43 protein-coding genes, 3 tRNA genes and 1 pseudogene (2 of these 47 only partly in view) are annotated in these 57671 nt (G+C 72.3%); 27 read left to right on the top strand and 20 right to left on the bottom strand.

Translation table 11 applies throughout. From position 1 onward, the window contains the following. Positions 1 to 646, bottom strand: partial view of an MGH1-like glycoside hydrolase domain-containing protein gene (locus tag ACIPSE_RS00745; protein WP_401655891.1) — the beginning only. It extends 719 nt beyond the left edge of the window; only the first 646 of its 1365 coding nucleotides appear in the window; its start codon is at positions 644 to 646; the stop codon falls past the left edge of the window. A gap of 120 nt (positions 647 to 766) precedes the next feature. On the opposite strand from ACIPSE_RS00745, the gene ACIPSE_RS00740 reads away from it, so the two are divergent. The 5 genes from ACIPSE_RS00740 (at position 767) to ACIPSE_RS00720 (ending at position 9587) form a co-directional block, all read left to right on the top strand. Beyond that, the gene (locus ACIPSE_RS00740; RefSeq protein WP_401655889.1) at positions 767 to 1963 is read left to right on the top strand and encodes an ROK family protein; all 1197 of its coding nucleotides are present in this window, start codon (positions 767 to 769) and stop codon (positions 1961 to 1963) included. A gap of 419 nt (positions 1964 to 2382) precedes the next feature. Further along, positions 2383 to 5103, top strand: a complete 2721-nt coding sequence (ppdK, locus tag ACIPSE_RS00735) for a pyruvate, phosphate dikinase (protein ID WP_401655887.1) — start codon at positions 2383 to 2385, stop codon at positions 5101 to 5103. Between the two features lie 299 nt (positions 5104 to 5402). Continuing rightward, on the top strand, positions 5403 to 5573 hold the full coding sequence (locus ACIPSE_RS00730; RefSeq protein ID WP_401655885.1) for a hypothetical protein: 171 nt from the start codon (positions 5403 to 5405) through the stop codon (positions 5571 to 5573). 206 nt (positions 5574 to 5779) lie between these two features. After that, positions 5780 to 7501, top strand: a complete 1722-nt coding sequence (locus tag ACIPSE_RS00725) for an ABC transporter ATP-binding protein (protein WP_401655882.1) — start codon at positions 5780 to 5782, stop codon at positions 7499 to 7501. A gap of 181 nt (positions 7502 to 7682) precedes the next feature. Continuing rightward, complete coding sequence (locus ACIPSE_RS00720; RefSeq protein ID WP_401655880.1) at positions 7683 to 9587, top strand: hypothetical protein; 1905 nt, start codon at positions 7683 to 7685, stop codon at positions 9585 to 9587. Here the strand turns inward: ACIPSE_RS00720 and ACIPSE_RS00715 are convergent. The 6 genes from ACIPSE_RS00715 to ACIPSE_RS00690 all read right to left on the bottom strand — a co-directional run bounded on the left by ACIPSE_RS00715 (position 9568) and on the right by ACIPSE_RS00690 (position 16288). After that, the gene (locus ACIPSE_RS00715; protein WP_401655878.1) at positions 9568 to 9969 is read right to left on the bottom strand and encodes an LAETG motif-containing sortase-dependent surface protein; all 402 of its coding nucleotides are present in this window, start codon (positions 9967 to 9969) and stop codon (positions 9568 to 9570) included. The two genes, ACIPSE_RS00720 and ACIPSE_RS00715, sit on opposite strands and share 20 nt — an antisense overlap. 189 nt (positions 9970 to 10158) lie before the next feature. Further along, complete coding sequence (locus tag ACIPSE_RS00710) at positions 10159 to 10611, bottom strand: excalibur calcium-binding domain-containing protein (protein WP_401655876.1); 453 nt, start codon at positions 10609 to 10611, stop codon at positions 10159 to 10161. Positions 10612 to 10706: 95 nt separating this feature from the next. After that, entirely contained in the window at positions 10707 to 11867 is a 1161-nt protein-coding gene (locus ACIPSE_RS00705; protein ID WP_401655874.1) for an alkaline phosphatase PhoX, read from the bottom strand. Positions 11868 to 12105: 238 nt separating this feature from the next. Further along, positions 12106 to 12456 carry a nitrite reductase small subunit NirD gene (gene nirD / locus ACIPSE_RS00700; RefSeq protein ID WP_401655872.1) on the bottom strand — a complete coding sequence of 117 codons (351 nt, stop codon included), beginning with the start codon at positions 12454 to 12456 and terminating at the stop codon, positions 12106 to 12108. Then, on the bottom strand, positions 12453 to 15071 hold the full coding sequence (gene nirB / locus ACIPSE_RS00695) for a nitrite reductase large subunit NirB (protein ID WP_401655870.1): 2619 nt from the start codon (positions 15069 to 15071) through the stop codon (positions 12453 to 12455). Before nirB ends, nirD begins: the two co-directional genes overlap by 4 nt. After that, positions 15071 to 16288, bottom strand: a complete 1218-nt coding sequence (locus tag ACIPSE_RS00690; RefSeq protein ID WP_401655868.1) for an NAD(P)/FAD-dependent oxidoreductase — start codon at positions 16286 to 16288, stop codon at positions 15071 to 15073. The genes nirB and ACIPSE_RS00690 overlap by 1 nt, the downstream gene beginning before the upstream one ends. Before the next feature lie 179 nt (positions 16289 to 16467). On the opposite strand from ACIPSE_RS00690, the gene ACIPSE_RS00685 reads away from it, so the two are divergent. Beyond that, positions 16468 to 17250 carry a sulfite exporter TauE/SafE family protein gene (locus ACIPSE_RS00685; RefSeq protein ID WP_401655866.1) on the top strand — a complete coding sequence of 261 codons (783 nt, stop codon included), beginning with the start codon at positions 16468 to 16470 and terminating at the stop codon, positions 17248 to 17250. 15 nt (positions 17251 to 17265) lie between these two features. After that, positions 17266 to 17802, top strand: coding sequence for a chloramphenicol phosphotransferase CPT (gene cpt, locus ACIPSE_RS00680; protein WP_401655864.1), 537 nt, complete (start codon positions 17266 to 17268; stop codon positions 17800 to 17802). Positions 17803 to 17880: 78 nt separating this feature from the next. Here the strand turns inward: cpt and ACIPSE_RS00675 are convergent, their stop codons facing one another. Together ACIPSE_RS00675 and ACIPSE_RS00670 are read right to left on the bottom strand one after the other, a co-directional pair. Further along, positions 17881 to 18501: a class F sortase gene (locus tag ACIPSE_RS00675; RefSeq protein WP_401655861.1), complete on the bottom strand. Its 621-nt coding sequence runs from the start codon at positions 18499 to 18501 to the stop codon at positions 17881 to 17883. A 110-nt stretch (positions 18502 to 18611) separates the two neighbouring features. Beyond that, a complete protein-coding gene (locus ACIPSE_RS00670) occupies positions 18612 to 19130 on the bottom strand; it encodes a hypothetical protein (RefSeq protein WP_401655859.1) in 519 nt (172 codons plus the stop codon). Between the two features lie 280 nt (positions 19131 to 19410). Between ACIPSE_RS00670 and ACIPSE_RS00665 the strand changes: the two genes are divergently transcribed. Then, positions 19411 to 20001, top strand: a complete 591-nt coding sequence (locus tag ACIPSE_RS00665; RefSeq protein WP_401655857.1) for an NADPH-dependent FMN reductase — start codon at positions 19411 to 19413, stop codon at positions 19999 to 20001. On the opposite strand, the pseudogene ACIPSE_RS00660 reads toward ACIPSE_RS00665, so the two are convergent. Beyond that, positions 19998 to 20702: pseudogene (locus ACIPSE_RS00660) on the bottom strand (aminoglycoside phosphotransferase family protein); the annotation flags it as partial. The gene ACIPSE_RS00665 and the pseudogene ACIPSE_RS00660 overlap by 4 nt on opposite strands. A gap of 111 nt (positions 20703 to 20813) precedes the next feature. Further along, positions 20814 to 22454 (bottom strand): M4 family metallopeptidase, encoded by a 1641-nt coding sequence (locus ACIPSE_RS00655; protein WP_401655855.1) that lies wholly within the window; start codon positions 22452 to 22454, stop codon positions 20814 to 20816. Between the two features lie 139 nt (positions 22455 to 22593). Between ACIPSE_RS00655 and ACIPSE_RS00650 the strand changes: the two genes are divergently transcribed. Further along, entirely contained in the window at positions 22594 to 23025 is a 432-nt protein-coding gene (locus ACIPSE_RS00650; protein WP_401655853.1) for a gamma-glutamylcyclotransferase family protein, read from the top strand. Positions 23026 to 23096: 71 nt separating this feature from the next. Continuing rightward, positions 23097 to 24026 (top strand): intradiol ring-cleavage dioxygenase, encoded by a 930-nt coding sequence (locus tag ACIPSE_RS00645; RefSeq protein ID WP_401655851.1) that lies wholly within the window; start codon positions 23097 to 23099, stop codon positions 24024 to 24026. A gap of 57 nt (positions 24027 to 24083) precedes the next feature. Here ACIPSE_RS00645 and ACIPSE_RS00640 read toward each other — a convergent pair whose 3' ends face one another. The 3 genes from ACIPSE_RS00640 to ACIPSE_RS00630 all read right to left on the bottom strand — a co-directional run bounded on the left by ACIPSE_RS00640 (position 24084) and on the right by ACIPSE_RS00630 (position 29042). Beyond that, positions 24084 to 26129, bottom strand: coding sequence for a glycoside hydrolase family 36 protein (locus tag ACIPSE_RS00640; protein ID WP_401655849.1), 2046 nt, complete (start codon positions 26127 to 26129; stop codon positions 24084 to 24086). 24 nt (positions 26130 to 26153) lie between these two features. Next, complete coding sequence (locus tag ACIPSE_RS00635) at positions 26154 to 28238, bottom strand: molybdopterin oxidoreductase family protein (RefSeq protein ID WP_401655847.1); 2085 nt, start codon at positions 28236 to 28238, stop codon at positions 26154 to 26156. Between the two features lie 114 nt (positions 28239 to 28352). Continuing rightward, positions 28353 to 29042 (bottom strand): vancomycin high temperature exclusion protein, encoded by a 690-nt coding sequence (locus ACIPSE_RS00630; protein WP_401655845.1) that lies wholly within the window; start codon positions 29040 to 29042, stop codon positions 28353 to 28355. Positions 29043 to 29286: 244 nt separating this feature from the next. Between ACIPSE_RS00630 and ACIPSE_RS00625 the strand changes: the two genes are divergently transcribed. The 5 genes from ACIPSE_RS00625 to ACIPSE_RS00605 all read left to right on the top strand — a co-directional run bounded on the left by ACIPSE_RS00625 (position 29287) and on the right by ACIPSE_RS00605 (position 36312). Then, complete coding sequence (locus tag ACIPSE_RS00625; protein WP_401655843.1) at positions 29287 to 30180, top strand: sirohydrochlorin chelatase; 894 nt, start codon at positions 29287 to 29289, stop codon at positions 30178 to 30180. Between the two features lie 137 nt (positions 30181 to 30317). Continuing rightward, positions 30318 to 31571, top strand: coding sequence for a deoxyguanosinetriphosphate triphosphohydrolase (locus ACIPSE_RS00620; protein ID WP_401655841.1), 1254 nt, complete (start codon positions 30318 to 30320; stop codon positions 31569 to 31571). A 135-nt stretch (positions 31572 to 31706) separates the two neighbouring features. Next, on the top strand, positions 31707 to 32972 hold the full coding sequence (locus ACIPSE_RS00615; protein ID WP_401655839.1) for an NAD(P)/FAD-dependent oxidoreductase: 1266 nt from the start codon (positions 31707 to 31709) through the stop codon (positions 32970 to 32972). A 44-nt stretch (positions 32973 to 33016) separates the two neighbouring features. Then, complete coding sequence (dnaG, locus tag ACIPSE_RS00610) at positions 33017 to 34918, top strand: DNA primase (protein ID WP_401655837.1); 1902 nt, start codon at positions 33017 to 33019, stop codon at positions 34916 to 34918. A gap of 104 nt (positions 34919 to 35022) precedes the next feature. Further along, on the top strand, positions 35023 to 36312 hold the full coding sequence (locus ACIPSE_RS00605) for an RNA polymerase sigma factor (protein ID WP_401655835.1): 1290 nt from the start codon (positions 35023 to 35025) through the stop codon (positions 36310 to 36312). Positions 36313 to 36363: 51 nt separating this feature from the next. On the opposite strand, the gene ACIPSE_RS00600 is transcribed toward ACIPSE_RS00605, so the two are convergent. From ACIPSE_RS00600 to ACIPSE_RS00585, 4 genes are all read right to left on the bottom strand, one after another. Further along, positions 36364 to 38292: an ABC transporter ATP-binding protein gene (locus ACIPSE_RS00600; RefSeq protein WP_401655833.1), complete on the bottom strand. Its 1929-nt coding sequence runs from the start codon at positions 38290 to 38292 to the stop codon at positions 36364 to 36366. After that, a complete protein-coding gene (locus ACIPSE_RS00595) occupies positions 38292 to 40025 on the bottom strand; it encodes an ABC transporter ATP-binding protein (protein ID WP_401655831.1) in 1734 nt (577 codons plus the stop codon). Before ACIPSE_RS00595 ends, ACIPSE_RS00600 begins: the two co-directional genes overlap by 1 nt. A gap of 171 nt (positions 40026 to 40196) precedes the next feature. Further along, the gene (locus ACIPSE_RS00590) at positions 40197 to 41642 is read right to left on the bottom strand and encodes an FGGY-family carbohydrate kinase (protein WP_401655829.1); all 1446 of its coding nucleotides are present in this window, start codon (positions 41640 to 41642) and stop codon (positions 40197 to 40199) included. A 164-nt stretch (positions 41643 to 41806) separates the two neighbouring features. Further along, the gene (locus ACIPSE_RS00585; protein ID WP_401655827.1) at positions 41807 to 42112 is read right to left on the bottom strand and encodes a YtxH domain-containing protein; all 306 of its coding nucleotides are present in this window, start codon (positions 42110 to 42112) and stop codon (positions 41807 to 41809) included. Between the two features lie 148 nt (positions 42113 to 42260). Here ACIPSE_RS00585 and ACIPSE_RS00580 point away from each other — a divergent pair. The 4 genes from ACIPSE_RS00580 (at position 42261) to ACIPSE_RS00565 (ending at position 45219) form a co-directional block, all read left to right on the top strand. After that, positions 42261 to 42333: transfer RNA gene (locus tag ACIPSE_RS00580), tRNA-Asn, on the top strand. Positions 42334 to 42339: 6 nt separating this feature from the next. Continuing rightward, positions 42340 to 42412: transfer RNA gene (locus ACIPSE_RS00575), tRNA-Asn, on the top strand. Between the two features lie 178 nt (positions 42413 to 42590). Continuing rightward, positions 42591 to 42664, top strand: a tRNA-Ile gene (locus tag ACIPSE_RS00570). A 110-nt stretch (positions 42665 to 42774) separates the two neighbouring features. Further along, entirely contained in the window at positions 42775 to 45219 is a 2445-nt protein-coding gene (locus ACIPSE_RS00565) for an ATP-dependent Clp protease ATP-binding subunit (RefSeq protein ID WP_401655825.1), read from the top strand. 12 nt (positions 45220 to 45231) lie between these two features. Here the strand turns inward: ACIPSE_RS00565 and ACIPSE_RS00560 are convergent, their stop codons facing one another. Then, a complete protein-coding gene (locus tag ACIPSE_RS00560) occupies positions 45232 to 47577 on the bottom strand; it encodes an FdhF/YdeP family oxidoreductase (protein ID WP_401655823.1) in 2346 nt (781 codons plus the stop codon). 203 nt (positions 47578 to 47780) lie between these two features. Between ACIPSE_RS00560 and ACIPSE_RS00555 the strand changes: the two genes are divergently transcribed. Together ACIPSE_RS00555 and ACIPSE_RS00550 are read left to right on the top strand one after the other, a co-directional pair. After that, complete coding sequence (locus ACIPSE_RS00555) at positions 47781 to 48710, top strand: Dyp-type peroxidase (RefSeq protein WP_401655821.1); 930 nt, start codon at positions 47781 to 47783, stop codon at positions 48708 to 48710. Then, entirely contained in the window at positions 48707 to 49354 is a 648-nt protein-coding gene (locus ACIPSE_RS00550; RefSeq protein ID WP_401655819.1) for a DUF1345 domain-containing protein, read from the top strand. The genes ACIPSE_RS00555 and ACIPSE_RS00550 overlap by 4 nt, the downstream gene beginning before the upstream one ends. Here ACIPSE_RS00550 and ACIPSE_RS00545 read toward each other — a convergent pair. Then, positions 49344 to 49811 (bottom strand): GreA/GreB family elongation factor, encoded by a 468-nt coding sequence (locus tag ACIPSE_RS00545; protein ID WP_401655817.1) that lies wholly within the window; start codon positions 49809 to 49811, stop codon positions 49344 to 49346. The genes ACIPSE_RS00550 and ACIPSE_RS00545 overlap by 11 nt on opposite strands. Before the next feature lie 237 nt (positions 49812 to 50048). Between ACIPSE_RS00545 and ACIPSE_RS00540 the strand changes: the two genes are divergently transcribed. The 6 genes from ACIPSE_RS00540 to ACIPSE_RS00515 form a co-directional block, all read left to right on the top strand. After that, on the top strand, positions 50049 to 51230 hold the full coding sequence (locus ACIPSE_RS00540) for a sensor histidine kinase (RefSeq protein WP_401655815.1): 1182 nt from the start codon (positions 50049 to 50051) through the stop codon (positions 51228 to 51230). Further along, on the top strand, positions 51231 to 51908 hold the full coding sequence (locus tag ACIPSE_RS00535; RefSeq protein WP_401655813.1) for a response regulator: 678 nt from the start codon (positions 51231 to 51233) through the stop codon (positions 51906 to 51908). Between the two features lie 132 nt (positions 51909 to 52040). Beyond that, positions 52041 to 54269, top strand: coding sequence for an MMPL family transporter (locus ACIPSE_RS00530; protein WP_401655810.1), 2229 nt, complete (start codon positions 52041 to 52043; stop codon positions 54267 to 54269). A 228-nt stretch (positions 54270 to 54497) separates the two neighbouring features. Then, positions 54498 to 55214, top strand: coding sequence for a response regulator transcription factor (locus ACIPSE_RS00525; protein ID WP_401655808.1), 717 nt, complete (start codon positions 54498 to 54500; stop codon positions 55212 to 55214). After that, positions 55211 to 56647 carry a sensor histidine kinase gene (locus tag ACIPSE_RS00520; protein WP_401655806.1) on the top strand — a complete coding sequence of 479 codons (1437 nt, stop codon included), beginning with the start codon at positions 55211 to 55213 and terminating at the stop codon, positions 56645 to 56647. The genes ACIPSE_RS00525 and ACIPSE_RS00520 overlap by 4 nt, the downstream gene beginning before the upstream one ends. Before the next feature lie 135 nt (positions 56648 to 56782). Further along, positions 56783 to 57671: the 5' portion of a DUF3500 domain-containing protein gene (locus ACIPSE_RS00515; protein WP_401655804.1), read on the top strand. 416 nt of this gene lie beyond the right edge of the window; the window shows 889 of its 1305 coding nt (coding positions 1-889); the start codon lies at positions 56783 to 56785; the stop codon falls past the right edge of the window.

The following is a 57671-nucleotide window of genomic DNA, read 5'->3' as shown; positions in this document are numbered from 1 at the left end:
CGGCCCGGCGGAAGGAGCGGGCCGGGGCCGGGGCGACGCGGGCGAGCGGGGCGTCCCAGGAGGGGCTGTTGTCCATGCCCTGTTCCCACGGATGGACCACCGAGGCCAGTCCGCCTCCGCCCAGGTCCCGGCGGTGCAGGAGATAGCGGTGCCAGGCCGCGAGCCGGGGGTAGACGCGGGTGAGAAAGCCGCGCGCCCGGGACAGCCCCGGGTCGGCGCGGTGCACCAGCCAGGCGGCCAGCGCGTGTACCGGTGGCTGCACGATGCCGGACGTCTGTACGGTGCGCGGGGCGCCCGCAGCGCGCCCCGCGGTCGAGGAGCGCCAGAAGTCGGGGCTCGGGAAGTACGCGTCGAGCGGCACGGAGGGGTTGAAGACGATGTGCGGGACGCGCCCGTCCTCCCACTGTGCGTCGAGCAGCGTCTCCAGCTCGGTCTGCGCCCGCAACGGCGACAGGTGCCGCAGCCCGATCGCGATGAACGCGGAGTCCCAGGACCACTGGTGCGGATACAGACTGCGGGAGGGCACGGTGGAGGTGCCGGTCCAGTTCGCCGTGAGCACCCGGGCGGCCCTGGCGTGCGCGGAGTCCGGCGGAGGCGCCGGTTCGTATACGACGGTGCGGGCGTCGAGCTGGGCGGTGCGTTCCACTCGGGACTCCCCGAAGACGTTCGGCCGGACCGGTTCGGTCTTGGCCACCGTAGAGTTACGTCTATTTAACACGCAAAACTCAATATGTAATGCAAGCTTGAGAAACACAAGGGGGTGCGCATGAGTGGTCGAGCTCAGGCGAGCGCCGGAGAACTGCTCGAACTGGTACGAACCGGTCGGGCCACGACCCGTGGTGCCCTGCAACAGGCCACCGGGCTCTCCCGGGCCACCGTCGGCCAGCGCCTGGACCGGCTCTTCCGCGCGGGCTGGCTGCGCGAGGGCGCCGGCGGCCCCGTCGACTCCCCGCTCGGCGGACGCCCCTCCATCACCCTGGAGTTCGACGACGCCCACGCGATCGTCCTCGCCGCCGACCTCGACACCCGGCACGCCCGCGCGGCCGTCCTCACCCTGACCGGAGAGATCCTCGCCGAGCACGGCGGCTCCCTCGTCGTCGACGACGGACCCGAGGCCGTCCTCGGCGAACTGGGCCGCTGGTTCGCCGAACTGCTGGAGAAGGCCGGCCGGCGGGCGGGCGAGGTCTGCGGCATCGGGCTCGCGGTGCCGGGTCCCGTCGACAGCGACACCGGCCGGGTCGTCCAGCCGCCGATGATGCCCGGCTGGGACGGCCACGACATAAGAGCCACCCTCGCCGGAGCCTTCACCGCGCACACCGGCGTCACCGGCGTCCCGGTCCTCGTCGACAACGACGCCAACCTCATGGCGTACGGCGAGCAGCGCACCTCCTACCCCGGCTGCTCGGCCTTCGTGCTCGTCAAGGTCTCCACCGGCATCGGCGCCGGGGTCGTCGTCCACGGCTCCGTCTACCGGGGCATCGATGGCGGCGCCGGCGACATCGGGCACATCCGGACCGGCGCCGAGGCCCTGTGCCGGTGCGGTTCGTACGGCTGCCTCGCCGCCGTCGCGAGCGGCGGCGCCGTGGCGCGGCGGCTCGCGGAGAACGGGGTGCGGGCCGCGTCCGGGTCGGACGTACGGGATCTGCTGACCGCCGGGCACCCGGAGGCGGCTGCCTTCGCCCGCGAGGCCGGGCGTCAGGTGGGGGACGTGCTGGCGACGGTGGTGACCCTGCTGAACCCCGGGGTGCTGATGATCGCCGGAGATCTGGCCGGAACCGCCTTCCTCACCGGAGTGCGCGAACTGCTCTACCAGCGGGCCCTGCCGCGCTCCACCGCTCATCTGGACGTGGTCACCTCCCGGCTGGGAGAGCGGGCCGGGCTGGTGGGGGCGGGTGCGCTGGTCGTGGAGCATCTGTACGCGCCCGAGCGGGCCGAGGCGCGGCTGCTGGCGCTGGGCGTGTGACGAGGGGATTCCCCTGCGGTTTCCGGGCCCGCTTCCGCGTCCGCATGGTGACATCCGGCGCTCTGTGGCAGCGTGATTCTCGCCACCTCTGATCGGGGTGACGCTCAGATGAGCGGATCTTGAGCGACTGCACTTCTCCAAGGGGTGGCACTGGGTGCCACCCCTTGATCGTTCATCGATCGAAAACAGACGTGATGAATGGCGCTCAGATGAGCGATTTCGGCATGTCGTGAGGGTGTCCGCGTTCAAGAGGTGAACACATGATCGGCCGATTGCTTGCCAAGCTTTGACTTTCGATCCGCTGGCGGACGGGTGGTTACAGGCTTATGACGCGGGAGTGGACCTCCCCAGACGCCTTTGATCTGGGTATGTTCCTCGCCGTCAGGGCAGCCACCTCGTCCTTGAGGGAGTCGAGAACCGTGTCGGAAAACAAAGAACCCCACGTGGTGAAGTTCGTCTACGACTTCACCGAGGGAAACAAGGACCTCAAGGACCTCCTCGGCGGCAAGGGCGCGAACCTCGCCGAGATGACCAATCTGGGACTCCCCGTTCCCCCGGGATTCACCATCACGACCGAGGCCTGCAAGGTCTACCTGGACAGCGGCGCCGAACCCGTGGCACTGCGTGACGAGGTCAGCGCGCACCTCGACGCGCTGGAACAGCGGATGGGCAAGCGGCTCGGCCAGGCCGACGACCCGCTGCTCGTCTCGGTCCGCTCCGGCGCCAAGTTCTCCATGCCCGGCATGATGGACACGGTTCTCAACATCGGCCTCTCCGACAAGTCCGTGAAGGGCCTCGCCACGCAGGCGGGCGACGAGCGGTTCGCCTGGGACTCCTACCGCCGCCTCATCCAGATGTTCGGCAAGACGGTCCTCGGTGTCGACGGCGAGCTCTTCGAGGAGGCGCTGGAGGCCGCGAAGGAGGCCAAGAAGGTCACCGTCGACACGGACCTGGAGGCGGCCGACCTCAAGAAGCTCGTCACCCGGTTCAAGCGGATCGTGAAGGCCGAGGCCGGCCGGGACTTCCCGCAGGACCCGCGCGAGCAGATGGACCTCGCCATCAAGGCGGTCTTCGACTCCTGGAACACCGACCGCGCCAAGCTCTACCGCCGCCAGGAGCGCATCCCCGGCGACCTCGGCACGGCCGTCAACGTCTGCTCCATGGTCTTCGGCAACCTGGGCCCCGACTCGGGCACGGGTGTCGCCTTCACCCGCGACCCCGCCTCCGGCCACCAGGGCGTCTACGGCGACTACCTCCAGAACGCCCAGGGCGAGGACGTCGTCGCCGGCATCCGCAACACCGTGCCGCTCGCGGAGCTGGAGTCGATCGACAAGAAGTCGTACGACCAGCTCATGCAGATCATGGAGACGCTGGAGAACCACTACAAGGACCTCTGCGACATCGAGTTCACCATCGAGCGCGGCCAGCTGTGGATGCTCCAGACCCGGGTCGGCAAGCGCACCGCGGGCGCGGCCTTCCGGATCGCCACCCAGCTCGTCGACCAGGGCCTCATCGACGAGGCCGAGGCCCTCCAGCGCGTCACCGGCGCCCAGCTCGCCCAGCTGATGTTCCCCAAGTTCGACGAGGACGCCAAGGTCCAGCAGGTCGGCCGGGGCATCGCCGCCTCGCCCGGCGCCGCTGTCGGCAAGGCCGTCTTCGACTCCTACACCGCCGTGAAGTGGTCGCGTTCGGGCGAGAAGGTCATCCTCGTCCGCCGCGAGACCAACCCCGACGACCTCGACGGCATGATCGCGGCCGAGGGCATCCTCACCTCGCGCGGCGGCAAGACCTCGCACGCGGCCGTCGTCGCCCGCGGCATGGGCAAGACCTGTGTCTGCGGCGCGGAGGAGCTGGAGGTCGACACCAAGCGCCGCCGGATGACCGTCCCCGGCGGACAGGTCGTGGAGGAGGGCGACGTCATCTCCATCGACGGGTCGAGCGGCAAGGTGTACCTGGGAGAGGTCCCGGTCGTGCCGTCCCCCGTCGTCGAGTACTTCGAGGGCCGGATGCACGCCGGTGCCCAGGACGCCGACGAACTCGTCGAGGCCGTCCACCGGATCATGGCCTTCGCCGACCGCAAGCGCCGGCTGCGCGTGCGTGCCAACGCCGACAACGCCGAGGACGCGCTGCGCGCCCGTCGCTTCGGCGCCCAGGGCATCGGCCTGTGCCGCACCGAGCACATGTTCCTCGGCGACCGGCGCGAGCTGGTCGAGCGGCTGATCCTGGCCGACACCGAGGCCGAGCGCGAGGAGTCGCTGACCCAGCTGCTCCCGCTCCAGAAGAAGGACTTCGTCGAGCTGTTCTCCGCGATGGACGGCCTCCCGGTGACGATCCGTCTCCTGGACCCGCCGCTGCACGAGTTCCTGCCCGACATCACCGAGCTGTCGGTGCGCGTCGCGCTCGCCGAGTCCCGTCAGGAGCCGCACGAGAACGAGCTGCGCCTGCTCCAGGCGGTGCACCGGCTGCACGAGCAGAACCCGATGCTGGGCCTGCGCGGCGTACGCCTCGGCCTCGTCATCCCCGGCCTGTTCACCATGCAGGTACGGGCCATCGCCGAGGCCGCCGCCGAGCGCAAGAACGCCAAGGCCGACCCGCGCGCCGAGATCATGATCCCGCTCGTCGGCACCGTCCAGGAGCTGGAGATCGTCCGCGAGGAGGCCGACGCCGTCATCGCCGAGGTCGAGGCGGCCACCGGTACCAGGCTCAAGCTCGCGATCGGCACGATGATCGAGCTGCCGCGCGCCGCCCTCACCGCGGGCCAGATCGCGGAGGCCGCCGAGTTCTTCTCCTTCGGCACCAACGACCTCACCCAGACGGTGTGGGGCTTCAGCCGCGACGACGTCGAGGCGAGCTTCTTCACGGCCTACCTGGAGAAGGGCATCTTCGGGGTGTCGCCGTTCGAGACCATCGACAAGGACGGCGTCGGCTCCCTGGTGAAGCTGGCCGCCGAGGCCGGCCGCGCCACCCGCCCCGACCTCAAGCTCGGCGTCTGCGGCGAGCACGGCGGCGACCCCGAGTCCGTCCACTTCTTCCACGAGGTCGGCCTGGACTACGTCTCCTGCTCCCCGTTCCGCATCCCGGTCGCCCGCCTCGAAGCGGGCCGCGCGGCCTCGGAGTCGGCGGGCAGCGACCACCGCTGACCCACCACCACCCAGGACGCCGGAGTCGCCGTCCGTCCCCGACCCTCAAGACCGATGGGCGGCGACTCCGGATCACCAGGAAGGGGCGGCACCCGTGCGGGGGTGCCGCCCCTTCGGCATGCCCGCCGCCGGGCGGACCTGCGGAAATAAGTGAATTCCAAGGTTTCCACAGGAATTCACAGGAAATGGGATTCTGAGTTTTCTCTTCTAGGTGTTCCGGGGCGTGTTAAGTTCTTTCTCATCGGGCAGCGGAATCGCCCGGTGACCGGAAACTCAAGGAAACTCAGAAGGAGTCCGTCATGAGCTTCAGGATTATCGCGCCGATCGCCGGCCGGGGCGCCGCGAACAACAACCTCGACCCGAACGCGGGCCCCAACGCGAACCCCGGTCAGGTTCCGCCCCCCGCCCAGCAGCAGCGTCGCCGCCGTCCGCGCCCCGGTGAGCGCGCGCCGCTCCAGCCGGGCGCCTGACGGCGGACGCGGGGGAAATCATGTACGCGTCCGATCAGGAATCGCGGGTTGATTTCCCCCGCGATATGCATCACGCATCCCATGCGTTTGAATTTCCGCCGGAATTCGAATTATCCGAGTACGGTCAGCCGGTAATCCGGGACCGGGGTGCGGGGCGAGGGCCGCGCACCGTTTCCGCCCGCGCCGCGTTCCGGCGGTTCTGGCCGATGACCAAGGGCCTGCGGGGCCGGCTGGCCGCCGTATGGCTGTGCACCGTGCTCGGGGCGCTCGCCGAGACCGCCGCCATCCTGCTGTTCGGCGATCTGACGGACGACGCGCTCGCCCGGGGCTCACTGGACGCGTTCTGGACCCCGGCCGCGCAGTGGCTGGGCATCGCCCTCGTGGGCGCGGCCATCGGCTACGCGGGCGGCTCGCTCGCGGTGTGGATCTCCGAGCGGTTCGTGATGCGGCTGCGCGAGCACGTCTTCGACCACGTGCAGAAGCTGCCGCCGCACTTCTTCCAGCGCCACCGCCAGGGCGACCTGCTGTCCCGCCTCACCGGCGATGTGGAGGCGATCGAGCAGATGGCCGTCTCCGGGCTGATCGGCACCGCCTCCGCCCTGTTCAGCACCGTCTTCTACGCCGCCGCCGCGTTCTGGCTGCGCTGGGACCTCGCCGCCGCCGCCTTCGTCCTCGCACCGCTGTTCTGGCTGGCCGCCCGGCGCTTCTCCGCCGGTGTCAAGGCCGTCGCCCGTGAGGGCCGGGTCGCCGACGGCGCGGTCACCTCCGTCGTCGAGGAGTCCCTCGGCAACCTCGTCCTCACCCAGGCGTACGGCCGGCGCGACGCCGAGCGGCGCAGGCTGAACGAGGAGGCGACGGCCTGGTTCCGGGCCGCGGTCCGCTCGGCCCGGCTCAACCAGGCGTACGGCCAGCTCGTCCAGGTCATCGAGACGGTCTGCGTGCTCGCCGTGATCGGCATCGGCGTCTGGGAGATCTCCGAGGGGCGGATGAGCCTCGGGCAGCTCCTCGCCTTCGCCGCCCTGCTCAGCTACCTGTATCCGCCGATCCGCGGCCTCGCCCAGCTCGGACTCCTCGTCACGGCGGCCACCGCGGGCGCCGAGCGGCTCATCGAGATACTCGACACCCGGCCCGCCGTCACCGACCCGGCCCGCCGGACCGACACCGGCCGCCCGGACGGCACCGTCGAGATGCGGGACGTGTCCTTCGGCTACCCCGGCGGCGACGGCCCGGCCCTGGAGCACGTCAGCTTCACCGCGCACCCCGGCGAACTCGTGATCGTCACCGGGCCGAGCGGCGCGGGCAAGTCCACCGCGACCAAGCTGCTGCTGCGCTTCTACGACCCCGACGCCGGGGAGATCCTGCTCGACGGCGTCCCCCTGCACGCCTTCCCCCTCGACCGGCTGCGCGAGTACGTGACCCTGCTGCCGCAGGAGACCCTCGTCCTGCACGACACGGTCCGCGCCAACATCGCCTGCGGACGGCCCGGCGCCAGCGACCGCGCCATCGAGGAGGCGGCCCGGGCGGCCGACGCGCACACGTTCGTGACGGGCCTGCCCGACGGGTACGACACGAGGATCGACCCACACTCCGCACGTCTGTCGGGCGGCCAGCTCCAGCGCCTCGCCATCGCCCGCGCCCTCCTGCGGGACGCGCCGGTGCTCGTGCTGGACGAACCGACCACCGGCCTCGACGCGATGGCCACCCGGCGCATCGTCGACCCGCTGCGGCGCCTGATGGCCGGCCGGACGACCATCATGATCACCCACGATCTCGGTCTCGCGCCCCACGCCGACCGCATCCTCGTCGTCGACGCCGGACGGATCGTCGAGACCGGCCGGCACGACGAACTGCTCGCCCGGGGCGGGGTGTACGCGCGGCTGCACGGTGCGCAGAGCGGGCCGTCGGCGCGGGAGCGCGAAGCCGCCTGACCCCCGGCGCGACCGCCCCGCCGCGCACGGACCATCGGCGCGGGCGATGGCATGGCTGCCATCCCCAACGGCCATGGCTCCGGACCCGATTCACAGGAGCCACTCCCTTCAGCGGCCCCGCGCGGGCTGCTTCACTCCCTGTCGCACCCCACCTGCCCCCCGTGCCGTGAGGGAGTCCCCCATGCCCGTCAACCCCGCCATGCCCACGCTGCGTTCACGCGTCCGCGCTCTGCTCGCCCTCGGTTCCCTGGCCGTCGCACCGGGCCTGCCGGTCCCGGTGGCCGCGCGGGCGGCCACCGGCGGCCGGCGGGTCGTCGCCGCCGGCGAGACCTGGGAGGTCACCGGGATCACCCGGCTCGACGAACTCGTCGTGGAGGAGGGCGCCTCGCTCACCGCGCCCGACGGGTTCATCCTGTCCCTCACCGTGGACGGGGTGGAGACGGGCTCCGCGCTGGTGAGCACCTACGGCGTCACGACGGTCGTCGTCCCCGGCACCTACACCGGCGACGTCGTCCTCACCCCGGCCGCCGAACACCTGGAGTCCTTCGCGGCGTACACCTTCCACCTCCGGCAGGCCGTGTACGCCGCCTCCACCGGTGTGGTCACCGCCGGCTCGGTGCTGTCCGCGGTGACCGGGGGCACCCTCACCGACACCCGCGCGCGGGGCGTCCGCATCACCTCCAGGGCCCAGGCGTTCAACGGCTTCCACGTCACCGACGGCGCCGCCTACACCCTGGAGGACGTCACGATCGACTTCGACGGCAACGGCCGCTGCGACTTCGCGGGTTACGGGGCCGCCGTCACCGGTGACGGGGACGGGACGCGGCTGGTGGTGGACGGGGCCGACATCGCCACCACGGGGGTCGTGCGCAGCGCCCTCGTCGCGCGCGACGGCGCGCACGTCGTCGTCAAGAACTCCACGCTCGCCGCCCGCGACGGCGTCCTGCCCGACGACTTCGTCCCCGCGGGCGGCGCCGACATGCTGACCGTGCCGTGGCGGCTCGGCCTCACCGGGAACGTGCGCGCCACCAACGTCATCGGCGCGAACACCAGGGCCACCTACCTCAACTCGACCGTGTCCAGCGAGCGATGGGGCGTCCTGTCCACGGACTCGGTCACCGGCTCCCGCCTCACCACCGTCAACTCGACGGTCGTCGTCACCGGGGACTCCGGGTACGGCACCTACGCCGACGGCAAGTCCATGCGGGACGTGTTCCTCGGCACGGACTTCGACGTGGCGACCTGGGTCGCGATCTCGACGGGCAGCCCGGTGGTGTTCGGGGACAGCACGGCGCAGGCGGTGGCGGAACTGAACACCGAACTCGAACTGGGGCTGAGCGAGGACGAGCTGGCCCGACTGGAACCGAGGTCCTGCACGCTGCGGTCCCGGGGCTTCGGCGTGATGTGGCACAGCGGGGACGGGGGCTCGGTGACCATCGGGGGCGGCACCTCCTTCACCACCGCCGAGACGATGTTCCTCGCCAAGGCCGTGCAGGCGGCCATCGTGGTCGACGGCTCGCAGGGCGCCGAACTGAGCGCGGGCAACGGCGTGCTGGTGCAGCTCATGGAGACCGACAACCCCGGTTCGATCAACGGGGTGTACACCGAGCCGACCGGCGACCCGGACCGGGACACCGATTTCGACACCACCGCCCCGCACACCGCCGACCTGACGGCGGCCTTCACCGACATCACGCTGCGGGGCGACTTCTGCAACGCGATGCGCGCCGGGAAGAACCTGGTGGTGACGTTCGCGGGCGGCTGCGACGTGGCGGGCGTCATCTCCGCGACCACCTCCCGGCATGCCGTCCCCACCATCACCTCGGCGGAGTGGGCGCAGCTCAGCCATGTCACCAACACACCGAGCCCCGCCGTCAACAACGGCGTGATCGTCACGGTCGGTGCCGGGTCCACCTGGACGGTGACGGGCACGTCGTACCTCACCCGGCTGGTGGTGGAGGAAGGGGCGGTCGTCCAGGGCCCCGACGGCGCGGCCCCGACCCTCACCGTCGACGGCGTCGTCACCGACCTCACCCCGGGCGCCGCCTATAGCGGCGCGCTCGCGCTCACTCTCCCTGTCGGGTGACGCGCTTGCGGGTCAGGACGACGACCCCGCTGCCCGCGAGGAGCGCGGCCACGCTGCCCGCCGCGAGGTACGGGGTGCTGTCGCTGCCGCCGGTCTCGGCGAGGTCCCGGCCCGCGCCCGTGCCCGCCCGGTCGTCCGCCGCCTCGTCCTTGGCGGCGACGAACCCCGCGGGCGGAGTGTCGCAGCCGATGCCGTCGCCGTCGCGGTCGAGGTGGGAGCCGTAGTGCTCGTCGCCCTCCTTGATGTTCGCGTACCCCGCGGCATAGGCCTCCTTGCAGTTGTCGAACGGATGGCCGCCGTCGTGCGCGGAGGCGGTACCGGGCAGCGCGGCGAGGGCCAGGGTCGTGGCGGCGACTGCGCAGGGCTTGCGGAGGAAGTGCACAGCGGGGGTCCTTCCAGGTCTGTTCGTGGCCGTGCCGGCCCGGCCGTCCAATGGCCAAGGGCCGGACAAGAGGTGACGAACGTACTGAGGGGCCGCTGCGACGGAGGCCGTGTGAAGGACCCGTGACGGGAGCGTGATGTGACCGAACGGTACCCGCACCGAACCGGTCACCTCCGCTCACCCGTCGCCTCAACTGTCGCAACCGACGCCGTCGTTGTCACGGTCCAGATGCGAGGCGTAGCCCGGCTCGCCGCGATGGACGGGTGCGGCCCCGGCGGCCCGCGCCTCGCTGCAATTGGCGTAGTAGACACTGTCGCCGGAGTCGGAGGAGCCGGAGCCCGAGCCGGAGTCGTCGTCCGCGGCTGCCTCGGCCTGTTCCGTGACGGTCTCGGTGACCTCCACCGTCTCCGTCGCGGTCACCGTCACCGCGGGCTCCGGGTCCGGCGTCTCCGTCACCGTGACGGTCGGGCGGGGGGACGCGCCGAGTGGCTTGGCGTCGTTCCTCGTGTCCTGGTCGCCGCCGCCCCCGACGCCGACACCGATGAACAGCGCGAGCGCCAGGGCGGGCAGGACGTACCGCTTCCGGGCCCACCTGGGCGCGGGTCCGGAAGCGGCCGGCGTGGTGTACGGGTTGTTGCTCATGATGTCGTCCCCCTGGAGCGGTACGTGAGGGGATGACCGTATTGCCGTGCCCCGAGGTGCGGCGGTGAAGTGCTCGATCCGTGACGTTTGTGTGACTACGACCGGAACGGGCCCGTCACCTCGTACGTGATGCCGCCCGACGAACTGCCCGTCGTGCCGCGCTGGCTGGAGAAGTACAGGCGGGTGCCGTCCGGGGAGAAGGCGGGGCCGGTGATCTCGGACGAGGACTGGCCGTCGATGCGCAGGAACGGGGCGACGACGTCGTCCGGGGTGATGACGCAGATGTCCATGCTGCCGCCGTCCTCCGCGACGAAGAGGTCGCCGGAGGCCGAGCCGGTGATGTTGTCGACGCCGGTCAGGGGAGCCGTGCCGGACGTGACGAGGGAGTCGTCGTAGGCCAACTCGTACGTGCTGGAGGCCAGGTCGAGCCGCCAGACACGGTTGTCGCCCTTGGTCGTGAACCAGACCGTGTCGTCGGCGTAGTGGCAACCCTCCCCGCCGTTGAAGGACTTGGAGCCGGAGACCTGCGTACGGGTGGTCGTGGGGGAGCCGTCCGGGTCGGGGACGGTCGTCCAGGTGAAGGAGCCGGAGGTCGCCGTGCCCGCCACCAGGACCTGGAGCGTGCCCGAGGACAGGTCGCCCCAAGTCGTCGGAACGAAGCGGTAGAAGCGGCCGTTCGTCTCGTCCTCCGTCAGGTAGACCACCTGGCGGACCGGGTCCGCGGCGGCGGCCTCGTGCTTGAAGCGCCCCATCGCGGGCCGCTGCACGGCCGCGTTCACGCCCCACGGGTCGGTCTCGTAGACATGGCCGAGGGACACCTCCTCGCAGGACAGCCAGGTGTTCCACGGCGTCCTGCCGCCCGCGCAGTTCTGCCGGGTGCCCGACAGCACGCGGTACGCCGAGGTGACCGTCCCGCTCGACGAGAACCGCACCGCGCTCGCGCCCCCGCTCGGGTTGATCTCCGAGTTGGAGACGTAGATCCAGCCGCCGCCGTCCGCGTAGCAGGCCCCGCCGTCGGGGGCGTTGTGCCAGGTGTACGACGTTCCGCTCACCGTCTGTCCGGAACGGGCGATCACCCGGCTGGTGAACCCGCCGGGCAGCCGGACTCCGTTGGCGTCGGCCGAGCCGAGCGCCCCGTAGGGGCCCGTCCCCGGCTGGGCGGGCGCGGCGTGGGCGGCGCCGCGCCACAGGGTTCCGCCGAAGACGGCGGAGGCGCCGCCGAGGGCGCCCGCACGCAGGAGGGTACGACGTTCCACTCTCGCTCCAAGGGTGTGTCGTGACCGGGCCCGCCACCGATCGGCGACGGGGTCGCGCGGTGACGGACCCTAGGCGCGCGGGATGGACATGTCATGGCTGCGTCATTGACGGGTCGTGAACCAGCCGCACGCGCACGCCAGTTGATCTCCGAACCGGCTGCCGGCACCCCCCCCGACGCCGACGGGCCCGGAACGCGCCGTTGCGTCCCGGGCCCGCGGTCATGGGCTGTACGACGGGCTACGCGGCCCGCACCTCGTACGTCGTCACCCGCACCGTCTCGTCGTCCAGGCACTGCCCGGTCCCCAGGTCGAAGCGCTGCTTGAGCAGTGGCGAGGCGACGAAGGGGCGGCCCTCGTGGGTGCCGGTGAGGCCCCGGGAGAGGACGGCGGCGCCGCCGAAGGGGTCGCGGTTGTCGATGGCGTACAGCGCGCCGGAGCGGTCGCGGAAGATCGCCGCCTGGCCGCCGTCCGGGAGCAGCGCCGCCACGCCGCGGCCCGGCAGCAGCACGTTCAGGTCGCAGACCGTGAACCAGGCGTCCGCGAGCTGGAGCTGGATCTTCAGGTCGGTGGTCTCGGGGGCGAGGGTCATCGCTGGGCGGTTCCTTCCAGGATGTCCGCGCCGGGGCGCAGACCGATGGACAGCAGCGGCAGGTCGGGCTTGATCTGGTCGCGCTCGGGGACGAAGCCGACGACCGGGTCGGGGGTGTCGGGCGCGTTCACGAACGACACGAACCGGGCGAGCTTCTCGGGGTCGTTGATGGTGTCGGCCCACTCGTCGCGGTAGTGGGAGACATGGCCGGTCATCAGCTCCTCCAGCTCCTGGCAGATGCCGAGGGAGTCCTCCACCACCACGTCCCGCACATGGTCCAGGCCGCCGGGGATGCGCTCCAGCCATGTCGAGGTGCGTTCCAGGCGGTCGGCGGTGCGGATGTAGAACATCAGGAACCGGTCGATGAGCCGGATCAGTTCGGCGTCGTTCAGGTCCTGGGCCAGCAGGTCCGCGTGGCGCGGGGTGGCACCGCCGTTGCCGCCGACGTAGAGGTTCCAGCCGTTCGACGTGGCGATGATCCCGAAGTCCTTGGACTGGGCCTCCGCGCACTCGCGGGCGCACCCGGAGACGGCGGACTTGAGCTTGTGCGGGGAGCGCAGACCGCGGTAGCGCAGCTCCAGGTCGATGGCCATGCGGACCGAGTCCTGCACGCCGTAGCGGCACCAGGTCTGCCCGACGCAGGACTTCACCGTCCGCAGCGACTTCCCGTACGCGTGGCCCGACTCGAAGCCGGCGTCCACCAACCGTGTCCAGATCAGCGGGAGTTGCTCGACGCGCGCGCCGAACATGTCGATCCGCTGGCCGCCCGTGATCTTCGTGTAGAGGCCGAAGTCGCGGGCGATCTCACCGATCACGATCAGCCCCTCCGGGGTGATCTCACCGCCGGGGATGCGCGGGACGACCGAGTACGAGCCGTTCTTCTGGAGGTTGGCGAGGAAATGGTCGTTGGTGTCCTGGAGGGCCGCCTGCTCGCCGTCCAGGACGTAGACGTCGGCGCCGATCGTCGGGGCCAGCGAGGCGATGATGGAGCCCACCGCCGGCTTGCAGATCTCGCAGCCGTCGCCGCCGCGGGCGCCGTCGCGGCCGTACCGGTCCAGCAGGTCCTGGTAGGTGTTGATCCGCAGGGCCAGGACGATCTCGTACAGCTCCTCGCGGGTCTGCGCGAAGCAGCCGCACAGGCCCTTGTCGACCTCGACGCCGGACGCCTCCAGCTCGGCGGTGACGAGCTGGCCGAGCACCTTGACGCAACTGCCGCACGTCGTACCGGCCTTGGTGCACTTCTTCACCTCGGGCACGGTCGTGCACCGGTGGTCGGTGACCGCGGCGCGGATCGTGCCCTTGCGGACGTTGTTGCAGGAGCAGATGATCGCGTCGTCCGGCAGCGCCGACGGGCCCAGCTGGACCGACTCCCCGGCACCCGCGGGCAGCACCAGCGACTCCGGCGAGACCGGCGGCACCGAACCGGTGAACGCCTTCAGCGTGCCGTACGCCTCCGCGTCACCGACCAGGATGCCGCCGAGGAGCGTGCCGTCGGAGCCGATGACGAGCTTCTTGTACAGGCCCGCGCGGGAGTCGGAGTAGACGACGTCCAGGCAGTCGGCGGTGGTGCCGTGCGCGTCGCCGAAGGACGCCACGTCCACACCGAGCAGCTTCAGCTTCGTCGACAGGTCCGCGCCCGTGAAGGACGCCTCGTCGGCGGCGATCGTCGCCGCCACCGTCTCCGCCTGCTCGTACCCGGGCGCCACCAGGCCGTACACCCGGCCGTCGGCGGCCAGCGCGCACTCACCGATCGCGAAGACGTGCGGGTCGGCGACCGTGCGGCACTGCTCGTCGACGGTGATGCCGCCGCGCTCGCCGACGGTCAGGCCGCAGTCCCGGGCCAGCTGGTCGCGGGGGCGGACACCGGCGCTGAACACGACCATGTCGGCGGCGAGTTCGGAACCGTCGGACAGCTTCATCCCGGTGACGGCGCCGTCCGCGCCGACCACGATCTCCTGGGTGCCGACCCCCGTGTGCACGCTCAGGCCCATCGACTCGATGGTGCGCAGCAGGGCCGCGCCGCCCCCGTCGTCGACCTGCACCGGCATCAGCCGGGGCGCGAACTCCACGATGTGCGCGTCCAGTCCGAGCCCCTTCAGGGCGCCGGCCGCCTCAAGTCCCAGCAGGCCGCCGCCGACCACCGCGCCGGTGGTCGCCCTCGCCTTCGCGTACTCCTCGATCGCGAGGAGGTCGTCGATCGTGCGGTACACGAAGCAGCCCGCCGCGTCCTTGTTCGGTACCGGCGGCACGAACGGGAAGGAGCCGGTGGCGAGGACGAGCACGTCGTAGCCGAGGACCTGCCCGGAGGCGGCCGTGACCGTGCGCGCCGCGCGGTCCACGGAGACGGCCGGGTCGCCGACGCGGAGCTCGATGCCGTGCTCCGCGATGAACGCCGGGTCCGTCATCGACAGGTCCTCGGGGGTCTTGCCCGAGAAGTACGAGGTCAGCGCGACCCGGTCGTAGGCGGGGCGCGGCTCCTCGCAGAGCACGACCACACGGTGGGTGGCGGTCAGTCCCCGGTCGGCGAGCGCTTCGAGGAAACGCTGGCCGACCATGCCGTGGCCGACGAGCACGATCGTGGGGGTGGCCTCCGTGGCCTCCGGGGTGGCGGTCATCAGGAGCCTCCATCGTTGGTGAGCAGGTGGAGCAGCGGACCGTCGTCGGGGAGCGGCTCCGCTCCCTCCCAGGCGCGGGCGAGCGCGCCGACGGTGCCGAGTTCGCCGACGAGGACCCCGCCGACCAGGCGGTCGTCACGGACGACGACCTTGCGGTAGGTGCCTCGGGTGGCGTCCGTGAGCCGGACGACGTCGTCCCCGGGACGCGGCTCGGTCTCGCCGAACGCGGCGAGATCGAAGGGGGAGTGGTGCTGCCCGGTCAGGGTGAGGCGGGTCAGCGAACGGGTGCCGGTGTAGCGGGCGTTCGTCCGTCCGGCGAGCAGCTCGGCCAGCACGTCGGCCTGTTCGAGGGCCGGGGTGGCCAGCCCGTACACGGTCCCGGCGTGCTGGGCGCAGTCGCCGATGGCGTGGACGTACGGGTCGGAGGTGCGCAGTTCGTCGTCCACGACGATGCCCTTGCGGATCTCCAGACCGGCCTGCCAGGCGAGACCGGCCCGCGGGTGGACCCCGCAGGCCAGGACGACGATCTCGGCGTCCAGGGCGTAGCCGTCGGCCATCTCGACCGAGCGGACCGCGCCGTTCACGCACCGCACGTCCCGCACCCGCAGATCGGTGTGGACCTCGACGCCGAGCGCCTCCAGATGCCGGCGCACCAGCGTCGAGGCGTCCGGGTCGAGCTGGCGCTCCATGAGCCGCTCGGACTGCTGGGCGAGGACGACGGCCGCGCCGCGCTGGGCGAGCGCGCGGGCCGCGGACACCCCGAGGAGCCCGCCGCCGATCACGACCGCCTTCGCACCCGGTCGCACCGCCTTCGACAGGCCCAGGCAGTCGTCCATGGTCCGGAAGGCGTGGACACCCGCGGGCAGCACACGGTCGGCGGTGAACAGGCTGCGCAGCGGCGGCAGCACCGGGTTCGAGCCGGTGGCCAGGACCAGCCGGTCGTACGCGATCCGCGTCCCGTCCTCGCACGTGACGGCACGCGCCTCCCGGTCGATGCCGGCGACCCGGGCCCGGACCAGCGCGGCGGGCGCGGGCAGCTCTATCACCTCGGGGCTGTACCGGCCCGCCAGCACCTCGGCCAGGAGCACCCGGTTGTAGGGGCGGTGCTCCTCCTCGCCGATCAGCGTCACGGGCGTGCCCAGTTCGCCGAGCCGCCGGGCGAGACGGACGCCCGCGAGGCCGGCGCCGATCACCACCACACGCGTATTCGAGGTCATGCAAAGGAGCGTGCGGTGCCGGTGTTTCCCGACCGCATCACCTCTGTTTCCCGTGAGGAACGCTGCCCTCTTCGGGGAGGGGGGCCGGGTGTGAGGGTTCCCGGGCGGGGCACGGGGGAACCTCAGAATCCGCTCAGTTCGATGGACTCTGCATGTATCCCGTCCGTAAGGTCGCGATCATGCCTGACATATCGCTGACCACCGTAGTCGTCCTCTGTCTCGCCGCACTCGCGGCCGGCTGGATCGACGCCGTGGTGGGCGGCGGCGGACTCCTGCTCCTGCCCGCGCTGCTGCTCGGCCTGCCCCCGGGGACGGCCGCGGCGACCGCGCTCGGCACCAACAAGGCCGTCGCGATCGTCGGGACGACCGGCGCGGCGGTGACGTACGCGCGCAAGGCGCCCGTCGACGTACGGCTCGCCGTCCGGATCGGTCTCGCCGCCCTCGCGGGCTCCTCGGCGGGCGCGTTCTTCGCGGCCGGGATGAGCACGGAGGTCCTCAAGCCGGTGATCATGCTGGTGCTGCTCGGCGTGGCGGCCTTCGTCATCCTGCGCCCCGCGTTCGGCACCGCCCCCGCGACCGGCCCGGCCACCCGCCGCCAGATCTTCGCCGCGATCGCCCTCGCGGGCCTCGGCATCGGCTTCTACGACGGTCTGATCGGCCCCGGCACGGGCACGTTCCTCGTCCTCGCCCTCACCGCGGTCCTCCACCTCGACCTGGTGACGGCCTCCGCCACCGCCAAGATCGTCAACTGCTGCACCAACGCGGGCGCCCTCGCGATGTTCGCCTGGCAGGGCGCGGTCCTGTGGCAGCTCGCCGCGCTGATGGCCGCGTTCAACCTCGCGGGCGGCACGCTCGGAGCGCACACGGCCCTGAAGAAGGGCAGCGGCTTCGTCCGGATCGTCCTGCTGACGGTGGTCTTCGCCCTGGTCACGAAAATGGCGTACGAGCAGTGGCTCGCCTGACGCTAGCGTGACCGGATGGCTGCTCAGGTGATCGTCCTCAACGGTGGTTCCAGCTCCGGCAAGTCCGGGATCGTGCGCTGCCTCCAGGCCGTGCTGCCCGACCCGTGGCTCGCCTTCGGCGTGGACTCGCTCATCGAGGCGATGCCGGGCGCGGGCGTCGGCATCGGCCTCTCCGCCGACGGGGAGGTGGAGATCGGCCCCGCCTTCATGACCCTGGAGGCCGCCTGGGCCCAGGGCATCGCCGCCATGGCCCGCGCGGGCGCCCACGTCATCGTCGACGACGTCTTCCTCGGCGCCGCCACCACCCAGGCCCGCTGGCGCCGCGTCCTCACCGGCCTCGACGTGCTCTGGGTGGGTGTGCGCTGCGACGCCGGGGTCGCCGCCGGCCGTGAGCTCGCCCGGGGAGACCGGGTCCGGGGCATGGCCGAACGCCAGGCCACCCTGGTCCACCAGGGCGTCACCTACGACGTGGAGGTGGACACGACCCGGGCGGAGTCCCTGGAGTGCGCCCGGTCGATCGCGGCGAGGGTCACGGCAGCGGCGAGGGGGTGACGGGCCGCCGACACTAGACGTCCGGTGAGTCCGGTGAGTCCGGTGCTCGCGGGGCTCGCGGGACTCGCGGGACTCGCGTCAGCGGATCGTGGCCGTCAGGTGGGCGAAGACGACCACGTTGCCCTGGTAGCCCGTCGAGCGGGAGTAGCCGCCGCCGCAGGTGATGACGCGGAGCTCGGGGCGGCGGGACGGGCCGTAGACCTTCTCGTCGGGGAAGTGCGCGGCGTCGTAGACCTCGACGGAGTCGACGGAGAACACGGCGGTGCTGCCGTCCAGGCGGTCCGTCTCGATGCGGGCGCCCTTCTTCAGGGCGCCCAGGTCGTAGAAGACGGCCGGTCCGTCGGCGTTGTCGACATGGCCGGCCACGATCGCGGTGCCGGTCTCACCCGGGGTGGTGCCGGCGGCGTACCAGCCGGCGAGGTTCTTGTCCGCGGCGGGCGGCACGTCGAGGCTGCCCGAACGGTTCAGCCCGAGGCCCATGAGCGGCGCGTCCACGCGGATCGACGGGATGCGGACCCGGTCGGGCGGTGAGGGCGGCAGCGCGGGCGCGGACCGCGGGTCGGGGTGTCCCGCGCCCGCCTGCGCCGCGGACGGCTGGGGCGGTGCGTGGCGCGCCGCACCGTCGCCGAGCAGCCACGCGCCCGTGCCCAGGGCGACGACCGTGACGCCCGCTATGACGGTGTTGCTGAGCCTGCGCACCTCGGCCTCCTAGAGCCACGGGGACCCCCGCCCCTCCGGGCCGCGAGGGGCGTCGGACCCGGAGGGGGAGGGACATGCGGTACCGGCGGACGGACAGCGGAGGGTGTCCGTCAGATCCCGTCGCCTCTCGCCCGGCGATGCAGGAGCCAGGTACCGCCCGCGGCGGCGACGGCGAGAGCCGCCACGCCGGCCGCGGTCTGCACGGGGTCGGGGCCAAGCGCGCCGCCGACCCCCGTCTTCACACTTCCTCGGGGATGCACCTGCTGCCGCTGCGAGGTCAGCGTCACCGTCAGGTCGCCCGTGACCCGCTTCCCGCCCTCCGAGCAGGTCGCGACGATCTCGTACGTCCCCGGCTGCGCGCTCTCGGGCACCTTGAACTGCCCGATCGCGTCCTGTTCGTGCGTGCTCGGCGCCAGCGTGAACATCCCGGCGCCGACCGCGCTCGCGTCGCCCTGGGCCGTACCGCCGCCGCACGCCGGCGTGTTCACCGTGACCTGCCCGCCGGGCACCACCGACGACGGGTACACCTCCAGCGACCCCGCCTCCGCCGCGAACACCGGCGCTGCGAGCAGCCCCACGGCCGCGACGGCGAGCGCGGTGCCGGTGAGCGGACGGGCGGTACGGCGCATCGGTGCTCCCTGGAGCTGATCGGTGTCCCCTGCCCTACCGAGGTAAGTCGCAGCGGGCCCGGCGCGCTTCCTGAGGATGCGTCAGAAAGGGGATGAACGGGTGTCCCGGGGCGACTGGAAGACCCCCTCCCGCGGTGCGTTTCAGCAGGTCACCGCCGTGCCGCGCGGGAGTCGCGGAAGAGAACCCGAAGGGCCGGGGGCGGGGGTGCGACCGGGTGACGGGCCGGGGCCGACGGCACGGCTTGACCTCAACTTTGGTCGAGGTACGACGCTGTCCGGCATGGAGACCACAGACACGGCGGATTCCGCCCTGGCCGTCACCCTCGTCATCGGCAGCAACCGGCACGGCCGCTTCGGCCCGGTCGTCGCCGACTGGCTGCTCGGCCTGATGCGCGCCCGGGACGACCTGCGCCCCGAGGTCGTGGACGTGGCGGACGTCCCGCTGCCCACGACCTTCGACCGCACCCCCGAGGCGACGGCCGCGCTGGCCGACGTCACCCCGAAACTCGCCCGCGCCGACGCCTTCGTCGTCCTCACCCCCGAGTACAACCACTCGTTCCCGGCCGGTCTGAAGAACCTCGTGGACTGGCACTACGGGGAGTGGCGCGCCAAGCCCGTCGCCCTCGTGTCGTACGGCGGTCTCGCGGGCGGCCTGCGCGCGGCCGAGCATCTGCGCCAGGTCTTCGCCGAGCTGCACGCGGTCACGGTCAGGGACACCGTCTCCTTCCACAACGCCCACGGCCGATTCACCGACGGCACCCTCGACGACCCGACCGGCCCGGAGGCGGCGGCCAAGACGATGCTGGACCAACTGGTCTGGTGGGGGCGGGGCTTGAGAGAGGCCCGGGAGCGCCGCCCGTACGCGGCCTAGATACGGACCCGCCCCGCCGCCCGTTCGGCCGGCACCTCGCGCACCGCCCGCGGCCCGACCCCCGCCAGGGCCGGATCGCGTCCGCCCCGGTAGTAGCGGTGGGCGCTCAGGCCGAAGCACAGGGCCCAGCCCCGGCCGCGCGCCCAGGTGGCGTCGTCCACCGCGGCGGCGGCCCGGAAGGTGTCCCGGGACCCGGCGTCGAACACCGCCCAGGCGGCGAGGGTGTCCGCCGCCGGGTCGCCCACGCCGAGCCCGCCGAAGTCGATGACGGCGGTGAGGCGGCCGGAGCGGGTGAGGAGGTTGCCGGGCAGGAGGTCGCCGTGCGGCCAGACGGGGGCGCCGTTCCACCGCGGGAGCCGGAGGGCCTCCTCCCACACGGCGGTCGCCGCGTCCGGGTCCACGGTGCCGTCCGCGCCGAGGTCCCGGATCGCGTTCCGCATCCCGGTGTCGTTCCCGGCGAGTGGCCCGCCGCGCCAGGAGGCCGGTCCGCCGGACGCGTCGGTCTCGCGCAGGGCCGCGACGAAGTGCTCCAACTCCTTTGCCACGTGCGTGCGATGGCGGATCGGGCTGCGGTAAGGGTCCTCGCCCGTCAGCCACCGGTACGCCCCCCACGGCAGCCCGTACGCGTGTCCGGGACCGCCCCGCGCCACCGGTTCCGGCACCGCCGGCGGCCGGGGTGCCGGCAGCCGGCGGTGCTCCCTGCGGAAGCGGCTTCCAGGGAGGGGTGGGGCGGCGGTAGGCGCCGGGACGCGTGCGGGGCGGTCGCGGGGCCGGGCCCGCCGCCGCCCCGCCGATGGGTCACTCCCGCCGGCTCAGGCCACGTTCACCGCGCTCCACGCCGCCGCGACCGCGCCGTACTCCGCGCTCCCGGCCCCGTAGAGGTCCCTCGCCGCGTTGAGGGTCGCCGTCCGCGCCGCCGCGTAGTTCGTCGAGGACGTCATGTAGACCGTCAGTGCCCGGTACCAGATGGCGCCGAGTTTGTCCCGGCCGATCCCCGACACCGAAGAGCCGTTGCAGGTGGGGGAGTTGTAGCTGACGCCGTTCACCGTCCGGGCGCCGCTGCCCTCGGCGAGCAGGAACGCGAAGTGGTTCGCGACACCGGAGGAGTAGTGGACGTCGAGGTTGCCGACCGAGGAGCTCCAGCAGTCCGCCGAGCTGCCGTCCTTGGAGGGCTTGTCCATGTACCGCAGGGCGTCCCGGCCGAAGCCCGACCGCACGATCTTCTCGCCGATCAGATAGTCACCGGCGTCGGAGGAGTTGCCCGCGTAGAACTCCACCAGGGTCCCGAAGATGTCGGAGGTCGCCTCGTTGAGGCCGCCGGACTCGCCCGAGTACGTCAGCGCCGCCGTCTTGGACGTCACGCCGTGGGACATCTCGTGGCCGGCCACGTCCAGCGACACCAGCGGGCCGAGCTGGGTGCCGTCGCCGTCGCCGTACGTCATGCAGAAGCAACTGTCGTCCCAGAAGGCGTTGTTGTAGCTGTTGCCGTAGTGGACGCGGTTGTAGGAGCCCTTGCCGTCCCCGCCGATGCCGTTGCGGCTGTGGACGTTCTTGTAGTAGTCCCACGTCACGTCGGTGCCGTACTGGGCGTCGACGGCGACCGTGGCACGGTCCGAAGTCGCCCCCGTGCCCCAGTGGTTGTCGGCGTCGGTGAAGACCGTCGACGGGGCGCGGCTGATGCAGATCCCGAGGATGCACAGGTCCGTCTTGTTGGCCGCGTCACCGGTGTAGGTGTTGCCGCGCGTGGGGTCCTTGAGCTGGTACGTCGACCCGTTGAGGGTCGTCTCCAGGCCCACGGTGCCGCCGTAGAGGGACTTTCCGTCGCCGGTCGCCGTCTCGAGGGAGTCCCAGGCGTCGATCTGCGTGCCGGTCGCCGCGTCCGTCAGCACGGTCCGGGCGACCGGGTTGCCGAGCGAGTCCTGGGCGACGACGTCCGTGCGCCAGGCCAGCCTGGGGGCGCCGTGCAGCGCGTCGACCACCAACTCCGGCTGGGCGGTGAGCTTCTTGAGGGTCTCGCCGAGATGGGCGGCGCGCAGCGCGTTCGCCGCGAGGCCGGCCGCCTTCGGCGCGGTGAGCGAGGGGGTCACGCTCGCCAGGGACAGGCTCTTCCGGGTCGCGCGGTCGGCGCTCTCGTACGTCCCGTCCGGTGCGAGGTGGACCACGAAGTCCCCGCCGAGCACGGGCAGTCCGCGGTACGTGCGGTCGTAACGGACGTGCTGGGTGCCGTCCTCGTCGACGACGACGTCCCGGGCCTCCGTCTTCTGCGCGGCGGTCAGACCCAGCGCCGCGGCCCGGTCGGCCAGCACCGAGGCCGCGTTGTCGAGCACGGTGGCCCGGGACGGCCGGTCGGCGGCGCCGGCGGTGGGGGTGAGGGCCGCGGCGAGCAGCATCGCCGTGGTGGCGGCCACCGCGGCGGAGGCGAGGACGGGGCGGACAGGGCGTATTCGGCTCATCTGTCTCCTCAGGAAGGCGCCTTGGGGCGCGTGGGGGGAGGCGCTCTCGACAGGTACGACGGATGCGATTGAAAAGCCTGCACTCGTGTCATGTCCATACCGCGTATGTGCCGGTGTGTGTGGAGTGAGAATCGTTTCTGTGATCTCCGTACGCCCCCAGCTCCCGTTCTTCGTCTACGGCACCCTCCGCCCCGGCGAGCCCAACCACGACCGCTACCTCCGCGGCCGGACCCGCACCGAGGAACCCGGCCGCCTCACCGGGGCCGTCCTGTACGACGGCCCCGGATACCCCTACGCCGTGGAGGAACCCGGCGCCGGCACCGTCCACGGCGACCTGGTCACCGCCCTGCCCGACGCCTACGCCGAACTGCTGCTCGCGCTCGACGCGTTGGAGGAGTACCGGCCGGGCGACCCGCGCAACCTCTACGAACGCGTCGAGTTCCCCGTCGTCCGCGCCGCCGACGGACGCGCCGTCCCCGCCTGGGTGTACGTCGCCGCGCCCGCCGTCGCCGTCCGCCTGCGCGCGCGGGGCAGCCGCATCGCGACCGGGGACTGGCTCGCCGCCCCCTGACCTGAGCCGTGTGGGCTAACCCCCCGTGCGGCACCCCCGGGCGGCGCACCGCCCCTGCCTACCCTCCCGCCATGAACGACAGCGACATCACCAGACGGCGCGCCCTCGCGTACGGCGGGGTGGCGGCCGGGGCCGCCGTGGGGCTCGGGCTCACCTCCTGCTCCTCGGGCGGCGACACCGAGGTCGAGGCGGCGGCCTCCGGTCCGGCCTCGCCCACCGGTCCGGCGTCCGCGTCCTCCGACATCTGCACCCTCAACGGCAGCGTCACCGAGGGCCCGTACTACCTCGACGGCGCCCTGTTCCGGAAGAACATCACCGACGGGAAGAAGGGCGTCCCGCTCACGGTGAGGCTGACCGTCCTCGACCAGACCGACGGCTGCGCGCCCGTCGCGGACGCCGCCGTCGAGATCTGGCACTGCGACGCCTGGGGCTACTACTCCGGCTACACCACCGCCAACCCCGGCGGCTCCGCGCCCGCCGAGAGCGAGGACACCAGCGGCGCCGACGACAAGACGTACCTGCGCGGATACCAGACCACCGGCAAGGACGGCGTCGTCGAGTTCACGACGATCTACCCCGGCTGGTACACCCCGCGCGCCACCCACATCCACGTCAAGGTGCACACCGGCGGCAAGAAGGCCGACGGCACCTACGAGGGCGGCAAGGTCAACTGGACCGGCCAGCTCTTCTTCGACGACAAGTACGGCACCGAGGTCTACAAGACGTCCCCGTACAGCGAGCACACCGGTGACATCACCAAGCTCGCCGACGACATGGTCTACGGCGGGGGCGGTGCCAAGGACGGACTGACGACCGTCACCGGGTCCGTGTCCGACGGCTTCACCAGCACGCTGACCGTGGGCATCGACCCGGACAAGGAGAACACCGGCGCGGGCAGCGGCAGTCAGCCGCCCGGCGGCACCGGCAGCCCGCCCCCGTCCCCGCCGAGCGGACAGCCGAGCGGCTCCCCGTCGGCGATGCCGTCGGCCTCCGCCACCTGAGGCTCACCGCCTGAGGCGCACCGCCTGAGCCGTATCGGCCACCCGAGGCGCGTCCGGCTATCTGAGGCGTATCAGCGCCATCGAGGGCGCCGACGGCAGCCCCACCCGCAGGCCCGTCCCGGTCCACGCGGCCGTCGCCTCCCCGTGCAGCACCTCCGCCCGTACACCCTCGGCCCCCGCCAAGTGGTGTACGGGCAGCACCACTTCGGTGTCCTCCCCGCCCCGCCGCCACACCGACACGTACGACGGTCCCGTCACCGGCGCCCGCATCCCCAGCGCCAGCCACCGGTCCGTCCAGCCGGGCAGCCCGAGCGGCCAGAACGGCACCGAGGTCCGCAGATCGGCCCGGATCGCCTTGTGCACCGCCACAGCGTCCCGCACGAGCCCCAGTTGACGATCCGTCATGCCGTCCAGGTGCCCGGAGAGATGGACGCGCCCGAGCAGCGCGGTGCCGAGCGTGAAGCCGATCTCCCCGTCCCCGTAGCCCGGTTGGGGGTACGCCCACATCGCCCCCTGCTCCGGCGGCACCACCGTCGGCGCGGCGGCGGCGATCGGCGGACAGCGCAGCGGGTCCTGCTGGTCGGAGGTGGACTGGAGCTGGGTCACCGACAGCGACGCCCCGTCCATCCGCATCCCGCCGGACGCGCAGTTCTCGATCACCAGCGCCGGGTACCGCTCCAGCACCCCCTCCACCCACCGGCGCCACGCCCGCGTGTGCTCCAGCAGGCCCGGCGCCGAGGTCGTGATGTTGTAGTCCAGCTTGAGATAGCCCACCCCCCACTCCCCGGCGATCCGGTCGGCAGCCTCGTCCAGGTGCGCCCGCGCCGCCGGATGCGTCAGATCGAGCTGGTGGCGGCCCTGTTCGGTGACCCGGCTGCCGTCGTCGTGCCGCAGGAACGCCGCGTCCGGCAGCTCCCGGGCGAGCGGGCTGCGCACCCCGACCACCTCGGGCTCCAGCCACAGCCCCGGCACCATCCCGCGCTCACGGACGCGGTCCAGGACCTCCCCGATGCCCCCGGGGAAGCGGCGGGCCGACGCCTGCCAGGAGCCCACCGAGTCCCACCAGCCGCCGTCCTCGGTGTCGTCGTACCAGCCGGCGTCCACGCAGAAGTACTCCGCGCCCGCCCGGGCCGCCGCGTCGACCAGCGGCAGCAGCTTCTCCGTCGTCGGGTCGCCCATCAGGGTGTTCATGTAGTCGTTGAAGACGACGGGCAGCCGGGCGTGGTCCGGATGCGGGCGCCGCACCAGCCGCCGGTACGAGGTCAGCGCGGCCAGCGCCCCCTCGAACCCGTCCCCGAGGGCCACCGCGGCGTACTCGGTGCGGAACTCCGCGCCGGGCGCCAGGACCTGCCGCCAGCCGTGGTCGTCGTACGTCGGCCCGCCCAGCCCGAGGAACGTCCGCCCGGCCGGCGCCTCGCCCGCGTCCCACACCCACCCCGCGCCGGACTCGACCTGCCACAGCCAGCAGCGGCCGTCCCCACGGTCGGTGAGCGCGCCCATCGCCAGGTGCCCGTCGGTCGGCCAGCTGCCCCGCCCGGCCAGCCGCAGGCCCGCCCGGGTGTCGTGCTCGTGCACGTCACGGCCGATGTCGGGCACGGCGTCCCGCAGCGGCTCGACGTACCAACGGCACTCCGCCGCCCAGTCGTTGCGCGCCCGGTGCACGTCCAGCACCTCGGGGGAGGGCAGCCCGCCGAGCAGCAGACCGCCCACCGAGCGGACCGTGCGGGGCACGTCCCCGTCGTTGCGCAGCCGCACCCGGGACCGCAGCACCGGCACCCCGTCCGGCGAGGAGTACTCGGCCAGGACGGTCAACCCGCTCTCCTCGTCGTGGAGTTCGACCGTCAGATGATGCCAGCCGTCGCCGTACGCGGCGTGGTGCGAGCGGTGGCGCAACCGCGCACCCAGCGCCGTGCCCCGGAACCGCGGACCCGACCAGCCGGTCCCGTCGCCGAGCAGTGTCACGTCCGCCAACGGCAGGTCGCCCGGCGGGAGTTCGGGGTCACCGGGGCGGGAGACCCTCACCAGCCGGGGGGTGTCACCGCCCAGGTCGAGGTCGACGGTGAGCGCGGAGTGGCCCCAGCGGAGGCCGGATTCATGGGTCATCGGCGTCAGCGTACGAGCCGCGGGTCAGGACTTCACCGTCTCCAGCCGCACCGCGCACGTCTTGAACTCCGGCATCCGCGACGTCGGGTCGAGGGCCGGGTTGGTGAGCGTGTTGGCGCGGCCCTCGCCGGGCCAGTGGAAGGGCATGAACACGGTGTCGGGCCGGATGCCGTGGGTGATGCGGGCCGGGGCCACCGCGCGTCCCCGGCGGGACACCACGGCCACCGGGTCGCCCTCGGCCGCGCCGAGCCGGGCGGCGAGCCGGGGGTGCAGTTCCACGAACGGGCCGGGCGCTGCGGCGTTCAGCTCGTCCACGCGGCGCGTCTGGGCGCCGGACTGGTACTGGGCGACGACCCGCCCCGTCGTCAGCAGCACCGGGTACTCCTCGTCCGGTTCCTCCGCCGAGTCCCGGTGCGAGACCGGCACGAAACGGGCCCGGCCGTCCTCCGTCGCGAAGGAGTCGAGGAACAGCCGGGGCGAGCCGGGGTGCGGCTCCTCCCCGCCGGTCGCCGGGCACGGCCAGAACACCCCGTTCTCCTCGGCGAGCCGGCGGTAGGTGATGCCGGAGTAGTCGGCGGTCCCGCCCGCGCTCGCCCGCCGCAGCTCCTCGAAGACCTCCTCGGGATCGGTCGGGAACCCCTTCTCCACGCCCAGCCGGTCGGCGAGTTCGCGCAGCACCTCCAGGTCGCTGCGGACCCCCTCGGGCGGGCTGACCGCCCGGCGGCGCAGCAGCACCCTGCCCTCCAGGCTGGTGGTCGTCCCCGTCTCCTCGGCCCACTGCGTGACCGGCAGGACGACGTCCGCGAGGGCGGCGGTCTCCGACAGCACCACGTCGCACACCGCGAGGAAGCCGAGGGACCGGATGCGCTCCTCGACGTGCGCGGCACGCGGCGCGGACACCACCGGGTTCGAGCCCATCAGCAGCAGCGCCCTGATGTCCGTGCCCAGCGCGTCGAGGAGTTCGTAGGCGCTGCGTCCCGGCCCCGGCAGCGCGTCCGGGTCCACGCCCCACACCTCGGCGACGTGCCGGCGCGCCGCCGGGTCGTCCAGCTTGCGGTAGCCGGGCAACTGGTCGGCCTTCTGGCCGTGTTCGCGCCCGCCCTGCCCGTTGCCCTGCCCGGTCAGACAGCCGTACCCGGACAGCGGCCGGCCCGCCCGGCCCGTCGCCAGGCACAGATTGATCCACGCGCCGACCGTGTCCGTGCCCTTGGACTGCTGCTCGGGGCCGCGCGCGGTGAGCACCATCGCGGACTCCGGCTCGCAGAACATCCGTACCGTCTCGCGGAGTTGAGGCACCGGCACGCCCGTGATCCGCTCCACGTACTCGGGCCAGTGCGCCATGGCCGCCGCCCGCGCCTCGGGCCAGCCCGTGGTGCGCTCCTCGACGTACGCCTCGTCGACCCGGCCCTCGGCGACCACGAGGTGCAACAGGCCCAGCGCCAGGGCGAGATCGGTCCCCGGGCGCGGCATCAGATGCAGGTCGGCCTGCTCCGCGGTCTTCGTGCGGCGCGGGTCGATCACGATCAACGTGCCCCCGTTCTCGCGCAGTTCGGTGAAGAAGCGCAGCGACGGCGGCATGGTCTCCGCGAGGTTCGAGCCGACGAGGATCACACAGCCGGTGCGCGGGATGTCCTCCAGCGGGAACGGCAGGCCCCGGTCCAGACCGAACGCCCTGATGCCGCCCGCCGCCGCCGACGACATGCAGAAACGGCCGTTGTAGTCGATCTGCGAGGTCCCCAGCACCACCCGGGCGAACTTGCCGAGCGTGTACGCCTTCTCGTTGGTCAGCCCGCCCCCGCCGAACACCCCGCACGCGTCCGGACCATGTTCCGTCCGCGTGCGGTGCAGCTCCCCGGCGATCCGGTCCAGCGCCTCGTCCCACGTGGCGGGCACCAGCGTGCCGCCGGAGCGCACCAACGGGGAGGTCAGGCGTACGCCGGACGAGAGCACCGCGGGCGCGGTACGGCCCTTGCCGCACAGCGCGCCCCGGTTCACCGGGAAGTCCGCGCGCTCGCTCACCTCCACGCCCCCGTCCGGGACGGGCGTGAGGTTCATCCCGCACTGCAGGGCGCAGTAGGGGCAGTGGGTGGGCGTCGCGGTGTTCGGCATGCCTTTCAGCGTGCTTCCGCCGTGTTACGCCCGCGACGGCCCCCTGTTACGCGGCGGCGGCGACGACCTCCCCGCCCCGCGGGCGAGGCTGTGAGGGCCAGGGTGAGGGTTGTCCTACCGGTCCCGAGAGGCGAGCGCCCGCGCGATCCCCGGCTCCTTCGGGCCCAGGAAGCGCGGATCGGGCTCGATCACGGCGTCCAGGAGGGCCTTCCCGGCGGCCAGGATCTCCCGGCTCCCGCCGTAGTACCAGGTGACGTCGTGCCGGGCGTCCACCCCGACGCCGTACGACTCGACGCCGGCCTCCTCGCACAGGGCGACCGCGCGGCGGATGTGGAAGCCCTGGCTGATCAGGACGGCCCGGTCGACGCCGAAGATCTTCTTGGCCCGGACGCAGGAGTCCCAGGTGTCGAACCCGGCGTAGTCGCTGACGATCCGCGCGTCGGGGACACCGTGCCCGGTCAGATAGGCGCGCATCGCGTCGGGCTCGTCGTAGTCCTCGCGGCTGTTGTCGCCGGTGACCAGCACGACCTCGATCCGTCCCGCCCGGTACAGCCGCGCCGCCGCGTCCAGCCGGTGCGCGAGGTACGGCGACGGCTCCCCGTCCCACAGGCCCGCCCCGAACACCACGGCCACCTCGGTGCGCGGCACGTCCGCGACGGTGCGCAGCCGGTCGCCCGCCACGACGTACATCCAGGTCGCCGGGAGGAGGGCCAGCACACAGGCCCCCATCACGGCCTGCACCAGCCGCCGCTGCCCGGCACGGGTACGGGGCAGGCGCGGCGCACGGGGTCTGGGCAGCTTCACGGACGGTCCTCCCAGGTCGGCCGACCATCAGGACGGACGGTCCTTCGAGGTCGGTTCTCGACAGTCAGGGACGTCCCGTAAGCCCCCGCGGTTCACCCGCCACGCTGTGACCAGCTTCACTGCGCGCGCCGAAGCCGCAGGTCACCATGGCTCACAGACCCCGGTCACCCCACTGTGAACCCCCGGAAAAAGCCCGTCATTCCCGTGCAACGGCGAGGCAACCTCCCCCCGCCACCATCGGTTCATGACGCCGTCGAACTCCACGCACGACGAGTCCACCGCCCGCCCCGGGGCCCTGCCGCCACCGGGGGCCGACCTCGACAGTACGGCGCATCTCATGAACCGGATCAGCAGCCAGCTCGCCACCCAGCTCAGCCTCGTCTCCCTCGACGGCAGGCGCCGCCCCGAGCCGCCCGCGCTCGTCGTCGTCGCCCACGGCAGCCGCGACCCGCGCGCCCTGAGCACCGTGAACGAACTCCTCGACACGGTCCGCGCCCTCCGCCCCGGCCTGCCCGTCCACCTCGGCCACATCGAGCTGAACGCCCCGCTGCTGACCGACACCCTGGCCTCCCTCGGCGACCGCGAGGCCGTCCTCGTCCCCCTGCTCCTGAGCCGCGGCTATCACGTCAAGCGCGACATCCCCGAGATGGCCGCCGCGACCCGGGTCCGCGCCCGGCTCGCCCCCGCGCTGGGACCGCACCCGCTGCTCGTGGACGCGCTGCACGACCGTCTGCTGGAGGCCGGCTGGGACGACTCCGCGCGCGCGGGCGGCGCCGTCGTCCTCGCGGCGGCCGGCTCCCGCGACCCCGAGTCGAAGGTCGACACCGGCCGCACCGCCCAGCTGCTCTCCGCCCGCCTCGGCGTCCCGGTCGTCCCCGCCTACGCCACGACGGCCGCCCCCAGGGTCCCCGACGCGATCAAGGCCCTTGAGGACAGCGGCCGGACCAGGGTCGCGGTGGCCTCCTACTTCACGGCTCCCGGACGCTTCGCCACCGAGTGCGCCCAGGCCGCCCCCTGGATCGCGTCGGCCCCGCTGGGCACCCACCCGGCGATGGCGGACCTGCTCCTCGCCCGCTACGACCTGACCGCGCGCCGCACGAACGCGCACAGCGGCACCCGGCCCGCACTCGCCGTCTGAACCACGACAGCCCGGACAACGACAGCCCGGACCACGGCAGCCAGAACCACGACAGCCCGGACCACAACACCCCGAACCACGACAGGCGCACGACAAGGCGCACTCCGTTTGTCACTGCCTGCCCGTACTGTCGAGACATGTCGTACGACCCGCATTCCACCGAGCGCTGGGCACCCGAACCCGACAAGCGCCCCGGCCGCACCGCCTTCCAGCGCGACCGTGCCCGCGTCCTGCACTCCGCGGCGCTGCGCAGACTGGCGGGCAAGACCCAGGTCGTCACCCCGGGCACCCGCAACCAGGCCTGGGACGCCAGCCCCCGCACCCGGCTGACCCACTCCCTGGAATGCGCCCAGGTGGGCCGCGAACTCGGCGAGGCCCTCGGCTGCGACCCCGACCTCGTCGAAGCCGCCTGCCTCTCGCACGACCTCGGCCACCCGCCCTTCGGGCACAACGGCGAACAGGCGCTCAACGAGTTCGCCGAGGACTGCGGCGGCTTCGAGGGCAACGCCCAGTCCCTGCGCCTGCTCACCCGCATCGAGCCCAAGCGGTTCACCCCCGAGGGCTCCGTCGGCCTCAACCTCACCCGCGCCGCGCTCGACGCCGCCACCAAGTACCCCTGGCCCCGGGGCGGCCACCCCTCGGACCCGGCGTCCCCGAAGTTCGGCGTGTACGAGGACGACCGGCCCGTCTTCGACTGGGTCCGCAAGGACGCCCCCGGCACCCGGACGACCTTCGAGGCCCAGGTCATGGACTGGGCGGACGACGTGGCGTACTCGGTCCACGACGTCGAGGACGGACTGCACGCGGGCCACATCGACCCCAACTGCCTGCACGCCGAACCGGAACGCCAGGAGGTCTTCGCGGTCGCCGTCGGCCGCTACGTCCCCGCCGGCACGGACCCCGCCGAACTCGCCGCCGCCCTCGACCGCCTCCAGGACGAGGACTGGTGGCCGCACGGCTACGACGGCACCGCGGTCGCCCAGGCCCGCCTGAAGGACGCCACCAGCCAGCTCATCGGCCGCTTCGCCCTCGCCGCCGAGGCCGCCACCCGCGCCCGGTACGGCACCGGCGCCCTCACACGCTACGGCGCCGCCCTCGTCGTACCGCACGGGACGAGGCTGGAGTGCGCGGTCCTCAAGGCCGTCGCGGACCGGTACGTGATGCAGCGGGCCGAGCAGGAGCGGCTGCGCGCGGACCAGCGGATCGTGGTCGCCGAGCTGGCCGAGGCGCTCACCCGCCGCGCCCCCGACGGCCTCGACCCCCAGTTCCGGGCCCTGTTCGACGGGGCGCCGGACGACCGCGCGCGCAAGCGGGTCGTCGTCGACCAGATCGCCTCGCTCACGGACGCGTCCGCCCGATCGCTTCACGCACGCATGACGGGCCGCTTGTGAACCCGACGCGCCCGGTGTGCGGCGAAACCCGCCCGAATGTGACCCTGCGTGGCCTGATCGGTCCACTCCCTCTTCCCCCATCACGCTCCGTGCGGGACGCTCCCATGTGGCGGCACCTTTAAGAGGAGGCATCAAGTGGTCGACGCGGATCAGACATTCGTCATCGTCGGAGGCGGTCTCGCCGGCGCGAAGGCGGCCGAGACGCTCCGAGCGGAGGGCTTCACCGGCCGCGTGATACTGATCAGCGACGAGCGCGACCACCCCTACGAGCGCCCGCCCCTGTCCAAGGGCTATCTGCTCGGCAAGGAGGAACGCGACAGCGTCTTCGTGCACGAGCCGGCCTGGTACGCGCGCAACGACATCGAGCTGCACCTCGGCCAGACCGTCGACGCCGTCGACCGCGCCGCGAAGACGGTCCGCTTCGGCGACGACGGCACGCTGGTCCACTACGACAAGCTCCTCATCGCCACCGGCGCCGAACCCCGCCGTCTGGACATCCCCGGCACCGGCCTCGCCGGCGTCCACCACCTGCGCCGCCTCGCCCACGCCGAGCGTCTCAAGGGCGTCCTCGCCGCGCTCGGCCGCGACAACGGGCACCTGGTGATCGCGGGCGCCGGCTGGATCGGCCTGGAGGTCGCGGCGGCGGCCCGCGAGTACGGCGCCGAGGTGACGATCATCGAGCCCGCCGTGACACCGCTGCACGCGGTCCTCGGCCCCGAGCTCGGCGGCCTCTTCGCCGACCTGCACCGCGAGCACGGCGTCCGCTTCCACTTCGGCGCCCAGCTCACCGAGATCGTCGGCCAGGACGGCATGGTCCTGGCCGCCCGCACCGACGACGGCGAGGAGCACCCGGCGCACGACGTGCTCGCCGCGATCGGCGCAGCCCCCCGCACCGCCCTCGCCGAGGCGGCGGGCCTGGAGCTCGCCGACCGCGCGCACGGCGGCGGCATCGCCGTCGACGAACAGCTGCGCACCTCCGACCCCGACATCCACGCCGCCGGCGACGTGGCCTCCTTCCACCACGCCCTCTTCGACAGCCGGCTGCGCGTCGAGCACTGGGCCAACGCCCTCAACGGCGGTCCCGCCGCCGCCCGCGCCATGCTCGGCCGGGACATCACCTACGACCGGGTGCCCTACTTCTTCTCCGACCAGTACGACCTCGGCATGGAGTACAGCGGCTGGGCGCCGCCCGGCTCCTACGACGAGGTGCTGATCCGCGGGGACGCCGGCAAGCGCGAGTTCATCGCGTTCTGGGTGAAGGACGGCCGTGTCCTCGCCGGGATGAACGTCAACGTCTGGGACGTGACGGACCCCATCCAGCAGCTGATCCGATCGAAGGCACAGGTGGACACCGAGGCGCTCGCCAACCCCGCCGTCCCCCTGGAGAGCCTCGTCCCGTGAGCGGGCGCCCCAGGAGTGTCGGCGCGGCCCCGTAGAATCACTGCGTGGCTGGACGGATCAATGACGAGGACGTAAAAGCGGTACGGGACGCGGTCCCGATCGACGCCGTGGTGTCCGAGTACCTCCAGCTGCGCAACGCGGGCGGCGGCAACCTCAAGGGCCTGTGCCCCTTCCACGACGAGAAGTCGCCGTCCTTCCAGGTCAGCCCCAGCAAGGGTCTCTTCCACTGCTTCGGCTGCCAGGAGGGCGGCGACACCATCACGTTCGTGATGAAGGTCGACCACCTCACGTTCTCGGAGTCGGTCGAGCGCCTCGCCGCCCAGGCCGGCATCACCCTGCGCTACGAGGAGGGCGGGTACAACCCGGCCCACCAGCGCGGTGAGCGCATCCGGCTGGTCGAGGCCCACAAGATCGCCGCCGACTGGTACGCCGAGCAGCTCGCGATCAGCCCCGAGGCCGAGACCGGCCGTCTCTTCCTCGCCGAGCGCGGCTTCGACCAGGCCGCCGCCGTCCACTTCGGCGTCGGCTACAGCCCCCAGGGCTGGGACCATCTGACCCGTTTCCTGCGCGGCAAGGGCTTCACCGACAAGGAACTCCTGCTCTCCGGGATCTCCCAGGAGGGCCGCCGAGGCCCCATCGACCGCTTCCGGGGCCGCCTGATGTGGCCGATCCGCGACATCGGCGGCGAGGTCGTCGGCTTCGGCGCCCGCAAGCTCTACGAGTCCGACAACGGCCCCAAGTACCTCAACACCCCCGAGACGGCGATCTACAAGAAGTCCCAGGTCCTCTACGGCATCGACCTGGCCAAGAAGGACATCGCCAAGGCCAGCCGCGCGGTCGTCGTCGAGGGCTACACCGACGTCATGGCCTGCCATCTCGCCGGGGTCACCACCGCCATCGCCACCTGCGGCACGGCCTTCGGCGGCGACCACATCAAGATCCTGCGCCGGCTCCTCATGGACAACGGCAGCGCCCGCGTGATCTTCACCTTCGACGGTGACGCGGCCGGCCAGAAGGCCGCCCTGCGCGCCTTCGAGGACGACCAGAAGTTCGCCGCCGAGACGTACATCGCGATCGCCCCCGACGGCATGGACCCCTGCGATCTGCGCCTCGCCAAGGGCGACGAGGCGGTCTCCGACCTCGTCGAACCCCGCACCCCGCTCTTCGAGTTCGCGCTGCGCCAGATCGTCGTGCGCTACGACCTCGACACCCCGGCGGGCCGCGCCGCCGCGCTCGACGAGGCCGCGCCGATCGTCGCCCGCATCAAGAACAGTGGCGCCCAGCACGAGGTGGCCGTCCAGCTCGCCGGGATGCTCGGCATCCTCGACACCCAGTTCGTCGTCAAGCGGGTGGCCCAGCTGGCCCGTTGGGCCCGCGACAAGGGCGGCAAGGGCGGCCCGGCCCCGGCCGGCCGGACCCAGCAGTACGAGGACGCCCCGCGCCCGGCCGCCTCGGGACCGGCGCTGAACCTCCGCAACCCCGTCTACGCCACCGAACGCGAGCTGCTCAAACTCGCCCTCCAGCGGCCCGAGCTGGTCTCCCCTGCCTTCGACGCGTACGGCATCGACGAGTTCACCGCGGTGCCCTACGCCGCCGTACGGCTGGCGATCATGGAGGCGGGCGGCGCCGAGTACGGCCTGCAGGACGCCCAGGACTACCTCGTCCGGGTCCGGGACGCCGCTCCCGACGACACCGTCCGCGCGATGGTCACCGAGCTCGCCGTGGAGGCGATCATGCGCCGCACGGTCGACGAGAACTACGCGGGCGACCAGCTCGTCACCGTCCGCCGCCGCGCCGTCGAGCGCCGTATCCGGGACATCCAGTCCCAGATGACCCGGTTGTCCGCGGGCGGAGACCCCGCGCAACTGGCCGCTACACAGAACGAATTGTGGGTACTCCAGCAGTACGACCAGGCGCTGCGCGGACACGGAGCCGCAGCTCTCTGAGCGTGTCGGGTCCGTCAGGGTAACCACCCGGTCACGGACCGGACTCAAAAAGTCACCGCACGCCCCTCGTGGCGGCGATGTGTCGTACTCCACACTGGGTTCCGGTGCCTGAGTCCTCGGAGCGCGGCCGATCCGTCCCCAGCGGGTCCCAGACCCCCGCGGTTCCGCTCATCGCGTATGGGACGGACAGCGGCGAGGCCGCCGACTCCGCCCCCGAAACAGCGCTGCCGCAGCACTCAGCAGCGATCATCCTGGAGGTCGCCCCCGTGCAGACCCAGACCCTCACACAGACAGAGACCGGTGCGGCCGGCGCGGAGCCCGACGGCGAGAGCGAGGTTCTCGTCGCGGTGCCTCCGCAGAGCCGTGCCGTGCACCACCCCGAGGCGGAACCGGCGGAACCCCCGGCCGAAGCGCTTCGGACCCCGGAGCCCGCCGAGGCGCCCGAACCCGCCCCGGCCGCCCGGTCCCGCGCCGACACCGGCGGCCCGTCCTCGGACCTGTTCCGGCAGTACCTCCGCGAGATCGGCCGCATCCCCCTGCTCACGGCGGCCGAGGAGGTCGAACTCGCCCGGCGCGTCGAAGCGGGCCTGTTCGCCGAGGACAAGCTCCTCAGCACCCCCGACCTGGACGGCCGGCTCGCCCTCGACCTGGACCGGCTCGTCGTCATGGGCCGGATGGCCAAGCGCCGCCTGATCGAGGCGAACCTGCGCCTGGTCGTCTCCGTCGCCAAACGGTACGTCGGCCGCGGCCTGACCATGCTCGACCTGGTCCAGGAGGGGAACCTGGGACTGATCCGCGCCGTCGAGAAGTTCGACTACGCCCGCGGCTACAAGTTCTCCACCTACGCGACCTGGTGGATCCGCCAGGCCATGTCCCGCGCCCTCGCCGACCAGGCCCGCACCATCCGGGTCCCGGTCCATGTCGTCGAGCTGATCAACCGTGTCGTCCGCGTCCAGCGGCGCATGCTCCAGGAACGCGGCTACGAGCCCACCCCGGAAGAGGTGGCCCACCATCTCGACCTGGCCCCGGAACGGGTCAGCGAGGTGCTCAGGCTGGCCCAGGAACCGGTGTCGCTGCACGCGCCCGTGGGCGAGGAGGACGACGTCGCCCTCGGTGACCTCATCGAGGACGGCGACGCGGCGAGCCCCGTGGAGTCGGCGGCGTTCCTGCTGCTGCGCGAGCACCTGGAAGCGGTGCTCTCCACCCTCGGCGAACGCGAACGCAAGGTCGTCCAGCTCCGCTACGGCCTCGCCGACGGCCGCCCCCGCACCCTGGAGGAGATCGGCCGGATCTTCGGCGTCACCCGCGAACGCATCCGGCAGATCGAGTCGAAGACCCTCAACAAGCTCCGGGACCACGCGTTCGCGGACCAGCTCAGGGGCTACCTGGACTGACCGCGGGTGCCGCCGCCGGACCCGGCGGCACCCTCCGGGCGGGGGTGCGGCTCAGTCGACCTCGGCCACGGCCTGCGCGAACTGCGCCTTGTACAGCCGGGCGTAGGCCCCGTCGGCCGCCAACAGGTCGGTGTGCGCGCCCTGTTCGACGATCGAACCGTTCTCCATCACCAGGATCGTGTCCGCGTCCCGGATGGTGGAGAGCCGGTGCGCGATCACGAACGACGTCCGCCCGTGGGCGAGTTTGGCCATCGCCTTCTGGATCAGCACCTCGGTCCGGGTGTCCACGGACGACGTCGCCTCGTCCAGGACGAGGATCACCGGGTCGGACAGGAAGGCCCGCGCGATGGTGATGAGCTGCTTCTCACCGGCGCTCACCCCCGTGCCCTCGTCGTCGATCACCGTGTCGTACCCGTCGGGAAGCGTGCGCACGAACCGGTCGGCGTGCGCGGCCCGCGCGGCCTCCTCGATCTCGCCCCGGGTGACCTCGCGGGAGGCCCCGTAGGCGATGTTCTCCGCGATGGTCCCGCCGAACAGCCAGGTGTCCTGGAGGACCATGCCGATCCCGGCGCGCAGCTCGTCGCGGGACATCGCGGCGATGTCGACGCCGTCGAGCGTGATCCGCCCGCCGGACACGTCGTAGAACCGCATCAACAGGTTGACCAGCGTGGTCTTGCCCGCTCCCGTGGGGCCGACGATGGCGACCGTGTGCCCCGGCTCGACCTTCAGCGAGAGGTCCTCGATGAGCGGCTTGTCGGGGTCGTAGCGGAAGGAGACGTTCTCCAGCGCGACCCGCCCCCGCAGCTCGTCCGGCCTGAGCGCGGGCGCCGGGTCGGCCTCCTGCTCCTCCGCGTCGAGGAGCTCGAAGATCCGCTCGGCGGAGGCCACACCGGACTGCACCAGGTTCGCCATCGACGCGACCTGGGTGAGCGGCATCGAGAACTGCCGCGAGTACTGGATGAAGGCCTGCACATCACCGATGGACAGCGCCCCGGACGCCACCCGCAGCCCGCCGACCACGGCCACCAGCACATAGTTCAGGTTCGACACGAACATCATCAGCGGCTGCATGACCCCGCTGTTGAACTGCGCCTTGAACCCGGCCTCGTACAGCGCCTCGTTCTGCTCGGCGAACTGCCGGGCCGACTCGTCCTGCCGTCCGAAGACCTTCACCAGGGTGTGCCCGGTGTACATCTCCTCGACGTGCGCGTTGAGCTTGCCGGTGGAGCGCCACTGCTGCACGAAGTGCGGCTGCGACCGCTTGCCGACCCGGGTGGCGACCACCGCGGACAGCGGCACGGTCACCAGGGCGACCAGCGCGAGGATCCAGGAGACGTAGAACATCATCGCGAGCACGCCGATGATCGTCAGCAGCGAGTTGATGAGCTGGCCCATCGACTGCTGGAGCGTCTGCCCGATGTTGTCGATGTCGTTGGTCGCGCGGGACAGCACCTCACCGCGCTGCCGCTTGTCGAAGTACGACAGGGGCAGCCGCGACAGCTTCGTCTGCACGTCCTCCCGCAGCCGGAACATCGTCCGGTTCACGGACCGGTTGACCAGCCGCGTCGCCCCCGCCATCAGCAGACCCGCGACGACGAACACGCCGAGGGCGAGCAGCAGGATGTGGCCGACGGCGTCGAAGTCGATGCCCTGGCCGGGGGTGAAGTCGGTGCTCCCCAGCATGTCCGCGACCGAGGAGTCACCGCGCTCGCGCAGCCCGGCCAGCGCCTCCTCCTTGGACGCCCCGGCCGGCATCTGCTTGCCGACGATGCCCGCGAAGACCAGGTCGGTGGCCTTGCCGAGGATCCACGGCCCGATCGAGTTCAGCCCGACGCTGACGACCACACAGGCCAGCAGCCCGTAGATGGTGAACCGCTCCGGCCGGAACTGGGCGATCAGCCGCCGCCCCGACACCTTGAAGTCCAGCGAGCGCTGATCGGGGCCGCCGCCGGCCATCATCCGCCCCATGGGCCCGGCCATCAGGCGGCCTCCGCTTCCGTGAGCTGGGAGAGCACGATCTCCCGGTAGGTCTCGTTGTCCGCCATCAGCTCGCGGTGCGTCCCCGTCCCCACGACCCGTCCCTCGTCTAGGACGACGATCCGGTCGGCGTCCCTGATGGTCGCCACCCGCTGGGCGACGATCACGACGGTCGCCTCGGCGGTCTCCCGGCCGAGCGCCGCGCGCAGGGCCGCGTCGGTGGCGTAGTCGAGGGCGGAGAAGGAGTCGTCGAAGAGGTAGATCTCCGGCCGCTGCACCAGGGTGCGGGCGATCGCGAGCCGCTGGCGCTGACCGCCGGAGACGTTCGTGCCGCCCTGGGCGATGGGGGAGTCCAGTCCGTTCTCCAGACCCTCCACGAACCCCTTGGCCTGCGCGACCTCCAGCGCGTGCCACAGCTCCTCGTCCGTGGCGTCCGGGTTGCCGTAGCGCAGATTGGTCGCCACGGTCCCCGCGAACAGGTACGGCTTCTGCGGGACGAGCCCGACCGTCCGGGCGAGCAGCGCCGGCTCCACCTCCGCGACGGGCACCCCGTCGACGAGGACCTCGCCCTCGGTGACGTCGAAGAGCCGGGGGACCAGCCCCAGCAGGGTCGACTTGCCGCTGCCGGTCGAGCCGATCACGGCGGTCACCTCACCGGGCCGGGCCACCAGGCCGACGCCCTTGAGCACCGGCTCCTCGGCCCCCGGGTAGCGGAACCCGGCGTCCCGGATCTCCAGGTGCCCGTGGCGTCGCAGCTCGACCACGGGGGCGAGCGGCGGCACGACGCTGGACGAGGTCCCGAGGACCTCCTCGATCCGCTCGGCGCAGACCTCAGCGCGCGGCACCATCATGAACATGAAGGTGGCCATCATCACGGACATCACGATCTGCATCAGATAGGACAGGAACGCCGTCAGATCGCCGATCTGCATCTCGCCGCTGTCGATCCGGTGGGCACCGAACCACACCACCGCGATCGACGACACGTTCACCGTCGTCATCACCACGGGGAACATCAGCGCGAGCATGTTGCCCGTCTTCAGCGACATCTCGGTGAGGTCGGAGTTGGCGTCGCGGAACCGCTGCTGCTCGTAGGTGTCGCGCACGAACGCGCGGATGACCCGGTTGCCGCTGATCTGCTCGCGCAGCACCCGGTTCACCGTGTCCAGCCGTACCTGCATCGTCCGGAACAGCGGTCGCAGCCGCCGCACGATCAGCGTGACGCAGATGCCCAGCGTGGGCACGACGGCCACCAGCACGGCCGACAGCGGGACGTCCAGGCCGAGCGCCAGCACGATGCCGCCCACACACATGATCGGAGCCGACACCATCAGGGTGAACGTCATCAGGGCGAGCATCTGCACCTGCTGGACGTCGTTCGTCGTCCGGGTGATCAGCGAGGGCGCCCCGAAGTGGCCCACCTCGCGCGACGAGAACGACTGCACCCGGTCGAAGACCGCGGCCCGCACGTCCCGCCCGAGCGACGCGGCCGTCCGGGCGCCGAAGTACACGGCCCCGATGTTGCACACGACCTGCGCCAGCGAGATGCCGATCATCAGGGCGCCGTAGGACAGGATGTAGCCGGTGTCCCCGTTCACCACGCCCTCGTCGATGATGTCGGCGTTCAGGGTGGGCAGGTAGAGGGTCGCGCAGGTCTGCAGGAGCTGGAGCAGCACCAGCAGGGCGATGGGTTTCTTGTAGGGCCTGAGATAGGTCCGCAGAAGTCGTATGAGCACGCTACGTCTCTCGGAGTGGGTGACAGGGGCCGAGCTGGTTGCCCCTGGCCCCTATCGTCGGACACTCCACCCGCGTTACCTCAACCGATTAAGCCGACAGCGCGCAGTTGTACGGCCTTAGGGGTGGCGGGGCCCCGCTTTCCTACCGGTCTCTTACCTTCCGGAAGGCCGTCAGCGCGCGTTGAACGCCCCGGGATGGGTCTGGTCCCGCACGGACACGAACTGCTGCCGCACCGCCTGCCCCACCGCCAGCTCCTCGCCGGGTTCCAGGACCTGCGCCCCGGCCGCGCCCTGCCAGGCCGGCGGGATCCGCGGATCGAGCGTCCCCTGCTGCGTCCCGAGCGCCCAGGCCGCCTGCCGCGCCGCCCCGATCGCCGCGTAGTCCGCGGGCTGCGGGACGACGACCTGGGCGCCGAAGATGGCCGGCGCCGCCGCCTGCACGGCCGCCAGCTCGGCAGCGGCCCCCAGCAGGAACACCCGCCGCACCTCCACGCCCCGCGTCCTGAGCACGTCCAGCGCGTCCGCGAGCCCGCACAGCATGCCCTCGAACGAGGCCCGCGCGAGATGCTCCGCCTTCATCGACTCGCGCCGCAGCCCGGCCAGCGTCCCCGCGGTGTGCGGCAGGCTCGGCGTCCGCTCGCCCTCCAGATAGGGCAGCAGCACCAGCCCGTGCGAGCCCGGCGTCGACTTCATCGCCAGCTCGGACAGCGCCTCCAGATCCGGCAGCCCGAGCAGCTCGGCGGTGCCCCGCAGGGTCCGTACGGCGTTCAGGGTGGTGACCACGGGCAGGTGCATGCCGGTCGCGTCGGCGAGCGAGGTGATCATCCCGCTGCTGTCGACGAGCGCCTCGGGATGCACGGCCATCACGGACCCGGACGCGCCGAGCGAGACGACCGCGTCCCCGAGCCCGATGCCGAGACCGAACGCGGCGGCCATGGTCTCGCCGGTCCCGGCGGATATCAGCAGCCCCTCGGGGGTGGTGCCGGCGGCGTCGGACGGCCCGATCACCTCGGGCAGCATCACCTGGTGGCCGAGCGCCAGCTCGACGAGGTCGGGCCGGTAGCCGCCGGACGCCGCGGACCAGTAGCCGGTGCCGGAGGCCCCGCCGCGGTCCGTGGTCCGCCGCACCGGCCGTCCGAGCAGCTGCCACACGAGCCAGTCGTGGGCCTGGAGCAGGACGGAGGAGCGCGCCGCGGCGTCGGGTTCGTTCTTCAGCAGCCAGCGCAGCTTGGTGACGGGCTGGGCGGCCTGCGGGACGCAGCCGACGGCCTGTGCCCATGCCTCCTTGCCGCCGAGCGCGTCGATCAGGTCCGCCGCCGCGACCTGCGCCCGTTTGTCCGCGCCGACGATGGCGGGACGCACGGTGTTGCCCTGCGCGTCGAGCGGCACGACCGCGTTCCGCTGCGCGGACACACCGATGGCCTGAACGCCTTCGAGCAGTCCGCCGCCGGCCGCCTCACCGAGGGAGAGCAGCCATGCCTGGGGGTCGACGTCGGAGGGACGCCCCTCGATCGGGTGCGGGGCGTACCCCTGCCGCAGCACGGACCCCGTGTCCGCGTCGCAGACGACGATGCGAGTGAAATCGGGCGCACTGTCCAACCCGGCGACTATCCCCATGGCCAAAATTCTGCCGCACGCGCCGCCGTGGTTGAGCCGCGTAGACCGCGCGGACGCGTGCGATGTGCCGGCGGGGGGCTCCGCCGTGGCTGGTCGCACAGTTCGACGCACCCCACGGGGTGGGGTGCGTCACTGTGGCCGCCGTGTCCGTCGTGGCCGCGGGGTCAGGTGTTGCTGGTGCCCCAGTCGTCCTCCGCCGCGCCGCCCGCGCCGCGCTCCCTGAGCGAGCGCACACGCTGCGCCACCGAGTCCGGGACCCGGTCGCCCACCTTGTCGCTGACCACGTGGTACGCCTTCCCGGCGAACTGGCGGCCCTGCTGGGCGGCCGACTCGGCGGTGTTGCGGACCGCGGGGTTCTGGGAGATCTGGCGGGCCGATTTCTTCAACTGCTCGTAGCGCTCGCGACCGGCACGCGTGCCCAGCACGTAACCCAGGGCCAGTCCGGCGACGAACGTGAGCTTGTAGCGCATGGCCTGAGCCACCCTTCCGTCGTGGGGCGAGTGTCGCGGGGGGAACCGATTGGCGGAGCACCCCCCTGCTTGCGCTAATGTATGTGTCGCAGCGAACGCCCGCCCCCTGGCGAATACCCAGGGAGGTACGTTCGATGCAACGAGGCATTCCTCCGTAGCTCAATTGGCAGAGCAGCCGGCTGTTAACCGGCAGGTTACTGGTTCGAGTCCAGTCGGGGGAGCTTCGATCTTCCGTAGCTCAATTGGCAGAGCAGCCGGCTGTTAACCGGCAGGTTACTGGTTCGAGTCCAGTCGGGAGAGCGCACTGAAGAGGACCCCGACGGGGTCCTTTTTCATGTCTCCCTCTTCACGCCGGGAACCGCGCAGGTCACAGCGGAGTCCTTCAGGGCATGCGAAGTCGACCATACGAAGCAGGAGATCGTATGAGCGGCTATGCTGCGGCAGACGGCGCGCACACATGTACGCGACACGCCGCTATGGGGCGGTAGCTCAGCCGGTTAGAGCAGCGGACTCATAATCCGTCGGCCGTGGGTTCGAGTCCCACCCGCCCCACCTCTCGCTGTCCATGAAGAACCGTTTCCGCCTTGTGTCGGCTCCTGTTGCGGTGCCCTGGGCGCGGGGTTTGAGTGTGAGGGACCCCCCTCCCGCACTCAGGAGCTGCCATGTCTATGGCATTCGGTTCCCCCTTCGGTCCCTCCGATCCGTTCGGTGACATGCTCAACCGGTTCTTCGGAATGTCGCCCGGGTCCTCGCCGCCGGCCGTGCAGCGCGTGCCCGTGGGGCGGCTGCTCACCGAGTCGTCGCACGAACTGCTCGGCACCGCCGCCCGCAAAGCGGTTCAGGACGGCACCCCGGACCTCGACACCGAGCATCTGCTGTGGGCGGCCACCCAGGTGGAGCCCACGCGCGGGGTGCTCGCCCGCGCCGGAGTCGACCCCGACGAACTCGCCGGGAAGATAGCCGAGGCGCTGCCGCGCGAGGCCGCCGAGCCGTCCGCCGAGCCCGGTCTCACCCCGGCCGCCAAACGGACCCTCGCCCTCGCCCACGCCACCTCGCAGGCCGCCGGTGTCTCCTACATCGGGCCCGAGCACATCCTCGACGCGCTCCTCGGCGACGCCGACTCCGGTGCCGGGCGCTTCCTGCGCGCCGAGGACCTCGACGTCGCGAAGCTGCGGGGCGAGCCCGCCCGGCCGCAGCAGCCCGCCACCACCCTCGACGAGTTCGGCCGGGACCTCACCGAGGAGGCGAGGGCGGGGCGGCTGGACCCCGTCGTCGGCCGGGCCGAGGAGATCGAGCAGACCGTGGAGATCCTCTCGCGGCGCTCCAAGAACAACCCCGTCCTCATCGGCGAGCCCGGCGTCGGCAAGACCGCCATCGTCGAGGGCCTGGCCCAGCGGATCGTCGCGGGCGAGGTGCCCGACACGCTGAAGGACAAGCGGGTCGTGTCGCTCGACCTGTCCGGGCTGGTGGCCGGCGCGCAGTACCGCGGCCAGTTCGAGGAGCGGCTGAAGAAGGTCATCGAGGACGTCCAGGCGGCCGAGGGGGAGGTCGTGCTGTTCATCGACGAGCTGCACACCGTCGTGGGGGCGGGGGCCAGCGGCGAGGGCGCGATGGACGCCGGGAACATGCTCAAGCCCGCGCTCGCCCGCGGTGAACTCCATGTCGTGGGCGCCACGACCATCGACGAGTACCGCAAGTACATCGAGAAGGACGCCGCCCTGGAACGCCGCTTCCAGCCCGTCCTGATCCCCGAGCCGACCGTCGAGGAGACCGTCCAGATCCTCGAAGGGCTCCGCGACGCCTACGAGGCCCACCACCAGGTCCGGTTCGCCGACGGCGCCCTCGCGGCGGCGGCCGAGCTCTCCGACCGCTACATCGGCGACCGCTTCCTGCCCGACAAGGCCATCGACCTCATGGACCAGGCCGGCGCCCGGGTCCGGCTGCGCGGCGCGGGCCGCTCCACCGAGGTCGTCAGCCGGGAGGACGAGCTGGCCAAGCTGCGGCGCGAGAAGGACCAGGCCGTCACCGCCGAGGACTTCGAGAAGGCCTCGCGGCTCAAGGACCGCATCGCCGAGGTCGAGGGCGAACTCGCCGGGATCGAGGAACGCCGGGAGGGCGTCGTCTCGGTCACCGCCGCCGACATCGCCGACGTCGTCTCCCGCCGCACCGGCATCCCCGTCTCCCAGCTCACCGCCAGTGAACGGGAGAGGCTCCTCCGGCTGGAGGAGGAGATGCACGCCCGGATCGTCGGCCAGGACGAGGCCGTCACCGCCGTCTCCCAGGCCGTGCGCCGCAACCGCGCCGGCATGGGCGACGAGAACCGGCCGGTCGGCTCCTTCCTCTTCCTCGGCCCCACCGGCGTCGGCAAGACCGAACTCGCCAAGACCCTCGCCGAGCTGCTCTTCGGCGAGGAGGACCGCATGATCCGCTTCGACATGAGCGAGTTCCAGGAGAAGCACACCGTCGCCCGGCTCGTCGGGGCGCCGCCCGGATACGTGGGCTACGACGAGGCCGGCCAGCTCACCGAGAAGGTGCGCCGCAACCCGTACAGCGTGGTCCTGTTCGACGAGATCGAGAAGGCGCACCCCGACGTCTTCAACGCGCTGCTCCAGATCCTCGACGACGGCCGCCTCACCGACGGACAGGGCCGTACCGTCGACTTCCGGCACTGCGTGGTCATCCTGACGTCCAACATCGGCGCCCACCGCATCCTCGCCCACCAGGGGGACGCCGCCGAGCTCAAGGACGAGCTGATGGGGGACCTGCGGGGGCGGTTCCTGCCGGAGTTCCTCAACCGGATCGACGACATCATCGTCTTCCACAGCCTCACCGGGGAGGACCTGGCGGAGATCGTCGACCACCTCCTGGACCGCAGCAAGCACCGCGTGCACGCCCAGGGCATGACCCTGGAGGTCACCGAGGCGGCGAAGAAGCTCCTCGTCGCCCACGGCCACCAGCCCGAGTTCGGTGCGCGGCCCCTGCGGCGCACCATCCAGTCCGAACTCGACAACAGGGTCGCCTCCCTGCTGCTCGGCGGCGAGGTGAACCCCGGCGACACGATCGTCGCCGATGTCGTCGACGACTCCCTGCACTGCTCCGTGAAGTGACGGGCGGGACCGTCAGCCTCCCGTCTCCGCGGGGCTGACGGTCACGTTCAGATGCTTCATGATCGGCTGGTCGCTCTGGGTGCTGTAGTCGCCGAGGGCGCACAGCACGTTCATCTCCGGCATGTACCCGGCCGCGCAGCCCCGCGGAATGTCGTACGGGACGGCCGTGTAGCCGTTCAGCCGGCGGCGGCTGCCGTCCTTCGCGGTGCTCGTGATGTCGACGCGGCCCATGTCGGCGATGCCGCGCTCGCGCATGTCGGCACGGTTCATGAAGACGAGGGTGCGCAGGTTCGTGATGCCGCGGTAGCGGTCGTCGTCGGAGTAGATCGTGGTGTTCCACTGGTCGTGGGAGCGCATGGTGCCCAGGACCAGGACCCCCGGGGCCGGCACCACGTCGGGCAGCGGGGCGGCGGAGAACTCGGCCTTCCCCGACGGGGTGAGGAAGACCAGCTCACGGGCCGGCTGCTTGATCCTGAAGCCCAGCGGGAGCCGCACCCGGCGGTTGAAGTCCTCGAAGCCGTCCAGGGCCCTGGCCATGGTGTCGCGGATGCGGTCGTAGTCCTCGACGTACCACTGCCACGGCGTCCGGCTGTCGGGCAGCGCGGCCCGGGCCATGCCCGCGACGATCGCCGGCTCCGAGAGCAGGTGCTCCGAGGCGGGCCGCTTCATGCCGACGGACAGGTGCACCATGCTCATCGAGTCCTCGACTGACGTGCTCTGGACGCCCTTGCGCTGATGGTCCTTCTCGGTGCGGCCCAGACACGGCAGGATCAGCGCCGCGCGGCCGTGCACGACATGGCTGCGGTTCAGCTTCGTGCTCACCTGCACGGTCAGCTCGCAGTTCGCGAGCGCCGCGTAGGTGTACGGGGAGTCCGGCGCGGCGAGCGCGAAGTTGCCGCCCATCGCGACGAACACCTTCACCTCGCCGGCGCGCATCGCCTGGATGGTGCGGACCGTGTCCAGGCCGTGCGCGCGCGGCGGGTCGATGCCGCACACCTCGGCGAGCCGGTCCAGGAACGCCTCGGTCGGCCGGTGGTCGATGCCGCAGGTGCGGTTGCCCTGGACGTTGCTGTGGCCGCGCACCGGCGACGGTCCCGCCCCCTCGCGCCCCAGGTTCCCGCGGAGCAGCAGCAGGTTCACGATCTCCCGGACCGTGTCGACGCCGTGCTCGTGCTGGGTCAGGCCCAGACACCAGCTGACGACGGAGCGGTCGGCCTCCCCGTACACCCGCGCCGCCTTCAGCACATCGGCCCGGCTCAGCCCCGACTGGCGCTCGATCTCCTCCCAGGGCGTCGCCTCGCACCGCGCCCGGTACTCCTCGAACCCGGTGGTGTGCCGGTCGATGAACTCCCGGTCCAGCGCCCTGGGGTCGGTCGCCGACTGCTCCAGGACCGCCTTGGCCATGCCGCGCAGCAGCGCCATGTCGCCGCCGATGCGGGGCTGGAGGTTGAGCGTGGAGGTCCTCGTGGCGTGGAACGTCGCCATGTCCTTGAAGTCGTGCGGGATGATCGTCCGGGTCGCGGCGGCCTCCACCAGCGGATTGACGTGCACGATCTGCGCCCCGCGCTGGTACGCCTCGGCCAGCGCGGTCAGCATCCGCGGCGCGTTGGAGGCCGCGTTGACGCCGAAGACGAACAGCGCGTCGGCGCTCTCCCAGTCCTTGAGGTCCACGGTGCCCTTGCCGGTGCCCAGCGACGCCTGAAGGGCCCGGCCGCTGGCCTCGTGGCACATGTTGGAGCAGTCCGGCAGGTTGTTCGTGCCCAGTTCGCGGGCCATCAGCTGGTAGAGGAAGGTGGCCTCGTTGCCGAGCCGGCCCGAGGTGTAGAACGACGCCTCGTTCGGGTCGTCCAGCTCGCGCAGCGCCCGGCCGACGAGCTCGAAGGCGTCCTTCCAGGGCAGGGGCACGTAGTGGTCGGTGTCCGGGTCGTAGACCATCGGCTCGGTCAGCCGGCCCTGGTTCTCCAGGTCGTGGTCGGTCCATCCGGCCAGCTCGGTCACCGTGTGCGCGGCGAAGAACTCCCGCCCGACCCGCTTGCCCGTCATCTCCCAGGTGACGTGCTTGATGCCGTTCTCGCAGATGTCGAGGTGCAGGCCCTTGGTGTCGTCGGGCCAGGCGCAGCCCGGACAGTCGAACCCGGTCCGCTCATGGTTCATCTTCATGATCGCCCGGGGCCCGTCCACCGGGAGGGCGCCCTCGCGTGCCATGAAGCGGGTCACGCTCTTCGCCGCGCCCCAGCCCGCCGCCGGGTGGTGATAGGGGCGGAACCCGGGCTTCCCCCGCGGATCGGGCCCCACCCGGGGCTCCGTCGGGGGTTCCGTCACGGGCTCCCGCTCGCGCTCGTCCTTGCTGGTGGTCACGGCGCTCAACCCTTCCCGGAGGGGTGCGAGGGGTCGGGACACCCTCTCCCGGCAGGCTATGTCCGCCGTTGCGGGCCTGCCATTCGGACTGCGGCATTCCCCGGTGCGTGGATACGGTGAGCGCGTCCGCCCCGCCCGCAGTCCGCCCCACCTCCGCCCGCTGTCCGTTCCTCTCCGGTCCTTTCCGGTTCGACGGGAGTCCCATGGCCGCACCGCAGACCGTCATCGCCCCGCCCGCCAAGGCGGCCGTCTTCCTGGTGGCCACCGTGGCCCCGGGCGGCGAGGACACCGTGCGCGAGGTGCTCCAGGACCTCGCCGGGCTCACCCGTTCCGTGGCCTTCCGGTTCCCCGACGACGGGCTGACCTGTGTCGCGGGGCTCGGCTCCGAGGTCTGGGACCGGCTCGTCGGCGGACCCAGGCCCCGTGAGCTGCACCCCTTCCAGCCGCTGCGGGGCCCTCGGCACGAAGCCCCGGCCACCCCCGGTGACCTGCTGTTCCATCTGCGGGCCCGGCGCATGGACCTGTGCTTCGAGCTGGCCCGTCTGATCGTGGACCGGCTCGGCGCCTCGGCGGCCGTCGTCGACGAGGTGCACGGCTTCGCCTACCTCGACGAGCGTGACCTGCTCGGTTTCGTCGACGGCAGCGAGAACCCCCAGGACGCCGCCGCCGTCGAGGCCGTCCACATCGGCGACGAGGACCCCGGCTTCCGCGGCGGCAGCTACGTGATCGTGCAGAAGTACGTGCACGACCTCGCCGCCTGGTCGAAGCTCACCGTCGAGCAGCAGGAGCAGGTCGTCGGACGGACCAAGTCGGCCAACGTCGAGATGCCCGACGACGTCAAACCCCCGAACTCGCACGTCGCGCTCAACACGATCGAGGACGAGGACGGCACCCAGCGGCAGATCCTGCGCGACAACATGCCCTTCGGGCAGGTCGGCGGCGGGGGCGAGTTCGGCACCTACTTCATCGGGTACGCCCGCACCCCCGCCGTCACCGAGGAGATGCTGCGCAACATGTTCCTCGGCAGGCCGCCCGGCACCACGGACCGCATCCTCGACTTCTCCCGGGCCGTGACCGGCTGCCTCTTCTTCGTGCCCGGCGCGGACCTCCTCGACGACCTGCCCGCCCCGTGACCGCCCGGCTGCTGCGCACCGCCACCCCGCGCCTGGCCGTCTCGGCCCTCGCCGGCGCGGCGACGGGCGTCGCGGTGGCCCTGGTGAGCGGTGCCCCGCTGGGCGTCCTCGCCGGGATCGCCGTGAGCGAGCTGCTCTTCGTCGCCACCGGGTGGCTCGCCCTGTGGCCGATGGACGCCGAGGCCACCCGGCGCAACGCGCGCCGCGAGGAGTTCCGGCCCGCCGCCGAGGAGCTCGCCGTCGTCAGCACCACCCTGTGCGGGCTGGTCGCCATCGTGGCGCTGCTCCTGGCGGGCAGGGGGAGCACGAGCCACGCCGCGGCCGGGGCGGCGCTGTGCGGGGTGTTCATGGCCTGGTCGGCCCTGCACCTGATGTACGCCACGCGGTACGCGTACATGTACTACGCGCCGGAAGGCGGCGGGACCGAGGGCGGGATCGACTTCAACACCCAGGAGCCGCCGCGCTACAGCGACTTCCTCTACTTCAGCTACAACCTCGGCATGACCTACCAGGTCTCCGACACCGGTGTCTCGACGTCCGGGTTCCGCGCCGTGGTGCTGCGGCACTGCCTGCTGTCGTACGTCTTCGGCGTCAGCATCCTCGCCACGACCATCAACCTCGTCGCGGGCATCGTCACCGGTTGACCGAGACCACCGTGGCGCTCGTACGGCCGCCTGGCGCGACGTACTCGACGACGTCGCCCGCGTGGTGGCCGAGCAGGGCCCGGCCGAGCGGGCTGTCGACGGTCACCAGCGTCGGGTCGTGCGCCTCGGCGATCTCGCCGAGCCGCACGGTCGTGTCGGTGCCGTCGGAGAACCGCACGGTCACCGAGCTGCCCACGCCGACCCGATCGGTGGAGGCGGGTCCGGCGACGGCCGCCTCCCGCAGCCGCCCGTCCAGCTCGGCGATCCGCCGGTCCAGCCGGGCGAGTTCGGTGGCGCGCTCCAGTTCGTCGGCCTGGTCGGCGCGGTCGCCGCTCTCGTCGCCGCCGCCGTCGCGCAGCGTCGACAGGACGGTGTCGCGCTCGGTGCGCAGGTCCGACAGCTCCCGCTCGATCGCCGTACGGGCCGCGGCGCTGATGGGTTCGGGTCCACCGGTCATTCGACTTCCCGTCGGACGGGCGGCAGGAGTGGATGCCGCACACTGATGCGAACAATTCGAACGTATCAGGCGAATCGGTACGGTGCCGGGGAGGGAGGCGTGCGGGGGAGGCGTACTGCGGATGCGGTACGGGGTCCTCCGGACGCAGCAGTTCCGGCGCCTGCGGGGGCGGGATGACCCGGCGCCGCGCATGAGGCAGCCTGGGTACGTGAGCGAGCACCGGGGCCGGGGTCGGCGATGAACGGGAACAATCTGGAGCGGTACGCCCATGACCATCCGCGGATCGTGGACGCCATGGTCTCGGTCACGCTCTTCGCGTGCACCATGTTCGGGGCCTCGATCCGCACCGGGATCGCCGGGGACCAGCCGGACGTGTGGCCCGCGCGGATCGTGGGCGCCGTCGCCGCCGTCACCATCCTGTGGGCCCGGGACCGTCCCCGTTCCGTGCTCCTCGTCAACGCCGCCGGGTCGGCCGCGCTCGCCGCCGTCGGCTATCTGCCCAGCCCGCTGCTGCTCGCCCCCGTCATGGCCGCGCTCTACTGGTTCGCCGACCGCACGGACTCCCGCACCACCCGTATCCACGGCTCCGTCACGCTCGCCGCGCTCGTCGTCGCCTCCCTGTCCTCCGCCCCGTTCGGGAACCTGTTCCTGCTCAGGACCGTCGGGATCGGCCTGTGGCTGATGCTGCCGCTCGCCGCCGGGAGCGCGGCCCGGATCCGGCGGGCCTACCTGGAGTCCGTGCAGGCCCGCGCCGCGCACGCCGAACGGACCCGGGAGGAGGAGGCACGGCTGAGGGTCGCCGAGGAGCGGATGCGGATCGCCCGGGAACTGCACGACGTCGTCGCCCACCACATGGCCGTCGCCAACGCGCAGGCCGGGACCGCCGCCCACCTTGTGGCCACCCGGCCCGACCAGGCCCGGCAGATCCTCGCCGACCTGGCCGGGACCACCTCCAGCGCGCTCCTCGAACTGCGGGCCACCGTCGGCGTCCTGCGGCACTCCGGGGACGACTCCGACAGCCTGGAACCCTCGCCCGGCCTGGACCGGCTCCCCGAACTCGTCACCGTCTGCGCGTCCGCCGGACTCGACGTCACCGTCACCACCGACGGCGAGCCCCGCCCGCTGCTGCCCGGCGTGGACCTGACCGCGTACCGGATCATCCAGGAAGCCCTCACCAACGTCGCCAAGCACGCGAGCGGCCATGAGGCCCGGGTGCTGCTGCGCTACGAGCGCGCACGCCTCCTGATCACCGTCACCGACGACGGGACCGGCACAGCCGCCCGGGACGGCGGCGGGTTCGGGCTCATCGGCATGCGCGAACGCGCCCACTCCGTCGGCGGCGACCTGTGCGCCGGGCCCCGGCCCGAGGGCGGCTTCGAGGTCGCCACCGCACTGCCCCTCCACCCCAAGGACCGGTAAGTGACCATCCGTGTGCTGCTCGCCGACGACCAGGCCCTCCTGCGCGGCACCTTCCGGCTGTTGATCGACTCCTGCGACGACCTGGAGGTGGTCGGGGAGGCCGCCGACGGACAGGAGGCGGTCCGGCTCGCCCGCCTCCACCGGCCCGACATCGTCCTCATGGACATCCGCATGCCCGGCACGGACGGGCTCGCCGCCACCGGGACGATCTGCGGCGACCCCGCTCTGACCGGCACCCGGGTGCTCGTGCTGACCACCTTCGAGACGGAGGAGTACGTCGCCCGGGCGCTGCGCGTCGGCGCCAGCGGCTTCCTCGGCAAGCACGTCACCACCGACGCGCTGCTCGACGGCATCCGTGTGGTCGCCGCCGGTGAGGCGCTCCTGTCGCCCGGCGCGACCCGCGCCCTCATCACCCGCTTCCTCACCGCGCCCACCGCCCCCGGCAACCTGCTCGCCGCCCCCGAACGCCTCGCCGACCTCACCCCGCGCGAACGCGAGGTCACCGCGCTGGCCGCCGAGGGCAGGTCCAACGACGAGATCGCCGGCCACCTCACCCTCAGCGTGCTCACCGTGCGCACCCACGTGCACCGCGCCATGACCAAACTCGACGCCCGCGACCGGGCCCAGCTCGTCGTCATCGCCTACCAGACGGGGCTCGTGAGGCCTACGGCGCGCTGAGCGCCGTACCGCGCTTTTGGTAGGCGCTGCTGCGGATCCGGTAGGCCGAACTGACGGCTGTGGCAGGACGACCCGGAGCGGTGCGGCGGGACAGCCTGGAGGGGTATCCGAGACCCGAACGTGGAGTCCGCCGTGGCTGCTTTGCTGTACCGACTGGGCCGACTGGCCTTCCGACGACGGTGGTACGCCGTCCTGCTGTGGGGCGTGGTCCTCGCCTGTGTGGGGCTGGGGGCCGCGAAGGCGCCGGGCACCACCGACGAGGGGTTCTCGATGCCGGGCATCGAGTCGCAGAAGGCGTACGACCTGATGGAGGAGCGCTTCCCGGGCGCGGTCGCCGACGGCGCCACCGCACGGGTCGTGTTCGTCGCCCCCGACGGGCAGAAGGTCACCTCCGCCGCCCGCAAGCAGGCCATCGAGGAGTCCGTGGCCGCGCTCGCCGACGGCTCCCAGGTCGCCTCCGCCGTCGACCCCTTCACCGCCCGGGCCGTCAGCTCCGACGGGTCCACCGCCTACGCCACGGTCACCTACGACGTGGAGTCCGGCCAGGTCACCGACGCCAGCCGGACCGCGCTGGAGAAGGCCACCGAACCGGCGCGCGCGGCCGGCCTGACCGTCGAGGCGGGCGGCTCCGCGATGGACGCCGGAGGGGGCGCGGGCGGCGCCGCCGAGGTCATCGGCATCGCCATCGCCGCCGTCGTGCTGCTCGTCACCTTCGGGTCGCTCGCCGCCGCGGGCCTGCCGCTGCTCACCGCCGTCATCGGCGTCGCCCTCACCATGCTCGCCATCACGCTCCTCGGCAGCACGTTCGGCCTCTCCGCGAGCACCGGCACCCTGGCGATGATGCTCGGCCTCGCGGTCGGCATCGACTACGCCCTGTTCGTCGTCTCGCGCTACCGCGAGGAACGCGGCAAGGGGCGGGCCCCCGAGGAGGCGGCCGGACTGGCCGTCGGCACGGCGGGTTCCGCGGTCGTGTTCGCCGGGCTCACCGTGGTCATCGCGCTGGCCGGGCTGGCCGTCGTCGGCATCCCGATGCTGACCAAGATGGGGCTGGCCGCCGCGGGCGCGGTCGTCGTCGCGGTCGGCGTCGCCCTCACCGTCGTACCGGCGCTGCTCGGCTTCTGGCCCAAGGCCGTCATGCCGCGCAAGCCGGCCCGCACCGGGGCCAACGGCGGTACGCGGTGGGCGCGTCTCGTGCTGCGGCGGCCACTCGCCGTGCTGCTGCTGGGAGTCATCGGCCTCGGCGCCCTCGCGATCCCCGCCACCGGGCTCCAGCTCGGGATGCCCGGTGACGAGGCCAAGTCGGTCACCACGACCGAACGGCGGGCCTACGACGCGCTGGCCGCCGGGTTCGGGCCCGGGTTCAACGGGCCGCTGACCGTCGTCGTCGACGAGCGCGACGGCACCGACGCGACGGCCGTCCGGGACGGGATCGCCGCCACCAAGGGCGTCGTGTCCGTCTCCGAACCCCGCTTCAACGAGGCCGGTGACACGGCCGTGTTCACCGCCACGCCCGCCACCAGCCCCACCGACGAACGCACCGAGGCGCTCGTCAAGAAGATCCGGGCGGAGCGCACCGGGGACTTCGAGGTCACCGGGACCACCGCGCTCAACATCGACATCGCGGCGAAGGTGCAAGGAGCCCTGGTGCCGTACCTGCTGACCGTCGTGGGGCTCGCGGTGATCCTGCTGCTGGTCGTCTTCCGGTCGGTGCTCGTGCCGCTGAAGGCCGCCCTCGGGTTCCTGCTGTCCGTGCTCGCGGCGCTCGGCGCGGTCGTCGTGGTCTTCCAGGAAGGGCACGGGGCGAGCCTGTTCGGGGTGGAGCAGACCGGGCCGATCATGAGCCTGATGCCGATCTTCCTCGTCGGGATCGTGTTCGGACTGGCCATGGACTACGAGGTGTTCCTCGTCTCCCGGATGCGCGAGGCGTACGTCCACGGGGAGTCGGCCCCCGAGGCGGTCGTCTCCGGGTTCCGGCACAGCGCCCGGGTCGTGGTCGCCGCCGCGCTCATCATGATCGCGGTGTTCGCCGGGTTCGTCGGCGAGGACGAGTCCATGATCAAGATGATCGGGTTCGGGCTGGCCGTCGCCGTCCTCCTCGACGCGTTCGTCGTGCGCATGGCCCTGGTCCCCGCCGTCCTCGCCCTCCTCGGCGACCGCGCCTGGTGGCTCCCCGGGTGGCTGGACCGCGCCCTGCCCCACGTGGACGTGGAGGGCGAGGCCCTGAGCGGCCGGGAGGAGGAGACGGCGGTGCCCGAGACGCAGGGGCCCGGGTCTGACGGGGCCGGGCCGGGAGCCGCCGGTGGTGAACGGCGGCGCCGGGCCGGGCGTCCGTGCGTTCCCGCCCACGACATGAGGTGCTGAAGCGGCCTCGCGTGCCCGTCGGATACGGGTGGCCCTCGCCGCGGGGCCGCCGAGGCGGGCGGTGCGGTGCTCTCGTCGGGCGGCCGGGGGCGTGGAGGCCCGGCGTTCGGGGAGTGGGCGGGGCGGCGCGCGTGCCGGGTACGGCGAGCGGCGGCCGGGCCCGACTGTCATGGCCCCGGCTCAGGCGGTGCACAGCCGGCGCCCAGGGGCGTCCGGCAGGCTCAGGGCATGACTGGTGTGCGGGACGGGGCGGTTCGGGTGCTCATCGTCGATGACGAGCCGGAGCTCACCGAGCTGCTGTCATGGGCCGTCAAGGAGGCCGGCTGGCAGCCGTTCCTCGCCGCCGACGGCCGCGGCGCCCTCAGCCTGGCCCGCGGTTGCGCCCCGCACGCCGTCGTCCTCGACGGCATGCTGCCCGACCTCGACGGCCTGCACGTACTGCGCCGGCTGCGCTACGAGGACGCGCGGCTGCCGGTGCTGATGCTCACCGCCCGCGACGGTCTGGAACACCGGCTCGACGGGCTGTCGGCGGGCGCCGACGACTACGTGACCAAACCCTTCTCCGTCGAGGAGGTCGTGCTGCGGCTGCGCGCCCTGCTGCGCCGCTCCGGCGCCGAGGAGGCCGCCGCCCACGAACCCGTACGCGTCCTCGGCGACCTCGTCCTCGCCGAACGCACCCGGCAGGTCCAGCGCGGCGGACGGCCGGTCGCGCTCACCGCCAAGGAGTTCGACCTGCTGCACTTCCTGATGTGCCACCCCCGGCAGGTCCTCAGCAAGGCGCAGATCCTCGACCACGTCTGGAACGACTCCTTCGAGAGCGAGGGCAACCTCGTCGAGGTGTACGTGTACAGCCTGCGCGGCAAGCTCGACAAAGGGCGCCCGCCGATGATCCACACGGTGCGCGGCGCCGGGTACGTCCTGCGGGCGGCGGACACCGCGGGATGAGAACGCTCCGGGCCCGGCTGGTCCTGTTCGTCTCCGCCGCCCTCGTCGTGGTCTGCGCGACGATGGCCGTCGCCACCGTCATCGTCCAACGCGCCCACCTCCAGGCCGAGTTGGACCAGCGGGTCAAGGACGCCGCGGACCGCAGCCAGGGCGGCCTCCAGCGCCGTACCGGGGACGCCACCGACCTCGGGTTCCTCAACGAGCGCGGCCAGCCGGCCGGGACCGTCGCCGCCCGGCTCACCGACGGGAAGGCCGTCGCCGCCGAGACGGTCACCGCGGACGGCGGCCAGCGCGTCCTGACCGCGGCCCAGCGCGCCGCCCTCGACGGGATCCCCGCCGACGGCGCCGTGCACATCCGCACCGTCCCGGGCCTCGGCACCTACGTGCTCACCGTGGCGAGCGGCGACGGCCCGTCCGTCCTCGCCGGGCTGCCCACCGCCGAACTGACCGACACCCTCGACGACCTCATCGTCACCGAGGCGGTCATCGCCGGCGTCGGCCTGGCGGGCGTGGGCACCGTCTGCGCCTGGGTCATCCGCCGCCAGCTGCGGCCCCTGGGGCGGGTCGCCGCCACCGCCGTCGAGGTGGCCGGGGCGCCGCTCGGCACCGGCACCCTCACCCGCGTCCCCGCCTCCGACACCGGCCCGGAGACGGAGGTCGGGCAGGTGGGCGCCGCCCTCAACCTGCTGATCGACAGCGTCGAGTGCTCCCTCGCCGAACTGCGCCGCAGCGAGGACCGCATGCGCCGCTTCCTCGCCGACGCCGGCCACGAACTGCGCACCCCCCTCGCCTCCATCGCCGGATACGCCGAGCTGATGGACACCGGCGCCGCGCGGATCGCACCGGACCTGGCCTGGCGGCGGGTGTCCGCGCAGTCCGCCCGGATGACGGACCTGGTCGAGGACCTCCTGCTGCTGGCCCGGCTCGACGAGGGACGGCCCCTGGAGCGGGTCGACGTCAACCTCGGGGCGCTGGTCGCCGAGGCCGTGTGGGACGCGCGGGCCGCCGGAACCGGCCACGACTGGCGGCTCGCCCTGAAGCTGGAGGAGCCCGCCGTGGTCACCGGCGATCCCGCCCGGCTGACCCAGGTCGTCGCCAACCTCCTCGCCAACGCCCGCACGCACACACCCGACGGCACCCGGATCGAGGTGTCGGTCGAGGCCCGGCCCGACGCGTGCGTGGTCGCCGTGCGGGACGACGGGCCCGGCATCCCGGCCGGGCTGCTGCCCGCCGTCTTCGAACGGTTCACCCGTGCCGACGCCTCCCGCTCCCGCGCCCCCGGCCAGGGCGGCGGCTCGGGCCTCGGCCTCGCCATCGCGGCGGCGCTCACCGAGGCCCACGGAGGCCGCGTCGACGTGGTCAGCGCACCGGGCCGCACCGAGTTCACGGTGACGCTGCCCCGGACCGCCGCGCGATCCACGGCGTCTTCATAGAAAGCCTGGTCGGCACGGTCGTACCCGCCCTTCCCGCGCCCTCGCTTCAGCGGGGCCTCAGGTGGGCGTCCCAGGGTGGGCGTCCGGTGGCCGGTCCGCAGGGGACCCGGCCGACGACCAAGGGAGCGGACGACGATGACCGAGCTGGACACCGGTGCCGCCAAGGCGGCGCACGCGAGCCGCCGCACCTTCATGCGCAAGGTCTTCTTCGCGTCCGGTGCCACGGCCGTCGCCACGATGGGCGGCGCCGGAGCCTTCGTCGCGCTGGCCGACGACAGCACAGGCACCGCCGACGCGAGCGCCACCCCGAGCGGCGCGCCCAGCGGCGGTCCCGGCGGCGGCGCGGGCGGCCCCGGCAACCAGTCCATCACCGAGGAGTTCTTCGGCCTCACCACCGACGGCAACCGGATCGACGACCTGTTCACCGTCCACTCGACGGGCGTGGCGACCGCCCCCGTCATCGCCGCCGCCGACGCCTTCCTCGCCGGGCTCACCGACGACCAGAAGACGTCCACGCAGTTCACCGTCCACTCCACCGAGTGGCGGCTGTGGAGCAACGTCGACTCCTACGAACGCCAGGGCGTCTCCCTCGCCGACCTGACCGACACCCAGAAGGACCTGGGCACCGCGCTGCTGAAGGCCGCGCTCAGCGCCGACGGCCTGGAGACCACGGAGAAGATCCGCCGCATCAACCAGGCGGCGGGCGAGGCGATCGGCAACACGAACTCCTTCAACGAGGACGCCTACTACTGGACCGTGATGGGCACGCCCTCCGCGACCGAGCCCTGGGGCTTCCAGTTCGACGGCCACCACCTGGTCGTCAACTACTTCGTCCTCGGCGACCAGGTCGTCATGAGCCCCTGCTTCTGGGGCTCGGAGCCCACCTCCATGGAGATCGACGGCGAGACGGTCACCGTGTGCCACGAGGAGGTGCTCGCCTCCCTCGCCTTCATCAACTCCCTCGACGCGGCGCAGCAGGCGGTCGCCGTCGAGTCGGCCACCAAGTCGAACGAATCCATGAAGG

Origin of the sequence: Streptomyces sp. NPDC090106 (genome assembly GCF_044747265.1) — a bacterium.
Lineage (GTDB): Bacteria > Actinomycetota > Actinomycetes > Streptomycetales > Streptomycetaceae > Streptomyces.
The sequence above is the reverse complement of the archived record's forward strand: the minus strand, read 5'-3'. Positions and strand labels throughout refer to the sequence as shown.

Excerpts from the sequence above, each read along its gene's own strand:
- ACIPSE_RS00740 (WP_401655889.1), top strand. The coding sequence starts at position 767 with ATGAGTGGTCGAGCTCAGGCGAGCGCCGGAGAACTGCTCGAACTGGTA.
- ACIPSE_RS00730 (WP_401655885.1), top strand. The coding sequence starts at position 5,403 with ATGAGCTTCAGGATTATCGCGCCGATCGCCGGCCGGGGCGCCGCGAAC.
- ACIPSE_RS00725 (WP_401655882.1), top strand. The coding sequence starts at position 5,780 with ATGACCAAGGGCCTGCGGGGCCGGCTGGCCGCCGTATGGCTGTGCACC.
- ACIPSE_RS00720 (WP_401655880.1), top strand. The coding sequence starts at position 7,683 with ATGCCCGTCAACCCCGCCATGCCCACGCTGCGTTCACGCGTCCGCGCT.
- ACIPSE_RS00710 (WP_401655876.1), bottom strand. The coding sequence starts at position 10,611 with ATGAGCAACAACCCGTACACCACGCCGGCCGCTTCCGGACCCGCGCCC.
- nirD (WP_401655872.1), bottom strand. The coding sequence starts at position 12,456 with ATGACCCTCGCCCCCGAGACCACCGACCTGAAGATCCAGCTCCAGCTC.
- nirB (WP_401655870.1), bottom strand. The coding sequence starts at position 15,071 with ATGACCGCCACCCCGGAGGCCACGGAGGCCACCCCCACGATCGTGCTC.
- ACIPSE_RS00690 (WP_401655868.1), bottom strand. The coding sequence starts at position 16,288 with ATGACCTCGAATACGCGTGTGGTGGTGATCGGCGCCGGCCTCGCGGGC.
- ACIPSE_RS00685 (WP_401655866.1), top strand. The coding sequence starts at position 16,468 with ATGCCTGACATATCGCTGACCACCGTAGTCGTCCTCTGTCTCGCCGCA.
- cpt (WP_401655864.1), top strand. The coding sequence starts at position 17,266 with ATGGCTGCTCAGGTGATCGTCCTCAACGGTGGTTCCAGCTCCGGCAAG.
- ACIPSE_RS00670 (WP_401655859.1), bottom strand. The coding sequence starts at position 19,130 with ATGCGCCGTACCGCCCGTCCGCTCACCGGCACCGCGCTCGCCGTCGCG.
- ACIPSE_RS00665 (WP_401655857.1), top strand. The coding sequence starts at position 19,411 with ATGGAGACCACAGACACGGCGGATTCCGCCCTGGCCGTCACCCTCGTC.
- ACIPSE_RS00655 (WP_401655855.1), bottom strand. The coding sequence starts at position 22,454 with ATGAGCCGAATACGCCCTGTCCGCCCCGTCCTCGCCTCCGCCGCGGTG.
- ACIPSE_RS00645 (WP_401655851.1), top strand. The coding sequence starts at position 23,097 with ATGAACGACAGCGACATCACCAGACGGCGCGCCCTCGCGTACGGCGGG.
- ACIPSE_RS00640 (WP_401655849.1), bottom strand. The coding sequence starts at position 26,129 with ATGACCCATGAATCCGGCCTCCGCTGGGGCCACTCCGCGCTCACCGTC.
- ACIPSE_RS00635 (WP_401655847.1), bottom strand. The coding sequence starts at position 28,238 with ATGCCGAACACCGCGACGCCCACCCACTGCCCCTACTGCGCCCTGCAG.
- ACIPSE_RS00625 (WP_401655843.1), top strand. The coding sequence starts at position 29,287 with ATGACGCCGTCGAACTCCACGCACGACGAGTCCACCGCCCGCCCCGGG.
- ACIPSE_RS00620 (WP_401655841.1), top strand. The coding sequence starts at position 30,318 with ATGTCGTACGACCCGCATTCCACCGAGCGCTGGGCACCCGAACCCGAC.
- ACIPSE_RS00600 (WP_401655833.1), bottom strand. The coding sequence starts at position 38,292 with ATGGCCGGGCCCATGGGGCGGATGATGGCCGGCGGCGGCCCCGATCAG.
- ACIPSE_RS00590 (WP_401655829.1), bottom strand. The coding sequence starts at position 41,642 with ATGGGGATAGTCGCCGGGTTGGACAGTGCGCCCGATTTCACTCGCATC.
- ACIPSE_RS00585 (WP_401655827.1), bottom strand. The coding sequence starts at position 42,112 with ATGCGCTACAAGCTCACGTTCGTCGCCGGACTGGCCCTGGGTTACGTG.
- ACIPSE_RS00565 (WP_401655825.1), top strand. The coding sequence starts at position 42,775 with ATGTCTATGGCATTCGGTTCCCCCTTCGGTCCCTCCGATCCGTTCGGT.
- ACIPSE_RS00555 (WP_401655821.1), top strand. The coding sequence starts at position 47,781 with ATGGCCGCACCGCAGACCGTCATCGCCCCGCCCGCCAAGGCGGCCGTC.
- ACIPSE_RS00545 (WP_401655817.1), bottom strand. The coding sequence starts at position 49,811 with ATGACCGGTGGACCCGAACCCATCAGCGCCGCGGCCCGTACGGCGATC.
- ACIPSE_RS00540 (WP_401655815.1), top strand. The coding sequence starts at position 50,049 with ATGAACGGGAACAATCTGGAGCGGTACGCCCATGACCATCCGCGGATC.
- ACIPSE_RS00525 (WP_401655808.1), top strand. The coding sequence starts at position 54,498 with ATGACTGGTGTGCGGGACGGGGCGGTTCGGGTGCTCATCGTCGATGAC.
- ACIPSE_RS00520 (WP_401655806.1), top strand. The coding sequence starts at position 55,211 with ATGAGAACGCTCCGGGCCCGGCTGGTCCTGTTCGTCTCCGCCGCCCTC.